Source organism: Catellatospora vulcania, from assembly GCF_009720385.1.
In the GTDB taxonomy this organism is placed as follows: domain Bacteria; phylum Actinomycetota; class Actinomycetes; order Mycobacteriales; family Micromonosporaceae; genus Catellatospora; species Catellatospora vulcania.
Map to the genome: position 1 here is coordinate 221,686 of NZ_ML769304.1, position 55,881 is coordinate 277,566.

Consider the following 55,881-nt stretch of genomic DNA (forward strand, 5'->3'; position numbering starts at 1 on the left):
GATGGCCGCCCTCCGCCGGGGTCAGCCCGTCCAGCACGGCGAGCTGCGCGGGGTCGAGTTCGACGGCGTCGGCGGCGGTGTTCTCCTCCACCCGGTCGACGCGCTTGGTGCCCGGGATGGGCACCACGTCGCCGCCCCTGGTCAGCAGCCAGGCGAGCGCGACCTGCGCCGGGGTCGCGCCGACCTGGTCCGCGACGGCCTGCACCTCGTCGGCGATGTGCAGGTTGCGGGCGAGGTTGGTGCGCACCGAAGCCGGACGCGACCCGTACGACCGGGCGCTGACCGACCTGATCGGCGAGCTGTCGACCCGCAGCGAACGGTTCCGCACCGCGTGGGCCGCGCACAACGTGCGCCAGCACCGCACCGGCGTCAAACGCCTGCACCACCCCGACGTCGGCGACCTGACCCTGGCCTACGAATCCCTCGAGGTGACCGCCGACGCGGGCCTGCGCCTCAACGCCTACACCGCCGAACCCGGCTCACGGTCCCAGGAAGCCCTGAACCTCCTCGCCAGCTGGACCGCCCCGTCGAACGCCGACCTTCACCAGGCATGAGGAGCCGATCATGGAACTGAAGCCGGTCGCGGCCACCGTCAAGACGCCAGCACAGAACTTCACCGGCGACGTCTACCTGACGCCCATCCACAGCGCCACCGCACCGTCGCACCTGACGGTCGCACTCGTCCGCTTCACTCCGGGCGCCCGCACCAACTGGCATGTCCATGCCGTGGGCCAGACGCTGCACGTCACCGAAGGCGTCGGACTCGTCGGCACTCGCGACGGCACCGTGCTGCGCATCCGCGCCGGTGACACGGTCGTCTGCCCGCCGGGCGAGGAACACTGGCACGGCGCGACCGCCGACACCTTCATGAGCCACCTCGCCATGCTGGAGACCCTGCCCGACGGCGGCGACCCCACCACCTGGCTCGAACCCGTCCCGGAGGAGCTGCACCGGAGCGCGGGTCGGCCCGGAGCCGGTGCTCCGACACCAGCCGACCGGCGCTTCAGTTGTCGGCGCGGTCTTCCGGCAGCGGCGGTGGCCGGCCGCCGACGATGATCGCCGCCGACGCCAGCGGGCCGGTGTCACGGCCGCCGACCAGCTCCCAGGAGCGGGCGATGCCGATGATCACCAAGGTCACCAGGGCGTATCCGATGAGGTCCAGCGGTGTGCCGTCGCCGGGCGCGCGCAGGACGGCGTATCCGCAGACGAGCTCGATGCCGAAGATGAGCAGCAGCAGGAGCATGAGTGCCAGCTGCCGGATGCCCTGCCACAGGTTCGGGCGGTCGGTGAGCATGGACCGGACCGCGGCGGCGACGAACAGCAGGCCCACCGCCCCCGCCACGATCGCGGGGTAGCCGATGTTCGTACCGGGAACGAGGGCGAACAGGGAGACCGCCAGGGCGTTGGTGAACGCGATGAGCGCGGCTCCGGCGCGGACCTGCCGGGTGAGCCGGTGCTTGGAGGTGTTGATCCGGGCCACCGAGATGGCGACGAACAGCAGTCCCGTCAGCGCCCCGGTGGTCCCGGCGAGCGCGGCCAGGAAGTCGCGGTACGCCCCGTCCACCATCCCGCCACTGTACTTTGGATCTTGAGCGCGCCGGGGCGAATCGACGCCTCGGCAAGCACCGATCATTTGGTCACATGCGTCCGGGCAGGGCGGCAGGTCGGGTCTCTGCCTAAGCGTCCGCGGGCAGGGTGGCCAGCCACTCCCCCGGGGTCAGCGAGGCCGGTGCGCGGCCCTCGCGGGCGAACAGGTTCGCCCAGCGTCGGGCGTTCTCGTTGTAGGGCGCGCTCAGCCCGTGCAGCCGTGCCACCAGCACGATCTCGCCGCTGAGATAGTCGGCTTCGATGTGTCCGGTGCCTCGGGCGAGGCTCTGCCAGGACGAGCCGCCGCCACGGGAGTCGGCGACGGCGGCCTTGAGGATGTCGGCACGGCGCTCGTCGTCCTCGTCCTCGGGCGTGTACGCGATCCCGGCCGCGTCGAGCACGGCCGCCGCCTCGGCCCGGATCCGGCCGACGATCTCCCGTACGCCCGCGGTCCGGCCGCACACCGCGTCGACGGCGTTGCCGACGTTGCGCAGCAGCTTGCCGTACTTCCAGCGCATGATGTCGGGGCGCGGCACGCTCTCGTACCCGGCCGCTCGGAACGCGGCCGCGATCGACTCTGCGGTCGCGTCGGTGCCGGACGGGAAGCGGCCGATGTCGAGCAGGCCGGGGACCGGGTGGCAGTCCGCGCGGACGATGCCGGGGGTCAGGTGCGTGGTGGGCGACATGACGCAGACGCCGTACACGTGCTCGAAGATCCGAAGGGCCTGCCGCTCGTTGTCGACGCCGTTCTGCAGACTGACGACCGGGGTGGCGGCCGGCGCGTACGCCGCGAGTTCGCGCAGCGCGGCCTCGGTGTCCTGGCCCTTCACGGCGAGCAGCACGACGTCGCCGTCCTGCCAGCCGATCTCGGCCGGGCCGGACACGGCCGGGATCGCCATGGTGCGCTCACCGCCGACGTCCTGCAGGGTCAACCCGTGCTCGCGCAGCGCGGCCAGATGGGCGCCGCGGGCGACGAGGACGACCTGCCGGCCGGACCGGTGGAGGCACGCGCCGAGCACGCCGCCGACCGCGCCGGCCCCGTAGACGATGAACCGCATCCGGCCAACCTACCCGGGCTGCGGCGGGGGCGGTGCTCCCGGCGGACGGTGGCCGCCGGAACGGGGCGTGCCCGGCGGCCACCGCGGCGCACACCGGCCGGGCTGGGGCCGGTGTGCGCCGTCAAGGGGGCGGGTCACTCCACCGGGTGGCCGCCGTCGCCGTCGACGATGATGTCCATCTCGCCGTTCTGGGTGAGGTCGACCATGGTCACGTCGGGCTGCCCGTCGCCGTCGGTGTCCGACTGGAACAGGTCGGCCTTGCCGTCGCCGTCGGTGTCGATGGCCCACAGGTCGGGCTGCCCGTCGCCGTTGGTGTCGAGGGCGAGGATCTCGTCGTGGCCGTCGCCGCGGGTCTGCACAGTCTCCGTCATGCCGGGCCCGATACCCGGGCGCGGCGCGGTTATGCCCGGTCACTGCCGCCAGTACGCGGTCACGCCGCCGGTGACGGGGGTGCGGTCCGCGCCGGGCGGTCCGAGCCGCACCAGCACCGGCCCGCGCGGGGCCGCGGACACACCCGATCTCATCCGGTACGCCACTTCGCGGGTGAGCAGTTCCGGCTGCCGGCGCTGTCTGGCGAGCAGTCCCAGGGTGACCCGCACCTGCAGGTCGGCGAAGGCCGCGCCCAGGCAGCGGCGCGCGCCTATGCCGTACGGGAAGAACTCGTGCGGGCGGGGGCCGGTCGCCGCGTCGAGCCAGCGCCGGGGTAGGAACACCTCGGGCTCGGGATAGGACTCCGGCCGGTGGTGCTCCACGATCGAGGCGGCCCACAGCATCGCCCCGCGCGGCACGGCGGCGGATCCGGCGATCTCCACGTCGCGCACCACCCGCCGGGGCAGCGATATCGGCACGGCGGGCAGCAGGCGCTGCGACTCCTTGACCACGGCGTCGAGCACGGTCTCGTCGGTCAGGTCCAGCCCGAGCGGTCCGGCCGTGCCGGACCCCGCGGGGCGGGCGATGATCGTGAGCAGTGCCCAGGTCAGCGTGAGCGCGGTGGTCTCGAACCCGGCCGAGAAGAAGGCGTGCAGCTCCCCTGCGATCTCCGAGGTGCTCAGGCGTTCGCCGTCCTCGCCGGTGGTGTTGCAGACGATGGACAGCGCGTCCCACCGTGGCGGTTCCTGCCGGCGCTGCTCGATCAGCTCGGCGAGCCGTTCGTAGGCGGCCGCGACCCGCCGCACCCAGCGCCCGTACGGGGTCCAGGCGGCATCGTGGCGGAACAGGATCACGGCCGGGTGGGTGATCGACGCGGTGAGGCTGAGGATCAGCGCGGCCAGTTCGCGGTTCTCGGCGCTGTCCGGCAGCCCGAGCATGCCCCGCAGCAGGTTCGTCATGGAGATCTCCAGGAACTCCGCGGCCATGTCGAACGGCTCGTCGCACGCGGCGGCGTCGGCGAACCTGCTGTGGTGGAAGGTATCGGCGAAGATCTCGCGGTAGTGGTCCATGGCGGACTTCTGGACCACGGGCATGAGCAGCCGCCGCCGGCGGCGGTGCTCGTCGCCGTTCGCGGTGATCACCGCGTCGAACATGCCGGAGAACGTTCGTCCCTTCGGCAGGTCGAACAGCTCCTCGCCGGCGCGGTGGAAGGTGTCGTTGTCGGTGAACACCTGACGCACCGCCTGCTCGCCGGTGACCAGCACGACGGAGCCGTGGCCACGGGTGACGGGGATGACAGGCTGGTCGTGGAACGGGGCCATCACCCGGGTGGCGTAGTCGGCGGAGGTCGCCATGAACTTCAGGTTGTTGACCAGCGGCACGCCCTTGGGCCCGGCGGCGTCCAGGCGCAGTGACATGTCGAACATGCGGGGTCTACGCTCCGTCATCTGCGCAGACTATGACGCCCTTCGATGACGCAGGCATCGTCGAACGGCTATATGGCGTGCGCTGATCGTCGCCTGGCGGTCGACCGCACCGGGCCGAATCGGCACGAAGTTCCTCATCCGCGCCACCACCTACCGGCGGGGGAAGGCGTCAACTGTATGGGGCGCTCGAACCGCTTCCGCGAACGTGACGACGGGGGTCGACATGATCATGAATGACAGGACCGTGCTGGTGATCGGGGCGAGCGGTCAGCAGGGCGGCGCGGCGGCCAGAGCGCTGCTGATACGCGGCTGGGACGTGCGGGCGCTGGTCCGCGATTCCGGCACGCCCACGGCGCAGCGGCTGCGGGCCACCGGAGCGCGGCTGGTGCCGGGTGACCTCGACGACCCCGGGTCGCTGACTGCCGCGATGAGCGGCGTGCACGGCGTGTTCCTCGCGCTGCCCGTGCTGAACGGGCCGCTGGTCACCGCCGAGGGCGTGGCGGCGGAGCAGCGGCGCGGGTTCTCCGTCGTCGAGCAGGCCGTCCGGACCGGGGTCGAGCACCTGGTCTACAGCTCGGTCTTCGGCGCGGACAGCGGCACCGACATCTCCTTCTACGACAGCAAGGCCGCCATCGAGAACCGCATCCGCACCCTGGGCGTGCCCGCGACGGTGCTGCGGCCGGTGACCTTCATGGAGACCTTCACCACGCTGACCCGACCCGCGATCGTGGCGCGTGAGGTGATCCTGCCGCTGGCCCTGCACCCGCAGACGCCGCTGCCGCTGATCGCGGCCCACGACATCGGCGAGTTCGCCGCCGTCGCCTTCGAACACCCGGACCGGTTGCGCGACACCGTCCTGGAGATCGCCGGCGACGTGCTCACCGGACCGGAGGCGGCCGCCGCCTTCGGTCGCGCGGCGGGCCTGCCCGGCCGGTTCGCCCGGCTGCCCGCCGAGAGCCTGCGCGCCTTCGACCCCGAGCTGGCCCGAATGTTCGCCTGGATCGACTCCCGCCCCGCGGTGCCGAAGCCTGCCGCTCTGTTCGACCTGCACCCGGACCTGATGACGCTGGAGACCTGGATCGGCACGACCACCGCCTGGCGCGGCGGCCACCTGCCCTTCGGTGGCTGGGTCGCCTGACCGGCTGCGACCGCACCGCTCCCACGCCGTATTCGCCCAGCTGATGGTGTTCCGCCTGTTTCCAGCGTTAGGTGTCAGCACCGATGTCGCCGCGACGTGGGCTTCCTAGACTTCGGCACGCCGATCAGTCACGTATGAGGGAGTGCAGATGAGACCGCGGTACGTTCGGCGGCCATGGCCGGGGCGTGAAGTCGCCGCATCCCCGCCAAGCGACCGCGGCCGCATGTCCACGCCGCGTCGGCTCGGCCCGCTGGCACTCGCTGCGGCCACCGTGCTGACGATGGCGCTCGGCGCCTGCTCCGACAATGCCCCGGCCGCGAAAAGTCCGCAGGTGCAGCTCACGCTCGGCCCTTCCGCCACACCCGGCGACGCACCGGCGTCCGCACAGGCCCAGACCGTCGCCCCGACGCAGCCGACCGTCAAGGCACCGCCCTCGACACCGACCGGGCCGACCATCACCAACCTGGCCGTGACCGGTATCCGGTGCGACGAGTTCACTGACGCCGGCGGCTGGATCGGCTACGTCGACGTCAAGTGGAGCATCGCCCGCGGTGACAACGTTCAGCTCTACGGCCCCAAGTCCACCGACTTCCTCGGCGGCTACGACGCTGGCGGCACTTCCGCCACCTTCCAGCTCGTCTGCGAGCCGAACACCTCGTTCGTGATCAGGGCCGTCCCGCAGAAGGGGTCGGCGTCAGGCACTCGCCGCGATTACCACGGCAGATGGCCCGACTCGCCGCGGACCACGGCGCTCACCGTGACCAGGGGCAGCTGTGTCGTCGGCCTCGGTGACATCACGGTGACATGGACCTCGAAGGGCGCCGGTGGCGTACGCATCCTCGTCAACGGCGCCACATTCCCCGACACCGCCAACGGCACCAGGAAACTGACGAACCAGACCTGCGGCGTGGGCAAGAGCTATCCGATTCGGGTGACCCCATACCGAGGCGAGGTCGCGGGCCGATACCTCGAAAAGCCGGTGACCTGGTAGCTGGAGCAGGCAATACGAGCCCATCCTCCGACCTCGACCACACTTGGACGCAGACCCGGGACGGAGCCGGGCTACCAGGCCGCCGCGCCGGAGAACGACGTCGGGTCAGGCCGGTAGCCGAGCGCCTGGCGGGCCGCGGTGATGTCGAGCGTCCGCTCCACGGCCAGATGGCTGATCGCATAACGGGTCAGCCGGGGCGGGCGCCGGGACCGGGCCAGCCGGTACAGCCCTTCGGCGGCTGTGGCCAGCGGCCACACCGCGGGCAGGGGCAGGTACACCGGCCGGGCGGCGACGCCGCGGGCGGCCAGGATGGCGCGCAGAGCGTCGTCGAGCACGACGGGTGCGGCGTCGGTGACGTTGAAGACGCCCCGCTCGACCGGACCGCATGCGGCGAGCGCGCAAGCCTGTGCCAGGTTGCCGACCGAGGTCAGGCTGATCGGCTGCCGCCCGTCGCCGACCGCGGGCAGCCACCGGCCGCGAACCGCGGACAGCACGCGGGGCAGCAGTGTGGTGTCGCCGGGACCGTAGATCGCGTGCGGTCGCAGCACGATCGCGGGTCGGTCCATGGCCGCGGCGAGCACGACCCGCTCGGCCGCCGCCTTGGACTCGCCGTAGGCGTTGAGGTACCGGCCCGCTGGGGCCTGCTCCTCGGTCGCCATGACCGTCGGCCGCCTCGGGTCGTACACGCTGGCGGTGCTGACGTGCACGAACCGCGCCTGCGGCCAGGTGGCCAGGGCGTGCCTCGTGCCGTCCACGTTGACGGCGAAGAACTCGCGGCGCGGTCCCCAGTCGGAGACGGTGCCCGCGCAGTGCACCACCGCGTCCACCGCGGGCGGGTCCGCCAGCGGACCCCCGGTCAGGTCCCATCGCCGGTAAGCGGCCGAGCCGAGGTGGCCGGGCGCGGGCGAAGGGCGGCGGCCGAAGCCGACGACGTCGTGGCCCGCTCCGGTCAGCGCCCGGCACACCGCGCCGCCGACGAAGCCGGACGCGCCGGTGACCGCGATCCTCACCGGCTCGCCGGGTTCACCAGGTCGCGCAGCGCCGCCCGGTCGACCTTCCGGCCGCGGCCGGAACGGGGCAGGCGCGGCAGCACGACGACGGTGTCGGGCAGCGCGTCGTGGTCGATGATCCCGGGCAGTTCACGCCGCAGCCGGGCGGGCAGCGCGGCCGACTCGGCCGGGTCCGCGGCGACGACGGCGAGCACCACCCGCTCGTCGCCGTGTTCCGGGTCGGGCACCCCGACGTACGCGGCCTCCGCGACGCCGGGCAGCGCGGTGACCGCGGGTTCGTAGAGTCCGGGATAGAGGTTGAACGAGCCCCGGATCAGCATGTCCTTCTTGCGGCCGAGCAGCACCAGGCGGCCCGACGCGTCGAGGCGGGCGAGGTCGCCGGTGGGCAGCCAGGGCGACGGCGGCTCGCCGAGGTAGCCGGGGCTGCGGTTCGGCCCGGCCAGCAGCAGCTCGCCGTCGGCGGCGACGCTGACCCGTACCCCGGGCAGCGGCTCCCCGAGCAGGTCGCCGGTTTCCCCGCCCGCCACGTGGGCGATCTTGTCGGCTGCGGTGGCCACCGCGACGGGCAGCATCTCGGTCATCGCGTACACCGACAGCACCTCGGCGTGCGGGGCGGCCGCGACGGCCCGGCGCAGCACCCCGGCGGGCGCGGGCGCGGAGCCCAGCAGGATGTGCCGCAGGCTCGGCGGCAGCGGGCCGGTGGCCGCGTCGAGGACCTCGGCCAGCCGCACCGGCACGCAGTAGGTGTGGGTGGCCTGCCGCTGCCGCAGGTGCTCGCCGAACAGGGCCGCCGAGCCGGTCAGCGGCGGCAGCGACCAGCGCGCGCCCGAGGCGAGCGTCGGCAGGCCGAGCATCAGCTGGTCGGTGTGCACGACGTCGCCGGGGCCGAGTGGCACCCGCTCGCGCAGCAGCCCGAGCGCCGCAGACAGCGACGCCCCGGTGTGCACCACGGCCCGCGGGTGGGCGGTCGTGCCGGAGGTGAAGATCACCGCGGCCGGGGCGTCCGGGTCGGTGAACGAGTCCGGCTCGGCGGGCAACGTCGTGAGCAGGCCGTTCAGTGACAGCGCGCCCGCGGGCACGCCGGGCAGCCGGCGTCCGGTATAGACGTGGCGGGCCACGTCCAGCGCGGACAGGTTCGGCAGCAGCAGACCCCGGCGGCGGGCGTACGCCCGGACCGGGGCCAGCCGGCTCGCCGCGTACAGCAGGGACTCGGCGGCCGACCAGCGCGGGCGGGCCAGCCGCATGCGGGCGGTGAACATCTCCGGCCCCGCCCCCGGGTCGGCGAAGATCACGCAGCCCCCGGCGGCGACCACGGCGATGGCCAGCACCAGCGACTCCGGCGACGGGCGCACCGAGAACAGCACCCCGTCGCCGGGGCGCAGCCCGTTCTCGCGCAGCCCGTGGCGCACCGAGAGCACCTGCCGCCGCAGCTCGCCGTAGCTCAGCTCCGCGCCGTCCCCGGCGACCAGGGCCACCGCCGACGGGGTCCGCGACGCCTGCGACAGCACCTTCTCCACCAGGCTCACCGGCCCACCACCAGCTCCCGGTAGGTCGGGATCAGCACGCCGCGTGCGGCTGACCGGCGCAGGATGCGCAGCGGCGCGGCCGCCAGCACGGTGCGGGCCACCGCCCGGATCTCGGCCATCGCGAGGGGGTAGCCGATGCAGAAGTGCGGGCCCGCGCCGAACCACAGCCGCCGCAGTTCGGGCGGGTGCGGCCGGTCCAGGTCGAACGGCCCGTACGCCTGGCAGCAGTTGTGCGTGGCGAGCAGCACCCGGTCCCCGGGCCGGACCGCCACCGCGCCGATCGCGGCCTCGGCGTGCACGCTGCGCAGCATCACCGGGGTCGGCGTGCTCACCCGCATCGCCTCGTCGACGGCGGGGTCCAGCAGCGTCGGGTCGGCGGCGACCCGGTCCAGCTCGCCGAAGTCGTGCAGCAGCGCGATCAGGCGGGGCACCAGCGTCGCCACGGTCTCGGTGCCGGTGAGGAAGAACGCGCCCGCCGCGCCGCGCGCCTCGGCCTCGGAGATGCCCAGCGCCCGCATCCGACCCATGACGGTGGCTTCGTCCCCGGCCCGGTAGGCGCGTGCCGCGACGTCGCCGACCGGTGCCAGGACCTCGCGGGCGCGGCGCGCCTGCGCCGGGGAAAGGATGCGGGTGCGCAGGGTCACCATGGACACGATCTGCTCGCCCCGGTGGAACATCTGCCGGTGGTCGTCCTCCGACCCGGACTCCAGCCCGACGACGGCGCAGATCACCGCGCCCGCCATCACCCGCATCGTGTCGACCAGGTCCACCGGCTCGCCGCGGCCGAGCCGGCCGGACAGCGCCGCCAGCGGCCCGGCCAGCACCTGCGCGCACAGCCGGTCGGCGTAGCCCGGGGTGAACAGCTCGGCGAGCCTGCCGCGCAGGGCCCGGTGCGCCGGGCCTTCCATGTTGAGCAGCACCGACGGGCCGAGGATCGGGGTCCACAGGTCGCCGGACGACCCCGGACCGTCCTTGCGAAACGTCTCGCCGTCCAGGAGCACCTGCCGGGCCAGGCCCGCGTCGTTGACCACCACGCCCAGGCCCGGCACCCGCACCACCGGCCCGCGCCGGGCCAGCAACCGCAGCAGCGGGTACGCGAACGGGTGCGCGCGCCGGTAGAGCCGGCGCTCCCAGGTGCCCGGGTTCACCGGATGTCCACCCGGTCCGGGGTGTAGCGGTGGTCGGCGTACCACGCCAGGGTGCCGATCAGGCCGTACGCGCGCAGCCGCCGGACGGAGCCGTGCACCAGCACGTCGCGGCGCAGGCCGTAGTCGCGGGTCAGCCGCCGCACCCGGTTGACCAGCGCCCGGTCCTCATGGACGTCCTCGATGCGGGTGCGTGGGAAGCCGCCCGCCGCCTCGTAGAGCTCGGCGGTGATGGCCAGATTGCAGCCGGGCATCATCACGTACGGGCCGACGTACGCCGGATCGCGGTTGCCAGGCCGGAAACGGCCGAACGCCGCCGCGGTCGACACCACCGCGGGCAGCAGACGGCGCTCCCACCAGCGCAGCCGGAACTCGTCGGCGCGGGGACGCAGCGGGCCGCTGAGCATCCGCAGCCCGGCGTCGAAGCCGCGGCGCACCGCGGCGATCCAGCCGGGCGCGGGCAGGCAGTCGGCGTCGGTCCGGGCCAGCAGCGTCGCACCGTGGGCGATGGCGTACCGCATGCCGGTGTCCGCCGCCGCCCCGGTGCCCTTCACCGGCTCGGTGATCACGTGCAGGTCGAGGCGGTCGGCGAACCCGGCGGCGATCGACGCGGTCGCGTCGGTGCTGGCGTTGTCGACCACGACCACCGTGAACGCGGTATCGGTCTGCTCGGTCAGCCGGTGCAGCGTCGCCCCGATCGAGCGCTGCTCGTCGTACGCCGGGATGACGACCCACAACCGGTGGCCCATCACAGCTCCGCGAACATCACGCCGAGGCTGACGCCGCCGGCCAGCCCGATCAGCGCGACCCGGTCGCCGGGCCCGCAGCGTCCGTCCTGGATCGCCGTGGCCAGCTGCAGCGGCAGCGTGACGCTGGCCAGGTTGCCGTGCTCGGGCAGGGTGACGACGAGCCGGTCGGCCGGGATGCCCAGCCCGGCCCGCAGCTGCTCCAGGTAGGGCAGCGCGACCTGGTGCACGCACACGACGGCGAAGTCGTCCCAGCTCAGGCCGGTGTCGCCGAGCGCCTCCAGGAACAGCCGGGCGCCGTTGCGCACGAACACGTCCCGCAGCCGCCGCCCGTCGCCGCTGAAGAACGTCGCGTCGGGATCACGCGGGTGCATGGTGCCGCCGGCGGGCAGGGTGCCGACGTCCCAGGCGGTGGAGTCGGCGGCGAAGCGCCGGTGGAACACCCCGGCCGAGGTGGCCGGTTCCAGCAGCATCGCCGCCCCGCCGTCGGACAGCGTGTACCCGGCGAACGCGTCGATGAACTGGGCGCGGTCGCGCACCTGCCAGCGGATCGCCCGGGACGGCACCTCGCCGGAGCAGACCAGCACCCGGCGGTGCTGCCCGGTGACGATCAGCGCCTCGGCGAGCTGCACCGCGTTGAGGAAGCTGTTGCAGGCGTTCTTCACGTCGAACACCGGGCAGCTCGCGCCGAGCTTGGCGGCCACGATGTGCGCGGTGGCGGGCTCGATCAGGTCCTGCGAGGCCGACCCGAAGATGATCAGGTCCACGTCGGACGCGGCCAGGCCGTGCCCGGCCAGCAGCTTCTCCGCGGCCGCCACGGCCAGGTCGGAAGCCTGCACGTCGTCGGCGGCGTAGTGCCGGTGCCGGATGCCGGTCAGCCGCTCCACGATCGTGGGATGCGGGACGAACCCCTGGCTGTGCTCGGCGATCCGGCGCTCCACCTGTGCGCTGCTGACGCGCACCGGCGGCAGGTGCGCCTCCACCCCGACGATCCTGGCTCTCATCCCACCTCCAACACGGCCGGAGCGCCCGAGGGCGTCCCGGCATGGCCTACCATCTGAGCACGGTAGTCGGAGGGTGAAAATGCTTCAGGGTCTGGTGACCGATCACGCACAGGCCCGCAGGCACGAGGCCCGGCTGCTGCGGGCGGGCAACCCGGCGCTGTGGACCCTGCTCACCGTGGGCCGCGTGCTCGGCCCGATGGTGCGGCTGCCCCGGCTCGGCTGGGTGGTGACCGATCCCGTGCTGTCCCGGCGCATCCTCAACGACCCCGCGTTCAGCATGGTCGGCGAGGGCGGCGTCGGCGACCTGTGGGGCCAGCTGTTCGGGGCCGAGTTCGCGTCGTTCTTCGCCGGGGCGCGCCACGCCGAGCTGCGCTCGCTGGCCCGGGACATGTTCACCGAGGACAGCGCCCGGCTTCTGGTCGACCGGGTGCAGGGCCCGCATCACGCGCGGCTGCGCGCCCGGCTGGCGGCCGGCGAGGAGGTGGACCTCGCCGCGGTGGTCCGCACGACGTCGGCGTACACCGTCGCCGACCTGCTCGGGGTGGCCGTGTCCGATGACGACGCGGCGCTGGCGCTGTTCGCGTCCGCGGAGCGGCTGGCCGCGCTGGCGCTGGGCACGCAGGCGTCCACGGCGCTCGCGCCGGAGGTGCTCGCGAAGGCGGGCGGGCTGGTCGAGGCGATCACCGGCGGCGTCGAGCAGGCGTACCGCACCGGCGGGCCGGACACCATCCTGGGCCGCTGCCGCGACCTCGATCTCGGGCTTGACCTGGCGAAGGGGCTGACCACGCTGCTGGTGATCGCGGGCACCGAGACCGGCGCGTCGTCGCTGACCCGCACCGTGGCGCTGCTGCACGACACCGGCCAGCAGCACCGGCTGCTGGCCGATCCGGAGCTGACGGCCAACGCGGTGCGGGAGGGGCTGCGGGTCACCACGCCCGCGCCGGTGATCGGGCGGCACATCGCCCGCGACACCGAGATCGACGGGCGCAGGCTGCGCCGGGACGGCCGGGTGATGATGCTGACCTACGTGGCCGACAACAAGGCGGGTCCGTTCGACATCACCCGCGCGTACGTGCCGGAGACCCGGCAGCTGTGGTTCGGCGCGGGCCGGCACCTGTGCCTCGGCGCGGCGGTGGCCCGGGTGCAGCTGACCCGGCTGCTGGAGACGCTCACCGCCGACGGGCGGCCGTGGCAGGTGGTGTCCCGGGCCCCGGCCCGGCGGGTGCTGGTGCCGACATACGAGTCGCTGCGCATCCGGACCGCGGCGGCCTGAACCGGCGAAACCTTTTCGTATCCTGCGCCGTCGGCAGTGGACTTTTCACTGCCGACGGCGCTGTCGTTGCGGCGCTGCCGGGGAGCAGGGCGTGCGTGCCGTTGCCGAAAAGGTTTTCGTCCGTCATCGTGGCAGCTGTCGATGCACCGGTACCCCGGCGAGAGGAGCACGGACCCGACCTCAGCGAACAGCGGTGGCGGGCACCCGCCACCACCGAACAGCCCTGAACAGGTGAGGCACCGACCAGCCCCGCGGTGACCGGGTAGGCACGGCTCCCCCAACGGCGCGTCCCGCCGGCCGGGGAGACGGCGTGCGCCGCGGCGGCCCATGGCGGCGCCTCGCCGAGCCGCCCCTACCCGGAGGACGCGAACATGACCCGCTCCCGACTACTGTCCCTGCTCATCGTGCCCGCTGTCGTGGCCGCGACGCTGCTGGTCCCGCAGCCCGCCGCCGCGATCGTCACCTTCAGCTCGACCGCCGTCAATCAGAACGGCGGCAACTGCGCAGCCCTGCCGGGCGGCGACACCGCCAACCTGGTGCAGCTCACCCAGCAGGTCTGCAACTCCGCCACGTACCAGCGGTTCACCTTCACGCCGGTGTCGGGCACCACGGACACCTACACCGTCGCGACGTCGACCTCGGGCAAGTGCGTCGACGTCAACGGCGCGTCCACGGCGGACAACGCCACGATCATCCAGTGGCCCTGCCACAGCAACGCCAACCAGCGCTGGCGGCTGGCCCCGGTGACGGTCAGCGGCACCGACAAGACCTTCAACGTGGTCTCGGTCGGCTCCGGCAAGTGCATCGTGCCCAGCGGCGGCTCGTCGGCGGCGAACACCGGCCTCGTCCAACTGCCGTGCAGCACCGCGACGAGCCGGGTGTGGCGCCTGCCGTCGTACGTCACCGACAGCACCGGCGTCACGGTCACCAACCCCGGCAGCCGCTCCACCGCCGTGAACACCGCCACCTCGCTCGCCCTGCAGGCCTCAGGCGGCTCCGGCGGCTACACCTGGACGGCGACCGGCCTGCCGGCCGGGTTGAGCATCAACGGCTCGACCGGCGTGATCAGCGGCACCCCGACCACCGTCGCGTCGTACTCCGTCACCGCCACCGCGACCAGCGGCGGCGTCAGCGGCAGCGCGACCTTCAGCTGGACGGTCACGTCGGGCGGCAGCACGAACACGTTCACCAACCCGATCAAGGCGCAGGGTCCGGACCCGTGGCTGCAGTACTACAACGGCTACTACTACCTGGCCACCACCACCTGGAACCGCACCATCACCATGCGCCGGGCCACCACCATGCGCGGCCTGGCCACCGCCACCGACCAGGTGCTGTTCAACCTGACCAACCCCAACGGCGCGGGCACCATGTGGGCGCCCGAGTTCCACCTGCTCAACGGCCCGAACGGGCTGCGCTGGTACTTCTACTACACCGCCGGTCAGGAGCCCTACAACCTGGGCACCCAGCGCATCCACGTGCTGGAGAGCGCGGGGACCGACCCGATGGGCCCGTACAGCTTCAAGGCCGACCTGCTCGACCCGACGGCCAACAACACCTGGGAGCTGGACCCGGGCATCCTGCAGCTCAACGGCCAGCTGTACCTGCTCGGCACGTTCTACAACGGCTCCCAGCCGCTGTTCATCCGGCCGCTGAGCAACCCGTGGACCGCCAGCGGCACCCGCCGCATCCTGACCACCCCGACGCTGAGCTGGGAGACGGTCGGCGGGGCGGTCGCCGAGGGCGGTGAAGTCCTGCAGCGCAACGGCAGGACGTTCATCATCTACTCGGCCAGCCACTGCTCGACCCCGGACTACAAGCTGGGCATGCTCACCTACAACGGCACCGGCGACCCGCTGCTGTCGTCGTCGTGGACGAAGTCGCCCAACCCGGTGTTCCAGCGCTCCAACGCCAACAGCGTGTACGGGCCGGGCCACAACGGCTTCTTCAAGTCGCCCGACGGCACCGAGGACTGGATCGTGTACCACGCGAACAGCTCGACCAGCGGCGGCTGCGACATGAACCGCTCCACCCGCGTCCAGAAGATCACCTGGAACGCCGACGGCACCCCCAACCTCGGCGTGCCGGTCGCGACCGGCGTCACCCTGACGGCGCCCTCGGGAGAGCCGGCCTCGTGACCGACGCCGCCCGCCGCCACCGCGCAACGGTGGCGGCGGGCGGCCGTGCCCACCCACAAGAACCGTCCGGTACTGGAATGAATGAGCGGTTCACCGTGTGATGTCCGCTTGCAGCGGCTAACCTCGCCGCATGCCTCCCGCCAAGGTCACCGTGGCCGAGATCACCGGCCCCCGCACGGACCGGTGTCCCGTGCGCCCTGAGCGGCCGCGGGCGAGCCGCGCCAGTGGCCCGGACCTCCTGGTCGGCAACGCATCCGCACCCAGCTCCGGTGTACCGTGAGGCCCTCGTGCGGCCGCCGCCCCGCCCGGACGGCGTCGAGCCGCCAACGGGCGGCGCGCCGATCTTCAAGAGGTTCACGATTCAGTACGGCGCGGAGGGCTACACTCTCGCCCGCACGTGGTGGTGGGCCGCGTGCGTCGGCGGGAGTGGGATCCAGCTCGTCCCCGCTTCCTGCCGCACCGCCGCGACGGGGCGCGGCGGGTGCTCGCGCACCTCCCCCACCAGGGAATCTCCGAGCCGTAAATAGGTCCGGTGAGGGACGGAAAATGACCCTCGCAGCCGCGAACCGAAACGACGGCCCCGGCGTTGAACCTGCAACACCCCGCCGCTGCCGAGATGTGATGCGGAACAACATCGGCGGGACTGGAATAGGCACCACAGTGACGGTGTTCCAACGGTGCGTCACGAGGGGGGAGAAGACCATGGCAATCACCGACTACGACACGCCCCGTACGCCCGCCGTCGAGGAAGACAGCCTCGAGGAACTGCGGGCCCGGCGGGATGCGCCCAACGCTTCGGCGGTGGACGTCGAGGAGAGCGAGTCCTACGACCTGCCCGGCGGCGAACAGCTCGACGAGGAGCTGACGGTGCCGGTCGTGGCACAGCAGGCGGACGAGTTCCGCTGCACGAAGTGCTTCCTGGTCCGCCACCGCAACCAGCGGGCGGCGGCAGGCAAGGACGTGTGCGTCGAATGTGCCTGACGTAGCACGGGCGGCGGTCGCGGCCCGGGAGCGCGAGCGTTCAGCTCTGCGCGGCCCGGGCGGCCCCCGCCGCCGTCGTGTGCCCTAGGCGGGCAGTTCGGGGCCCGAGATCTTGTCCAGCACCCAGCCGACGACGACCCCGAACATGATCGCCAAGCCGGCGGGCAGGGTGAAGGCCAGCCAGCTGGGCACGTCGGCCAGGCGCAGCGCGAAGTCGACCAGCACCAGCAGCACGACGGCCAGCAGCGTGCCGGCCACCCCGCCTCGGTACGTGAACGCGCTGACGCCGCCGAGCAGCACCGCGGCCACCGCGACCAGCATGCGGTCACCGGAGACGACGAAGGCCCCGCCGAGCTGACCGGCCAGGGCGATGCCGCTGAGCGCGGCCAGCAGGCCGGACCCGGCGAACCCGAGCACCGCGCCGAGCAGCCGCTTGCCCTGGAAGCGCGGGACAGCGCCGTCGGATCGGGCCGCGGTGAGCGCGCGGCGCACCCCCGGGCTGAGGAAGACGGCTCCGCCGGCCAGTGTCCCGAGCACGAACACCGCCGCCCAGACCCATACCGCCCAGTCGGCGGCCGGGCCGTCGGGCAGCGGAAGACCACGCGAGTCGGCCAGCCCCAGCGCGACGGCCTGGGCGACGCTGAGCCCGCCCAGCGACACCGCCCAGGCGGGAGCCGAGGTGAGACCGGTGAGCACCCCGAGGATGAGGCAGAACAGCACGACGATCACGACCGCGGTGGCCCCGGCGAGCAGGCCCGGCCAGTTCTCCTGGGCGAGCTTGGCGTAGACGACCCCGGCCAGCATCCCCAGTGCCCCGACCGCGAGGTTCGGGTTGCCGGTACGCAGAGACAGGGCGAAGCCGCTGGCGAGCAGGCCCGTCGTGGCGACCGCCATCCACAGGCCGCGGCCGAAGGCGTCGCCGTCGCTCTGCGCGCCGACGATGACGGCTGCCACGGCGACCAGCACGAACAGGATCGCTTCCCAGCCGAGGTGCGCGAACAGGGCCGCGGCGCGGCGGGGCTGTCGTGGGGGCAGATCGGGGCCCGTCACGGGCGGAGCCATGGTCACCATGTCCGGACCTCCAATGATCGTCGCGAATGGACAGCAGTCCACTATAGATCCGGTCGGTCGGCGTGTCATCGTTCCGACGGCCGCCGTCCGCCGCCACCCGATCGATCCCCCGTCAGGCCGCACGGCGCGGCGTCGTCACGTGGACCGCCGCATGATGATCGGCTAGGCTGGGCCGCGGAGCGCCGGGAAGTCTGGTCGGCACGGTATTCGTCGACGGCCAGAACAGGAGTCCCGCCCATGCGCGCGTCCGATCTGGTGGTGCCCTGGCCCACCGTCAAACTGTCCACACCCGCGATGGACACCATCCACATCCTGGCCGAGGCCGACCTGCCGGGCCTGATCGTGGTCGACGAGGCCGGTGCGCCGTTCGCGGTGCTGCCCGCCACGCAGGTGCTGCGCCTGGCGGTGCCGTCGTACTTCCAGGACGATCCGAACCTGACCCACCTGGTCGACGAGGCCGCCGCCGATGTGTTCGTCCGCGAGCTGGGCGGCCGTACGGTGCGCGAGCTGCTTCCGCCGCAGCCGCACGAGCTGCCCGTGGTGGAGCCGGACGCGACCGCCTTGGAGCTCGCCTCGTTGATGGCGCGCACCCGCAGCCCGCTGGTCGCCGTGGTCGACGGCGGCCGGCTGCTCGGCGCGGTGACGCTGCACGGCCTGCTCGACCGGGTCGTGCCGCAATGAGCGTCCAGGCGTGGCTCGCGGTGGCGGTGTTCGTGACCGCCTACGTGTTCATCGCGACCGAGTGGGTGCACCGGGTCGCGGCCGCGCTCGGCGGGGCGGTGGTGATGCTGCTGATCGGCGCGACGGATGCCGAGCATGCCTTCTTCTCCGAGGAGGCGGGCATCGACTGGAACGTCATCATGCTGCTCATCGGCATGATGCTGATCGTGGCGGTGCTGCGGCGCACAGGGCTGTTCGAGTATCTGGCGATCTGGGCGGTCAAACGCGCCCGCGGGCGGCCGTACCCGGTGATGGTCCTGCTCGTGGTCCTGACCGCGGTCGCGTCCGCGGGGCTGGACAACGTCACGACCGTGCTGCTGGTGGCGCCGGTGACGCTGTTCATCTGCGACCGGCTCGGCCTGCCCGCCGCGCCGTTCCTGATCGCGGAGGTGATGGCGTCCAACATCGGCGGCACCGCCACGCTGATCGGCGACCCGCCCAACATCATCATCGCGAGCCGGTCCGGTCTGACCTTCAACGACTTCCTGAACGTGCTCGCTCCGATCGTCGTGGTGCTGCTGATCGTGTTCCTGGGGCTGTGCCGGTGGCTGTTCCGGGACGCGTTCCGCTCCGACAGCGCCAAGGTCGCCGCGGTGATGGCGATGCGGGAGCGCGACGCGATCCGCAACCCGCGCCTGCTGGCGGTCAGCCTGGTCTTCCTCACCGCGGTGCTGGCCGCGTTCGTGCTGCACTCGGTGCTGCACCTGGAGCCGGCAGTGGTCGCGATCGTCGGCGGGCTGCTGCTGCTGGCCGCGTCCCGGCTCGACCCGGACGAGATCGCCAGGGACGTCGAGTGGCACACACTGATCTTCTTCGCGGGGCTGTTCATCATGGTCGGCGCGCTGGTCAACACTGGGGTCATCGCGAGCATCTCGGCGGCTGCCGTCGACGCCGTCGAGGGCCGGCTGTGGGGTGCGACGATGCTGCTGCTGTGGGCGTCTGCGGCGCTGTCGGCGATCGTGGACAACATCCCGTACGTCGCCACGATGAGCCCGATCGTGGCCGACCTGGTGAAGGCCGACGGGACGCCGCAGGGCAACGTGCTGTGGTGGGCCCTGGCCCTGGGCGCGGACCTGGGCGGCAACGCCACCGCGATCGGCGCGTCGGCCAACGTCGTCGTGCTCGGCATCGCCGAACGCGCGGGCAAGCCCATCTCGTTCTGGCAGTTCACCAAGTACGGCCTGATCGTCACCGTGATCACCGTGGCGATCTGCGTACCGTACCTGTACCTGCGCTTCTTCTGACCATGCACCGGTGGAGCGCCCGCGAGCGGCCGCTCCACCGGTCGGGCGGGTCAGCCGAGCGGCTGGACCGTGGCCGAGGTCAGGCTGGTGTAGAAGCAGCCGGTGGTCGGCAGGCTGGTCGCGGCGGGTGGCGTCACACCGTCGTACAGCGCCAGCAGGAAGTTCTGCGGGCACCGGCGGGTGGTGCCGGTACGGATGCCGAAGTGCAGGTGCGGGCCGGTCGAGTTGCCGGTGTTGCCGGTGAGCCCGAGCTGCTGTCCGGTGGTGACGGTGGCCCCGTTGGCCACCGACCAGGCGGAGAAGTGGCAGTACGTGTAGACGTTGCCGTCGGCTCCGGTCAGGTTGATGCCGCGGCCGCACGAGCTGTCGTCGATGACCACCACCGTGCCGCTGCGCACGGCGTACGCCGGCGTGCCCGTGCCGACCGGCAGGTCGATCGCCGGGTAGTCGTGGTGCGGGTCGTCGTACTCGCTGCGCGGCAGGGCGCTCTTGGCCAGCGGCAGGGAGAACGCCGGTGCGCCGGTGGTGGACGTGAGGCGGACGGCGTCGGCGACGACGTAGCCGGCGCCGTTGGTCCACCGGCTCACCCCGACCACGCTGCGCGTGCCCGCGGCCAGGTTGAAGGTGCCGAGGCTGACCCAGCGGCCGCCGTTGGCGCGCTGGTTCACCACGATCGTCTGGTTGCCGCCGCTGGCCGCCACGACGAACGGGGTGGCGTTGTTGTAGCCGGCGTCGGCCGGATACCAGACCTCGACCGTGTGCGGGCCGGCGGCCGCGATCGTGGCGGTGAACCAGGCCGCGTCGCTGGCCGTGGTGTCCGGGCTGGCGAAGCGGTAGTCGGCGCCGTAGCGCTGCGCGGACCAGGCCGAGGTGCCCCAGTTGGCGCTGGCGGTGAAACCGCCGGCGGTGGCGTTGTCCACGATGGTCGTCGCCGCCGAGGCCGGCGCGGCGGGGCCGAGCACGACGAGGGTGGCGGTGGCGAGCCCGGCGACGGCAGCGCGCAGGGCGAGGGGAAGTCTCACTATCTCTCCGTCAGGGGTGTTGAGGAATGAGAGTGAAACTATTCAACCAATATCAATGAACCAGCGAAAGACTTCTACATAGATCGTCTTGAAAGCATGAGCGCCCTGTCCCCGCGCCTCCCGGATGGTGGCGGCGCAGGGACAGGGCGCGGCCTCTCACAGCGCCGGATACAGTGGGTGCGCAGCCGTCAGCGCGGCGACCCTGGCCCGCAGGGCGGCGGCAGCGTCGTCGTCGAAGGACGGCAGCAGCGCCTGCGCGACGATGTCGGCGACCTCCGTGAAGTCCGCCTCGGCGAACCCGCGCGCGGCCAGCGCGGCCGTGCCGACCCGCAGCCCCGAGGTGACCATCGGCGGGCGAGGGTCGCCCGGCACGGCGTTGCGGTTGACGGTGATGCCGATGCCGTGCAGCCGGTCCTCGGCCTGTCGCCCGTCCAGCTCGGACGCCCGCAGGTCCACCAGGACCAGGTGCACGTCCGTGCCGCCGGTCAGCACGGACACCCCGGCCGCGGCGACGTCGGGCGCGGACAGCCGCTCGGCGAGCAGGCGCGCGCCGTCGAGGGTCCGCCGCTGCCGCTGCGCGAACTCCGGCGTCGCGGCCATCTTGAAGCCGACCGCCTTCGCGGCGATGACGTGCTCCAGCGGGCCGCCCTGCTGACCCGGGAACACCGCGCTGTTCACCTTCTTGGCGACGTCCTCGTGGTCGGTGAGGATCACTCCCCCGCGCGGCCCGCCCAGGGTCTTGTGCGTCGTGGTGGTGACCACGTCGGCGTGCGGCACCGGGTTCGGGTGCAGGCCCGCGGCGACCAGCCCCGCGAAGTGCGCCATGTCCACCATCAGCCGCGCGCCGACCAGATCGGCGATCTTGCGGAAGGCGGCGAAGTCCAGCTGCCGGGGGTACGCCGACCAGCCCGCGATGATCAGCGCGGGCCGGTGTGCCAGGGCCAGCCGCTCCACCTCGGCGAGGTCGACCCGGCCGTCGTCGGCGGACACGTGGTAGGCCACCGCCTGGTACAGCCGCCCGGAGAAGTTGATCCGCATGCCGTGGGTGAGGTGGCCGCCGTGCGCCAGGTCCAGGCCGAGGATCGTGTCGCCGGGCTCGATCAGCGCCATCATCGCCGCCGCGTTGGCCTGCGCGCCCGAGTGCGGCTGCACGTTGGCGTACCCCGCGCCGAACAGCGCCTTCACCCGGTCGATCGCGAGCTGCTCCACCACGTCGACGTGCTGGCACCCGCCGTAGTAGCGCCGCCCCGGGTAACCCTCGGCGTACTTGTTGGTCAGCACCGAGCCCTGCGCCTGCAGCACGGCCAGCGGCGCGAAGTTCTCGCTCGCGATCATCTCCAGGGTGTCGCGCTGGCGGCCCAGCTCGGCGCGCAGCGCCGCATGCACCTCGGGGTCGAACTCGGCCAGCGGTGTGTCCAGCGTGGTCACCGGCTCGCCTCCGCCCCGATGAGCGCGGCGTACTCCGCCGCGTCGAGCAGCTCCGGGGTACTGGTCAGGCGCAGCCGGAACAGCCAGCCCTGCCCGTACGGGTCGGAGTTGACCAGCGACGGGTCGTCGGTGACGGCCGGGTTGACCTCGACGATCTCGCCGTCGGCGGGGGCGTAGAGCTCGCTGACCGACTTCGTGGACTCGACCTCCCCGCACGCCTCCCCTGCCGTGAGGGTCGTGCCGACTCCAGGCAGCTCCAGGTACACGATGTCGCCCAGCGCCTCGCCCGCGAACGCGGTGATGCCGACGGCGGGCACATCCTCGTCGGACAGCCACTCGTGGTCGCGGGTGTAGCGCAGGTTCTCGGGAACGGTGCTCATGCGTGGCCTCCGGCCTGGCGGCGGTAGAAGGGCAGCTCGACGACGGTGACCGTGTCGCGGCTGCCGCGGATGTCGACGGCGAGCACCGTGCCGGCCGCGGCGCGGTCGGCGGGCACGTACGCCATCGCGATCGGGCGGCCCAGGGTGGGCGAGGGCGCACCGCTGGTCACCGTGCCGAGCCGGACGCCGCTGTCCGGGTCGAGCACGTCGTATCCGTGCCGCGGCGCGCGCCGCCCGGCGGGCAGCAGGCCCACCAGCAGCTCGGCCGGGCCGGACTCGCGGCGGCCGAGCAGCGCGTCGCGGCCGACGAAGGCGGGCTTGTCGAGCACGGCGACGCGGCCCAGCCCGGCCTCGAACGGGGTGCGCCCGGCGGTCAGCTCCTGGCCGTACAGCGGCATGCCCGCCTCCAGCCGCAGCGTGTCCCGGCAGGCCAGCCCCGCCGGGACGAGGCCGTGCCCGGCGCCTGCCGCACTCACCGCGGCCCAGACCGCAGGGGCGTCGGCGGGTGCGCAGTAGATCTCGAAGCCGTCCTCGCCGGTGTAGCCGGTCCGGGCCAGCAGCACCGGCAGCCCGGCCAGCACTGCCGGGTCGATCGCGTAGTAGCGCAGCGCGTCCACGTCGGACGCGGTGACCTCGCGCAGGATGTCGGCCGAGCGCGGCCCCTGCACGGCGATCAGCGCCCAGTCCTGCGACACGTCCCGGACCAGCGCGTCGAACCCGGCGGCGCGCTCGGTCAGCGCGGCGAACACCACCGCGACGTTGGCGGCGTTGGCGACGACCAGGTAGCGCTCCGCCTCCAGGCGGTAGACGACCAGGTCGTCGAGCACCCCGCCGTCCGGGGCGCAGAGCATCGTGTAGCGGGCCCGCCCGACGGCGACCGCGGACAGCCGGCCGGTCAGCGCGTGGTCGAGCGCGGCCGCGGCGTCGGGGCCGGTCACCTCGATCTCGCCCATGTGGGTCAGGTCGAACAGCCCGGCGCTGCGGCGTACGGCATGGTGCTCGGCGGTCTCGCTGCCGTAGCGCAGCGGCATCGTCCAACCGGCGAACTCGGTGAGCACGGCTCCGAGCCCGCGGTGCACGTCGTGCAGCGGGGTGCGTCTGGGGGAAGGTTGGTCGTGCCCGGCCGTGTCCCGTTCGGGACAGGGGTGGGCAGCGGTCGGTGGCGCGACGGCGCTCACGGGAGGCTCCCTCGTCCGGGTGCCGCAAGGCGGCACCGGTGGCGGATGGCCTCCCCCTCTGTCATCGCTGCCTGAGAGCTTCACCGCGGATCGCGGCTTGCACCGTGGGCGCAGGACTGTTGCATCCTGACTTTCCAGAGTTCGCCTCGCCACGGCGGTACGTGGGCCTGAGAGATTCCGGGGAGAAGTTGCTCCTTCGGCGGCCCGGTCGCACCGGGCCTCTCCCGCCGTGGTTCTGTCGGCGAGGTATTAAGTTGTCCGCCGTACCGTAAGCGCCGCCCCGGACGCCGTCAACACCGCCCCCGCGGGTCAGCGGCGTTTGGCCACGTACACGGTGTTGGTGGACTCGCGGTCCTGCAGCGGGTTGGGAAAGCTGACGACCTCGGCCCGCACGTCGCGGAAGACCCCGGACAGGCGTTCGGTGAAATCCGCCTCGGGCGGGTCGTTGGACCACAGCGTGAACACGCCGCCGGGGTGCAGGTGCTCGGCCAGCCGGCGCAGGCCCGCGGGCTCGTAGAAGCCGGCGTGGCTCGGGTGCAGCAGGTGGCTCGGCGAGTGGTCGATGTCGACGACGATCGCGTGGAAGCGCCGGCCGGGACGGTGCGGGTCGAGGCCGCCGGGCGAGGCGCAGCGGGCGAAGAAGTCCCCCTCGGCCAGGCGGCAGCGCGGGTCGGCGGACAGGGTCGTGCCCGCGGGGATCAGGCCCTGCTCGTGCCAGGCGATGACGTCGGACAGCGCGTCGATGACCAGCAGTGAGGCGACCCGCTCGTCCTTCAGCACCGTCAGCGCGGTGTAGCCGAGGCCGAGCCCGCCGACCACCACGTCGAATCCGGTGCCGTCGAGTTCGGCGAGCGCCAGGTCGGCGACGGCCTCCTCGGCGACGGTGAACAGGCTCGACATGAGGAAGTCGTCGTCGAGTTTCACCTCGTACACGTCGGTCCGGAACATCGGGTCCCAGCGGCGGCGCAGGCTGATGACGCCCATCGGCGTCTGCCGCCAGCCGAGTTCCTGCAGCCGTGCACCCATGCCGTCTCCGCCTCCGTCGGCCGCTGCCGTCCTGCTCGGGCGCGGCTCGTCGGCGATCAGCCCAGGCTAGTCGACGGCCGGGGCGCACCCGTGCGGGCGCGCCCCGGGCTCGGTCACGCCGCGCGGCGGGCGGTGTAGAGCAGGTACTCCCAGTCCATCGCGCCCCAGCCGAGGTCGTTGCGGCGGCCGAGTTCGGCCAGCTCCTCGTCGAGGGCGGCGACCTTGTCGGGCTGGTCGGCGATGTTGCGGTAGACCGCGATGGTGGGGCCGTAGGCGGCCTTGAAGAAGTCGCGGAACTCCTCGGCGCTGCCGAACCGGTCCACCCGGACCGTGCGGCGCTGCGCGGAGACGTCGGTGACCCGGTCGCCGAACAGCGCTGCCACGTGCTCCTCGCTGCCCCACAGCGGGGCGGGCTGCGCCCCGGGCGGCGGCGGCGCGGCGTACGGCTTCAGGACCGCGAACATCTGGCCGATGAAGCCCTGCGGGGTCCAGTTGGCCAGCGCGATGGTCCCGCCGGGGCGGCATACCCGGACCAGCTCGTCGGCGGCGGGCTGGTGGTGCGGGGCGAACATGACGCCGACGCAGGACATGACGACGTCGAACTCGCCGTCCGCGTACGGCAGCGCCTCCGCGTCGGCCTGCTCCCAGCTCAGCTTCGCGCCGCGCTGCTCGGCGACCTTGCGTCCGGCGTCGAACAGCTCCGGCGTCAGGTCGCTGGCGACGACGTCGGCCCCCGCCAGCGCCGCGGGGATGGCCGCGTTGCCGGACCCGGCCCCGACGTCAAGCACGCGTTGGCCGGGTCCGGCCCCGCTCGCCTGCGCCAGGACGGCGCCCAGCTCGGGGATGACCTCGGCGGCGACCGCCGGGTAGTCGCCCAGCGCCCACATCGCGCGGTGCTTGGTCTTGAGCGCGCGATCGGCATCGGTCGGTGCGGTCATTTGTGGAACTCCTGTTCATCAGTGGTGACTTCACGCTAGGTAAGGTGACCGATGTCCGACCAGTACAGGATCTGTACCGGACCGGTGTCCAAGCCCTACGGTCGCCGGTATGGGAGCCTCTTACCGTCAGTTCTGTCCGGTGGCCAAGGCCATGGAGCTGCTCGACGAGCGCTGGACGATGCTGCTCGTCCGGGAGCTCGTGGCGGGTAGCCGACACTTCAACGAGCTGCGCCGGGGCCTGCCCCGGATGTCGCCGACCCTGCTGTCCAAGCGGCTGCAGCAGCTGGTGGCGGCGGGCGTGGTCGAGCGGCGGCCGTCCGACACCGAGGTGCAGTACCTGTTGACCCCGGCCGGGCGGGAGCTGGAGCCGATCGTGGTGGCACTGGGTGCGTGGGGCGTGCGCTGGATCGGCGAACTCGGTGAGCAGGACCTCGACCCGAAGCTGCTGCTGTGGGACATGCACCGCCACGTCGACCACGCGGCCGTGCCGGACGGGCGGACGGTCCTGCAGTTCGCGTTCCACGACGTCGCGCGGCCCCTGCGCGACTGGTGGCTGGTGATCACGCCCGGCGAGGCCGACGTCTGCGACTTCGACCCGGGACACGAGGTGGCGGTGACGGTGACCGCGAGCCTGCGCGGGCTGACCCGGGTCTGGCTCGGCGAGCTGTCCTGGGCCGACGGGCTGCGCCGCGGGGACGTGGACATCCAGGGCCCGCAGGATCTGCGTCGCGCGGTCCCGTCGTGGTTCCGGGCGAACTTCTTCGCGACCGTGCCGCGCCCGGAACCGGTTCCGGTCTCCGCGGGCGGACGAGCCTGACCCCGCTGGCGCGATGACCTGACATATGCACTGGTCAGAGCTGCTCCGGGCGCGCTGTGAGGGCGGCGCGGCACACGCCGGTCGCCGGTGAACACGGCCAACCATGATCACACACTAACCTTAAGTCCGGCACATCGGGCAAAAGGGTGGTTCGGTCATGGGACGAGCGGGGCTGCGCGCCTTCGCCGCAGCGTGCCTGCTCGCGCTGGCCGCGTGCGGTGACACGCCCGGCCCGGTCCCCCAGCGCACCGGCCCGGCCGCGCTTCAGGTGCTCATCGGCTCCTCCGGCGCGGCGGAGACCAAGGCCGTCACCGACGCCGCAGCGGCGTGGGCGAAGGCCAGCGGCAACTCGGTGACCGTCATCCCCGCCCAGGACCTGGACCAGCAGCTCGGGCAGGCCTTCGCGGGCTCGTCGCCGCCCGACGTGTTCTACGTCGACGCGGCCCGCTTCGCCGACTTCGCCAGCGTCGGCGCGCTCGAACCATACGCCGACCGGCTCCCGGCAGCGGACACGTTCTACGGCACGCTCCGGCAGGCGTTCACCTATCAGGGCCGGTTCTACTGCGCACCCAAGGACTTCGCCACCCTGGCCCTGCAGATCAACGAGGATCTGTGGGCACAGGCCGGGCTCACCGCCGCCGACGTGCCCCGCGACTGGGCGCAGCTGACCGCCGTCGCCGGGCGGATCGCCGCCCGCGGCATCACACCGCTGGTGCTCGGGGACACCGTCGAGCGGATCGGCGCACTGCTGGTGCAGGCCGGCGGCTGGCTGATCAGCCCGAACGGGCGGCAGGCCACGGCCGACAGCCCGCAGAACGCCGCCGCGCTGCGTTACCTGCAGGAACTGTTGCGCGCCGGGCTGGCCCGCTACCCCGGCGACGTCGACACGGGCTGGGCCGGGGAGGCGTTCGGCCGGGGTCTGGCCGCGATGACGATCGAGGGCAACTGGATCCGGGGCGCGCTGGCCGGGGACTACCCGGACGTCCGGTACACCGTGCACGAGCTGCCCGCCGGGCCTGCCGGCAAGGGCACGCTGTCGTTCACGACGTGCTGGGGCATCTCCGCCCGGAGCCCGTACCAGCAGCAGGCGATCGACTTCGTCACTGCGATGACGGCCGTGGACCAGCAGCTCGCCTTCGCCTCCGCGTACGGCGTGATGCCGTCGGTCACCACCGCCCGGGACCGCTACCTGCAGGCCTATCCGGCCGACCGGGCCTTCCTCGACGGGGCGGCATACGCCCAGGGTCCGGTCAACGCGCCGGGGATGGAGACCGTCATGTCCGACTTCGACACCCAGCTGTCCGGGCTGGCCGTGCGCGACCCGCAGGCGATCCTGCGGCGGCTGCAGAAGAACATGACGGCGGCTCTGCGTGACTGACCGGACGAGACGGGGCCGCAGCGGCATCCGGGGCAACGAGGCCGTCGCCGGCTGGCTGTTCGTCGCACCGGCGGTGCTGATCCTGGGCCTGTTCCTGGTGCTGCCGATCGGCATGGCGCTGTGGGTCAGCGTGAGCGGCTGGAACGGCCAGGGCAGCCCGTTCGCCCCCGGGGTGCCGTTCGTCGGCGCGCAGAACTACACCAGCCTGTTCCTCGACGAGGGTCTCACCCGCGAGAACTTCATGATCAGTATCCGGAACAACCTGTACTACGTGGCCGTCGCGGTGCCCGCGCAGACCGTGCTGGCCCTGGCCCTGGCCCTGGTCGTCAACCAGCGTTTCCTGAAGGGCACGTCGTTCTTCCGCACCGCGTTCTACTTCCCGTCGGTCACCAGCTCGGTGGCGATCAGCGTGGTGTTCCTGTTCCTGTTCGCCAACTCCGGGGCGGTCAACGCGCTGCTGGCCATGGTCGGCATCAGCGGCCCGGCCTGGTTCGCCGACCCGCGCGGGCTGCTGCACCTCGTGCTCGACGGGCTCGGGCTGGTCGACCTCGCGAACCCGCCGGCCGCGCTCACCGGCGGCGGGCCGTTCGGGCTGTCCTGGTGGGAGTGGCTGGCCGGGCCCAGCGTCGCCATGTCCACCATCATCATGCTGGTCGTCTGGACCACCAGCGGCACCTTCATGCTGATCTTCCTGGCCGCGCTGCAGGACGTACCCGTGCAGGTCGAGGAGGCGAGCCTGATCGACGGCGCCAACGCCTGGCAGCGGCTGCGCCACGTCACCCTGCCGATGCTCAAACCCGCCCTGTTCCTGGTTATCACCCTCGGCTTGATCGGCACCTGGCAGGTCTTCGACCAGATCTACGTGATGAGCCAGGGCAAGCCCGCCAACACCACCCTCACCCCCGCCTACCTGTCCTACCGCACCGCGTTCCGCGACTTCGAGTACGGCACCGGCGCGGCGATCTCGTTCGTCCTGTTCCTGATCATCGTAACGATGACGCTGCTCCAGCGCTGGATCATGCGCGACCGCGACGAGGTCAGGCCACGCCGCCGTTGGTGGCCGCCACGCCGGAGGGCGTCATGACCCGCGACGCTGCCGGGCGGCCCGCGCGCCGGGGCGGGTTCCGCACGGTCGTGGGCGTCTTCCTCGGGTACGCGGTGCTGGTCTTCTTCGCGCTGATGTTCCTGTATCCGTTCGTCATCCAGACCGCGAACGCGTTCAAGACCGAGGCCGACGCCGCAGCCCACCCGTTGTCGCCCGTGCCCGACCCGTTCACCACCGCGGCGTTCGCCAAGATCTTCGACAGCACCGCGTTCCCCCTGTGGATCGGCAACTCGATACTGGTCACCGTACTCATCACGGTCGGCCGTGTATTCCTTGACTCGCTGGCCGGATACGCCCTGGCCCGGTTGAGCTTCCGGGGCCGCGGCGCGGTCACCGCGATGATCGTGGCGGTGATGGCGGTGCCGGGCGTGGTGCTGCTGATCCCGAAGTTCCTGGTGCTCAACCAGCTCGGCATCTACAACACCTACTCCGCGCTCGTGCTGCCGCTGCTGGTCGACGCCGCCGGGGTGTTCATCATGCGGCAGTTCTTCCTGTCGGTGCCGCCGAGCCTGGAAGAGGCCGCCCGCATGGACGGGGCGGGCGTGTTCCGGACCTACTGGTCGATCATCCTGCCGATGGCCCGGCCCGCCCTGATCACGCTGACCATCCTGTCGTTCCAGGCGTCCTGGAACGAGTTCCCGCACACCGTGGTCGCGGTCCAGAGCCCGCAGCTGTTCACCCTGCCCCGCGGCATCGCGAACCTGGTCAGCGGCTCGCTCGGCGCGGGCACCCAGTACCCGCTGAAGCTCGGCGCGGCGCTGCTGGCCACCATCCCGGTCGCGATCATCTTCGTGATCTTCCAGCGCTACTTCGTCCGCGGTGCCGCCGAGGGCGCCAGCAAGGAGTGACCGGCGACCGCGAACCCGGCGCTAGAGTCCTCGCCATGGTCACCTTCCCCGTCGACGACGTCACTCCCGCAGCCGGGCCGCTGCCCACCCGTCCGCTCGGTGAGCTGTATCCCGACGCGCTGGCAGTCGGCGGCGACCCGGAGCTGCACGTCCTGGGCAGCAGCGACGAGGGCGTGCAATTGTTGCTGCCCAACGGCGTGCATCCGCTGCTCGGCGCGATCGGCCGGGCGTTCGCGGACCACCGGCCGCTCGTGCTGTCCCCCGACACGGTATGGATCACCATCGCTCAGGGCTTGGCCCAGCACATCCGCCTGCACGCCGAGGAGCTGCGGCCACTGCTGGTCGGTCACACCGGCAAGAAGACCCTGTCGGTGTTCACCGGCGGCGCGATGCCGACCGACGCGCAGTCCTGGCGCGGCATCGTGGACCAGCTCGCCAAGCAGCTCGACGCCGAGATCACCGGCGCGGACCTGTTCGAGTGCGACTTCTCCACCAGCACCGATGTGGAACGAATGGTGGGCCGGGTCATCATGCTCGACGCCTACTCGCCGTACTTCGCGTACTGGATGATCTGCGTCTGCGGCATCCCGTCGATCCCGCTGACCGGCACCGTCGACGACTGGCGGCGGATCCGGGCTCGGGTCGACACGATCGCCGAGTTCGGGCTGGAGAGCTGGTGCCGCTCGCTGCGGCCGATACTCGACCAGTTCGTACGAGCCGCGTCGGGCGACGTCGACACGGAGTTCTGGCAGCGCATTTACAACCCTGTCGACACCTACGGCCAGGAGGTCGTCACCGGCTGGGCGACACGGTTCTACCCGTACCTGGAGATCGCCGGGCAGGTCGACGTGCCGAACCGGATGCTGGAGCTGCCGATCGACGAGCCGCGTGGGCGAGCCGTGAAGGACCCCGACGCCTGGTCCTACGACGGGCCCGGCATTGGCACCAACACGGTGCCCGCCACGCTCAGCAAGTCGATCGTCAACGTCAACGACCAGGTCACCGGGGAGAACCGGGCGGTTGCCCTGCACGCCGGGCTCGTCGGCATCGCCCAGGACGACGACGGCGCGCTGCGACCGGTCGCGGGCTGGCACCTGATGACCGCGACGATCCAGATCGACGACGTGATCGACCGTATCGTCCGCGACCACGACACAAGCCCTCCCGTTCAGGTCAGGTTCGACGATGCCAGCGAGGAGCTGGTCGCGCTATACAGCCGGGTGGGTTCGGCCTCGCTGTGCGGCGGCGCACTGCGTCTGCTCCCGCCGACCGAACACATCGAGGTGTGGGGCGCGCCCGCCGGCCAACTTGTCAAGATCGGTGAACTGGCCGACGGGCGTGGCCTCGCCGCGGTCATCCGCGACTTCACCATGCACTGGGTGGCCTGCCACGTGGAGAAGCGCGCCGGGCAGGGGGACAACGGCCACATGAAGCAGGGAGACCTGCTCGACGCACCTGCCGACGTCCCGCTCTACGGGACCTCGCTGGCGATGCTGCTGGAGGCCGCGATGGACTCCGGCGGCGACATCGCCCATCTGGAAGTCGGCCGGCTCAGCGGATTGATCAGCGCGGACGGTTAGCGTGTGAGCATGGGCTCGGGACACGGCCACGGGCACAGCCACGCGGTCACGGCGACCGGGCGGCATCGGCGGGCGCTCGCCGCGGTGCTGGCCATCTCGCTGGTCATCTTCGTGATCGAGGTCGTCGGCGCGGTGGTCACCGGCAGCCTCGCGCTGCTCGCCGACGCGGGGCACGTGCTGGCCGACGCGGGCGGGGTCGCGCTGGCGCTGGGCGCGGCGGTGCTGGCGGCCCGGCCGCCGACCGAGCGGCGCACGTGGGGCTGGGCCCGTGCGGAGGTGCTCGCCGCGGCGATCAACGGCCTGGTCCTGGCGGGCATGGGCGTGTACGTGCTCATCGAGGGCGTACGCCGGCTGTTCGTGCCCGCCGACGTGCACCCCGGCGGGATGGCCCTGTTCGCCGCGATCGGCCTGGTCGGCAACGCGATCGGGATCGCGATCCTCTACCGGGTCCGGGACGCGAGCCTGAACATGCGCGGCGCGTTCCTGGAGGTCGCCACGGACACCGCGACCTCCGTCGGGGTGATCGTCGCCGCCGCGGTCATCGCCTGGACCGGGTACACCCAGGCCGACGCCATCGTGTCCATCCTGATCGGGCTGGTCATCGTGCCGCGGGCGCTGAAGTTGCTGCGCGCCGCCGCCGACGTGCTGCTGCAGGCCGTCCCGGCGGGCATCGACGTGAACGAGATCCGCGCCCACATCACCGGCCTGGACCACGTGCTCGGCGTACACGACCTGCACGTCTACACGGTCACCTCGGGCCTGCCGGTGCTGACCGCGCACGTCGTGGTCGAGGACGGCTGCTTCCAGGACGGCCACGCGCCGCAGCTGCTCGACGCGCTCCAGCTGTGCATCAGCGGGCACTTCGACGTCGAGCACTCCACGTTCCAGCTCGAACCGCCCGGCCACCTCGGCCACGAGCACGAGACCCACGCCTGAGCCGCGTCCTCGCCGTCAGGACACGCGGACCAGCATCTGGTCGACGGGCGCGAAGTCGTCGGTGAGCACGGCCGCGTCGCCGGCGAACGCGGCCAGCTCCGTGCCGGTGATCACCGCGACCGGTTCCTGCAGCATCAGCAGCCGGGCCGCGATCGCCTGCACCGGCAGTGTCCGGGCCGACGCGACGATGACGAAGTTCGCGCCCTCGCGGCCGTCGAGCGCGCCGCGCGGTGCGATCAGGGCAACGTGCGGGAAGACCGCCGCGACGGTGGCGACCTCGGCGCGGATGAAACGGGTCGGCGGGCCGTCGATGACGTTCTGCGCGTACACACCGTCCGCGCCGGCCACCCGGCGGACCTGGGCCATCATCTCGCGGGTGGTGAGGTGCCAGGGCACCGCCAGGTCGCCGAAGGCGTCGCCGACGATCAGATCCGCCGAAGCGTCGGGCAGCTCGGCGAGCAGCATCCGGGCGTCGCCGACCACGGCCCGCAGGTCGGGGCCGGGGCGCAGGTCCAGGGTGCGCTCGGCCAGGTCGACCAGACCGCCGTCGATCTCGAACACGGTGCTGCGGCTGCCGGGCCGGGTCGCGGCGAGGTAGCGGGGCACGGTGAACCCGCCCCCGCCGAGGTGCACCGCGTCGACCGCGGCCCCGCGCGGCGCGGCCAGGTCGGCGACCACGCCGATCCACTGGGTGTAGGCATACTCCAGGCGGGTCGGGTCGTCGAGGTCCACGTAGGAGTGCTCCGCGGCGTTGAGGTGCAGCACACGCCCGCTCGGCCGCAGCGGGTCGGCGGTGACCTGGGCGCAGTGGTACGCGGTCTCGACGTCGCACGGGTCGGGCGCGAGCACCGACAACCCGGTGCCGGCCGCCAGCAGCGCCGCCGCGGCCACCCGGCCGTGCGTCGTGGACGCCTTCGCCGACCGCTCGCCGGTGCGGTGCAGGTATGCCCCGAGCGCGAGCCCGGCCAGCGCGAGCAGCACCGCCGCCGCGATCATGATGACGCTGGTGGGCAGCGCCGCCACCAGGACGAACCCGGTGACCAGGGTTGCCGTCACCGCGCCCAGGGTGCCCATGCCGGACAGGCGGCCGACCACGCGCCCGGTCTGCTCCAGGTCGCCGAGCTGGAGCTTGACCACCATCGGCGGCACCGCGGACAGCAGCATGATCGGCACGAAGACGGTCACCGCGGTGAGCGCGAGGACCACGGACACCGAGGTGCCGCGCAGCGCCTCGCCCAGCCAGCGGACCAGCGGCAGGGTGCCCGCCACGGCCAGCGCCGACAGCCCCAGCAGCGGGGCCAGCACGCGGCGCGGGTCGCGGCGGTCGGCGTGCCAGCCGCCGAGCCAGGCGCCGTAGGCGATCGCGCCCAGCGACATGCCGATGACCGCGCTGGTGACCTGCAGGCTGAGGCCGAGGTAGGGCGCGACCAGGCGCATCGACACCGTCTCCAGCACCAGCACGACCCCACTGGCGAAGAAGACCAGGACCATGGCGAGCCGGTCGGGCAGCCTTGCCGATGTTGCGGAATCCGTCACCGTGGCGATGATACGGGCTGCTCGCGGGCATCCCGGTGCGTCCAGCGCCCCGCGTCGCCTATGGAGCACACGGCTCGGAGTCGCGGGCGTTCGCCGTCCACATCGGCGGCGGGGACGCGGGCGGTATCCTGCCCGGATGCCGGACGCCCTGACATACAAAATCGCCGATTCGCCGGCGGAGGAGCGGGGCATCCACGCGCTCAACCACCGCACCTTCGCCGGAGAGATCCCCCAGCACGCGGCCAACCCGCAGGGTCTGCTGGTCGACCGCTTCCACGCGGAGAACACCTACGCCGTCTGCCTCGACGGCGACGAGGTCGTCGGCATGGTCTGCGGGCGCACCGCGCGGCCGTTCTCCCTCGACGGCAAGCTCACCGGCCTGGACGAGCACCTGCCCGCCGGACGCAGGCCGGTAGAGGTGCGGCTGCTCGCCGTCGATCCGCGCTACCGCCGCGGCACGATCCTGCCCCGGCTGCTCGCGATGATCGGCGAACACTTCGCGGCGCGCGGCTGCGACCTGGCGGTGCTGTCGGGCACCACCCGCGCGCTGGAGATGTACCGGCGCATGGGCTGCGTGCCGTTCGGCCCGCTCACCGGCGAGCCCGGCGCGCAGTTCCAGCCGATGTACCTGACCCTCGAGGACGGCCGCCGCCAGACCTGGGCCGGGCTGTCCGGGACCGGTCCCGTGGGGCAGCCGGAGAATCTGCTGCCGGGACCGGTCTCGGTCGCGCCCGAGGTCGCCGCCGCGTTCGGCCGCCCGCCCGCCTACCACCGCTCGCCCGAGCAGCAGGCGGTCGTGGACGCGCTGCACCGCCGCCTGGCCGCGTTCGTGCAGGTGCGCCACGCGCAGTTGCTGCTCGGCTCGGGCACCGTCGCCAACGACGCCGTCGCCGCCCAGCTGCGGCTGCTGGACCGGCCCGGGGTCGTGCTGGCCTACGGCGAGTTCGGCGAGCGCCTCGCCGACCACGCCGCCCGGTCGGGCCTCGACCATCGGGTGCTCGCCGGGCCGTGGGGCGCGCCGCTGCCGTGGCCCGCGATCGAGCACGCCGTGGCCGCCCTGCCCACAGGCGGCTGGCTGTGGACCGTGCACTGCGAGACCTCGACCGGGCAGCTGATCGACCTGCCCCGGCTGACGTCGCTGTGCGCGGCCGCCGGGGTGCGGCTGTGCGTGGACGCGATCAGCTCGGTGGGCACGCTGCCGGTGGATCTGTCGGGGGCCTACCTGTCCACGGGCACCAGTGGCAAGGCGCTCGGCGGGTACCCCGGGCTGTCGATGGTGTTCCTGCGGGAGCTGCCCCGGCCGTCCGGCCGGATCCCCCGCTACCTCGACCTGGGTTGCTACGCCGAGGCGGGTGGAATCGCGTACACCCAGTCCTCGAACCTGGTCGCGGCGCTGGACACGGCGCTGGCCGTCACCGACTGGCCGGACCGGTACGCGCGCCTGGCGCGGGCCGCGACGTGGCTGGACGCCCGGCTGCGCCGCCTCGGGCTGGCCGTGGTCGCCTCGCGGGAGGAGTCAGCGCCGGGCATCGTGACGATCGCGCTGCCCGCCGCGCTCCCGGCCGCCGAGGTCGGGGCGCGGCTGGAACAGGCGGGATATCTGCTCGCGTACCAGAGCGGCTATCTGCGCGACCGTAACTGGCTGCAGATCAGCCTCATGGGCCGCTGGACCTGGCCCGCCCTGCGCGGCCTGGTGGCGGCACTGAGCGCCACGACCGGCCTGGTCGCCTGAAATTCAGGTTCCTCAGCCTGACCTGGTTCTCAGCTCTCGACGCCGTCGACTCCGGCTATCGCGGCCAGGTCCTCCGCAGGCAGGTCCAGCGCATCGGCCACTTCCCGGACGATGACCGGGTGCGGGCTGTGCCCTCCGCCTCGGAGCGCGGCGATGGTGGACATGGCGCGTCCGGTCGCGCGAGCCAGGTCCTTGATGGACAGGCCCCGGTTGTCCATCAAGCTGCGGAGCAGGGGTCCGAAGGGGTGCGGCTCCGTTCTGCCCGCTTCGGCGAGCGCCGGTCCGAGTACGACGTCGCCGATCTTGGCTTGGAAGCGCAGCAGGCGGTCACCTTCGAAGCGCACCCGGCCGACGAACGCCGTCGCCGTGCCGTCGCCGGGGCTGACCGTGCCAGGTACCGAGACCTCGGTGAACCTGTTGCGCTGCCGGTCGTGCTCACTGGGAAACTCGTGCGGATCGGCAGGTTCGACGTGGGTGACCCGCCAAACCGGGTTCCACCAGGGCAGTTCGAGCAGCAGACCGTCGAAGAAGGGCAGCAGGACCGTCAGATCGACCTGTTGCCGACGCTCGATGTCCCGGTACCGCGGCCAGTAGTTCAAGGCCTGCAAGACCGCGGGCTCCAGCGTACGGCCGACGACGTCCACGGTCGGATGCTACGTCGGACCCGCTCTGTCGGCGCCAGCCGAGTCAGCGACCACACCCCGACCCCGTCATGCCTCCGGCCCGGAAGCCACTCCTTCGAAGGTCAGGCGAAGCCAGCCGGTCAAGGACAGCACCTGCCACACCATCAACGCGTTACCGGCCGGCTCGACCCGGAACCTCGCCTCACTGCCGGCAGGCACGTCAACCGTGACCTGCGGGCTGCCCGTCCAGTCGATGGTGGCCCGCACCTGGTGTCGCCCGGGGTGCACCGGCACGCGAACCACCTGGCCCCGGCGAATCTCGCCGATCACGGAGCCGTCCACGACGAGGCAGTACGCCCGCATACGGTCCCGCCAGCCGCCCCGCGGACGGTAGAAGGCAACGGTCGAAACTTCGGTCACAAAGATCATCATGCAGGATCGCCGCACGTCAAGCTCCCCTGACCCGGGTGTACACGCACACCTCGGCCGCGGCTGTGAAGATCACCGTCGGCTGGCCGCCCGGCACAGTGCCTGGCAGACTGCGCCCGTGTACAGGATCTCGAGGTTGACTCTTGTGCCGCGGACTCACCAGCTGCTGAGTGAACGCGGCGCTGCTCGCTCTCAGGCATCGGGCTGCACCAGCTGCCGCCGGTGATCGAATACAGGTTTGCGTGCACCCGCTGACCTGGGATGCTGTCCCGGTGACCGCCATCCGCTCCGTGATCCTGGTGGGGCTGTTCTCCGCGAAGGAGCGCGATCACCAAAGCCGCCTCGACGCGCTGCAGGCACGGGTGATCGCGCTGGGCGGACAGGTGCTGGACCGGTTCGTCCAGCGCAGAAGCGTCTCCGACGGCGGGGTGCGGCTGATGTCCGCGCCGCTGTCGCGCCGTTTCCTCATCCGCCCTGGAAAACTGGCCGAGATCGCCGCGACCTGTGCGAGCAAGAACATCGACGCTGTCGTCTTCATCAACGACCTGAGCGATTACCAGCGCCGATGGCTGGCGGATCGCCTGGAACGCCCGGTGCTCACCCAGGCCGACCTCGACCGGTCAGCGCGAGGCCTCCCCACTCCGAGCCGGTCTCCGCACGGTGCCGGCCGCGGTCGCGAGCCCCGTCGCCGCCACCGGTAGCAACGCACATCGTCCGTGGCCGATGCCGAGAGGTCGGGCACATCCGGGAACCGGACGCGGCCGACCGCCGACCAACGCTGACCGAGCCGCCAGGGCCGACGGCGTCCAGCGCGCCACCGGCCCGGTTCGGCGACGGTGTCGGGTTGGGGAGGATCGTGGACATCTCGGTCAGGGCGCGTCGTGCGCCGCACTGGCTGCTCGCGGTGGTCGCGGGGCTGGCGGCGGCGCTGCTGCCGTCCGGCACGGCCTGGGCGCACGAGGTCGGCGGGGTCGGCGCGACGAACTTCGCCACCACGCTGTCCGCGCTGTCGCCCGCCGTGCCCGGGGTCAGCCTGGCCGTGGTCGAGAACGGCTCCCGGCTGGAGCTGCGCAACACCACCGGCCGCGAGGTCGTGGTACGCGGCTACAGCGACGAGCCGTACGCCCGGATCGGCCCTGACGGCGTCTGGCTCAACGACAGCTCGCCGGCCACGTATCTCAACACCGACCGGTTCGCGAGCACGACAGTGCCCGCCGACGCCGACCCGGCCGCCCCGCCGCGCTGGCGCAAGATCTCCGACGAGACCGTGCACCGCTGGCATGACCACCGCATCCACTGGATGCTCAGCACCCTGCCCACCGCGGTGGCCGCAGCCCCGACCGCCGCGCACCGGGTGTCGGACTGGCACGTCGACCTCGACCACGACGGCGCTGTCCTGTCCGCCACCGGGTCCCTGGACTGGGTCCCCGGTCCCTCCCCCACCCCGTGGTACCTGCTCGCCGCCGTGTCCGCGCTGCTCGTCGTCGGGGCGGTGTTCACCCGCCGGGCGCATGCGCTGATCGCCGCCGCGCTGGGCGCGCTGGTCGCCGCGGACGTGCTGCACGCGGCGGGGATCGCGCTGGTCACCACCGGCAACGTGCCCGAACGGATCAGCGCGTTCTTCGGCGACGGCATGACCGGCCTGCTCATCTGGCCGTTCGGCCTCGCGGCGGCGGTGCTGATCGCCAGGCGGGCGACCTTCCTCGGGTTCGTGGCGATGGGCGTCGGCGGGCTGCTGTCGTCGATGATGGCGCTGGACGACGCGCCGGTGTGGTGGCGCTCGTCGGCCCCGTCGGCGCTGCCCGCCGACCTGAACCGCGCGGGCGTGGCCCTGGTCGTCGGCCTGGGTGCGGGCCTGCTGCTGGCGGGACCGCTGCTGTGGCGGCGGTTCAAGCCCGCGTCCCACCGGGCGGTGTCTACCGACAGCCCGGAAACTGCCGCGCCCGCCGTACGGGATGATGCTCCGCCGGTGGTGCTGGGTGCCCGCGCCGCTCGCGCAGCGGCGGCCCCGCCGACCGACGAGGCAGCCCCTGAGCAGGCCGGGGCCGCCACCGTGGGCCGTCGAGGCTTCGCGGGCACGCTGGCTGCCGGCGGGGTCGGGGCGATCCTCGGCGGGGCGGCCGGCATCGCCGCAGGGACCCCCGGCGAGCCGGCGGCACCGTCCGGCGGTACTCCGGCCGAGCCGCTGACGGGCGTCGGCGCGACCCGGATCGCGTTCCACGGCGAGCGCCAGGCGGGCATCAGCACCCCGGCCCGCCCGCAGGCCCAGCTGCGGATCGTCGCGTTCGACCTCGCCGACGGCGTCGACCGGGCGGGGCTGCAGGGCCTGCTGCGCCGCTGGACCCAGGCCGCCGCGCAGCTCAGCCAGGGCCTGCCGCTCGGCGACACCGGCGACGACGTGGTGAGCGGTTCGGGGCCGTCGTCGCTGACGGTCACGGTCGGGTTCGGGCCGAGCCTGTTCGGCAAGGCGGGCCTGCCGACGTCCGCCCGGCCCGCCGAGCTGACGCCGCTGCCTGCGTTCCCCGGCGAGCAGCTGGACGCCGCGCGCAGCGACGGCGATCTCTGCCTGCTGGTGCACGCCGACGACGCGCTCGTCGCGTTCCGCGCCGCGCGGGCGCTGACCCGGCTGGCCGCCCCGCAGGCCCGGGTGCGCTGGCAGCTGGACGGGTTCAACACCAGCCCCGGTGTCACGCCCAAGGCCGCGACCGGCCGCAACCTGATGGGCCAGCTCGACGGCACCAACAACCCGCAGCCCGCCGACGAGGACTTCACCTCGAAGGTGTACGTCACCGACCCGGCCGCCCCGGCCTGGCTGCGTGGCGGGTCGGTGCTGGTGGTGCGCCGGATCCGGATGCTGCTCGACGACTGGGACGCCCAGCCCCGGCAGGCGCAGGAGCGGGTCATCGGCCGGCACAAGGACACCGGTGCGCCGCTCAGCGGCGGGCAGGAGCGCACCCCGGCGAACTTCGGCACCACCACCGGCGACGGGGCGCCGGCCATCCCTGCCGACGCGCACATCCGGCTGGCCACGCCCGCGTTCAACAACGGCGCGGCGATGCTGCGGCGCGGGTACTCGTACACCGACGGGGACGCGGCCGGGCTGATCTTCCTGGCCTGGCAGGCCGACCCGCGGCGCGGCTTCGTCCCCGTCCAGCAGCGCCTGGCCGCCGCGGACGCCCTCAACCGGTTCATCAGGCACGAGACCAGCGCCCTGTTCGCGATGCCGCACGGCGTCACGCCCGGTGGACACCTCGGTCAGGACCTTTTCGGAGACGACCCCGCATGACATCCACGCCCCGTGAGACAAGCCCGCGCCTGACCGCCTCGTCGCGGCTGCGGGCGATTCCCCGCCTGCTGACGGCGTCCGGTGCGCTGGCGGTGACGTTCGCGCTGTCCGGGTGCGCACTGTGGGGGCTGGAGGGCGGCCCTGACGCGCAGGGGGCCGCCACGCCCCCTGCGGCCGTCACCGCCCCGCCCGCCGTCGCGGCGGTCCTGGGTGCGGACGGCGTACAGCGCATCGAGATCACCGTGGACGACGAGCTGCGGTTGACGCCGCAGGTGGTGACGGCTCGGCCGGGCCGGATCGAGCTGACGTTCCGCAACGTCGGGCTGACCCCGCACGACATCGCGCTGCGCATCCCGGCCGGGGCGGGCACCGGCAACATCAACGGCTCGGCGAGCGACACGGTGACCGTCGAGATCAGCGAGCCGGGCGCCTACCCGATGCCCTGCCTGTATCACGGCACGTCCGGCATGCGAGGCACCCTCCAGATCCGGTGACCGGAGGCGGCCGGCCGGGCCGACGGCGTCGGACCCGGTCCCTATCGTCGGGGACATGACGATCAAACGTATGGACAACGTCGGCATCGTCGTCGACGACCTCGACGCCGCCGTCGCCTTCTTCACCGAACTCGGCATGGAGCCGGAAGGCAGGATGCCGATCGAAGGAAGCTGGGCGGGAGACGTCGTCGGGCTCGCCGGAACACGGAGCGAGGTCGCGATGATGCGGATCCCGAACGCCCCGGGGCGGCTCGAACTCGTGACGTACCACCACCCGAAGGCGATCACCCCCGAGCCCGCGATCACCCCGGCGAACACGCTGGGCCTGCACCGCGTCATGTTCGCCGTCGACGACCTCGAGGGCACCCTGGCCCGCCTCCGCCCGCACGGCGCCGAACTCGTCGGCGAGGTGACCCGCTACGAGGACAGCTACCTGCTCTGCTATCTGCGCGGGCCGAGCGGGATCATCCTCGCGCTGGCCGAGCAGCTGAGCTGAGCGGCCTGGACGTCTCCGGGGGCAACGGCGGGACGGTCCCACCCGATCGCGCCATGTCACGCAGCCCGGCCTTCAGTCCCGTGGTCGCGCCGAGGACCAGGCCGCCGGCCACGACGAGTACGCCCAGCACCTGGCTGAGGTCCGGCATCGCCCGGTCCTGCAGCGCGGTGGCGACGAGCGTGGCGGCGGGCACCACGCCGGTGAACATGCCCGCTCGTTCGACGCCGAGTCTGCCCAGCCCGGTGAACCAGGCCAGGAACGCGACGACGGTCATCAGCACGGCCAGGTAGAGCAGGGTCAGCGTCTCGGTCGCGGTGGGCGGCCGCAGCCGGCCCGCCTCCCCGGCGACCAGCGCCGCGACGGCCAGCATCGGCACCGCGAGCCCGCAGCTCCACGCCGACACCCGCACCGCGCCGAGCCGCGGCAGCACGATCGCGGCCAGCAGCGAGAACATCACCTCGCAGACGAGGGTGCCCAGGGCGGCGAGGGTGCCGACGGTGTCTGTCGCGCCGGTGCCGTGCACCAGCGCCGTGCCGCCGACGACGATCAGCGCGGCCACCACGAGGCGGGCGGCGGGGCGCTCGCGGCGCAGCAGCGGGCCGGTGAGGGCGAGCCCGAGCGGCGCGGCCCCGACGACGGTGCCGACGACGGCCGGGTCGGCGTGCTCCAGCGCGGTCAGCAGCAGCACGTTGAACAGCACCAGGCCGAACAGGGCGACCCCGGCCAGCACCAGCAGCTCGCGGCGGTCGGGGCGCACGGCGACGCCGCGTAGCCGCGGGAACAGCCGCAGCAGCGCGGCCAGCAGGGCGGCGGCGAGCGTGTACCGCACGGTCTGGCCGGTGAGCACCGGGTAGTCGAGCAGCAGGCGGCTCAGGCTGAACGAGCCGCCGAGGATGATCATGCCGAAGGTGCACAGGGCCGCTCCGGCGTAGCTGTCACGGTTCACGTCCCTGACGCTATGGTGGCTTTGGTACACCCGACAGAGCCACTTGCCGCACCGAATCGAGGACCACTTGGCGGTACGCGAAGCGCTGGTCGACCTGGACCGCTCCCGCCCCGGTGTCGGCGAGCGGCTGACCGGGGCACTGCGTGACGCCATCGCCCAGCAGCGCATCGCGCCGGGCACCCGGCTGCCGTCCAGCCGGGACCTCGCCGCCGACCTCGGCGTGTCCCGCGGGCTCGTGGTGAGCGCCTACGAGCAGCTCAGCGCCGAAGGCAGGCTGGTGAGCAGGCGCGGCTCGGGCACCGTCGTCGCGCCGGCCGCGGCCGAGGCCGCCGTGCCCGGTCCGCTGTCGTCCCCACCCGCGCCGACCGGCGTCGCGCCGCTGCGTCCCGGCGTGCCGGACCTGGGCATGTTCCCGCGGGCGGCGTGGCGGCGGGCGTACGAGCGGGCGCTGGCCACGGCCCTGGACACCGACCTGGACTACACCGATCCGGCCGGCGTGCCGCGGCTGCGCGCGGAGCTGGCGAGCTACCTCGGCCGGGTACGCGCGGCGCGGGTGAGCCCGGACGCGGTCGTGGTCACCACCGGCGCGGCCCAGGCGCTGAGCCTGCTCGGCCGGGTCCTGGCGGCACGAGGCATGCACGAGGTGGGCGTGGAGGATCCGGGCAGCGCGGGCATCCGCGACCACCTGCTGGCGCACGGGCTGCGCCTGCGGCCGGTGCCCGTCGACGACCGCGGGCTGGTGGTCTCCGCGCTGGGCGAGGTGCACGCGGTGTTCGTGACGCCCGCACACCAGTTCCCGGTCGGCGCGGTGCTGGCCCCGGACCGCCGCGCCGAGTTGATCGCCTGGGCGCGGCGCACCGGCGGCCTGGTCATCGAGGACGACTACGACGCCGAGTTCCGCTACGACCGCGAGCCGGTCGGCTGCCTGCAGGGGCTAGCCCCGGACGTGGTGGCGCTGGTCGGCTCGGCCAGCAAGGCGCTCGCGCCGGGTCTGCGGCGGGGCTGGCTCGCGCCGCCGCCGGGCTGGCTGGCCGCGGTGCGCCAGGCCAAGTGCGACGCCGACATGGGCGGCTCGGCCCTGGAGCAGCTGGCCTTCGCCGAACTGCTCGCGAGCGGCGGCTACGACCGGCACCTGCGGCGGGCCCGCCGCGCCCAGCGCACCCGCCGCGACGCCCTGGTCGGCGCGCTGCGACGGCACCTGCCGCAGGCCCGGGTCTCCGGCATCGCCGCGGGACTGCACCTGGTCGCCGAGCTGCCGGCGGCGATCGACGACCACGCCCTGGCCGCCCGTGCCCGCGCCGCCGGGCTCGGCCCGCTGGCCCTGTCCGACCTGCGCCTGGGCACGACCGGCCCGCCGGGGCTGGTGCTCGGCTACGCCGCGCAGTCCCCCGACGAGCTGGCGGCCGCCGTGGCGGCACTGGCCGACCTTCTGTAACGACCCTTTACGTAGCCGCACATAACACATCGGCGCGCATGATCAGCTGGTGGTCGGTGATCGTCTCAACCCGCGGCGGTGGCAATCTGATCGTGTGTCACGCCCCTCCGGAACTGCCGAGCACTGGCAGTCCGTCTACCACCGCACCGCTGCGCACCAGGTCAGCTGGTACCAGGCCGAGCCCGCCGTGTCCGTGCGGCTGGTCGAGTCAGCCGGCCCCGGCCGCTCCGTCATCGACGTCGGAGCCGGCGCCTCCACCCTCGTCGACGTGCTGCTCGAACGCGGCTACACCGACGTCACCGTGCTGGACATCGCCGCGTCCGCGCTCGAGGCCGCCCGACAGCGGGTCGGCGCGCGCGCCGGCGCCGCGCACTGGATGAACCGCGACCTGCTCACGTGGGCCCCGCTGCGGCACTACGACGTGTGGCACGACCGGGCCGTGTTCCACTTCCTCACCGACCCGGCGGACCGCGACCGCTACCGCCGCGTGCTCGACGCCGCCGTCGCGCCCGGCGGCCAGATCGTCATCGGCGCGTTCTCCGAGGCCGGTCCGGAGACCTGCTCGGGCCTGCCGGTGGCGCGTTTCCACCAGGAGAGCCTGGCCGTGCAGTTCCCCGGCTTCCAGGTCGTGCAGGTCGAACGCGAGCACCACTTCACGCCGTCGGGCGAGCTGCAGCCGTTCCTGTGGCTGCGTATGGCGCGTACCCCCGGCACCGGCCCGTCGGAATGGCGGCCCGAGCCCGCGCCACGGCCCGGACGCCTGTACTGAGCTCGCTGAGCCGCGGGGCGACCACCCCGCGGATCAGCGACGATCGACGCGGGCAGGCGCATCGGCGGGCCGCGCCTGTCGCGGTCTCGCGGGCGAGGGACCGTCGTGCTTGGACCGTGCGCGTTAGGCTCCGGCCATGCCTGAGTTGCGCCACGCCATCGCCGTCGTCGCCCTGCTCGCCGCCACCGTGGCCGGCTGCGACGCGGACCCCGCAGGTCCGCCCGCGCCCACGGGTTCGGCCACCCCGTCCCCCGAACCCGTGGAGACCCCCGCGCCCGGCGACCATCGCCTGACCACCTCCTGGAACGGCACCAACCGCTCGTTCGTCGTCCACGCGCCGCCGTCGTACGACGCGGCCTCCCCGCTGCCGCTGGTCGTCGTCATGCACTACTTCCCGGGCGACGCCGCCGGGATCGCCGCCACCAGCGGGATGAGTGCCAAGGCCGACCGCGAGAACTTCCTGGTGCTCTATCCGGAGGGCTTCGCCGGCGGGATGAACGCGCTGTCGTGCTGCGGCTCGGAGGACGACGTCGGCCTGATCAAGAGCCTGGTCGCCCGGATGGTGGAGCGCTGGCACGCCGACCCGAAGGCGGTCTTCGCCACCGGCATCTCCAACGGCGGCGACATGGCCTACCGGCTCGCCGTCGAGTTGCCGGGCACGTTCGCCGCGATCGCCCCGGTCAGCGGCGGATTCAGCGGCGGCAAGGCCACCCAGGCCGACTTCCGCCCCAGCCGGCCGGTATCGGTGATCACCTTCGTCGGCGGCAAGGACCGCTTCGCCACGGCGTTCGAGTCGGGGCTGACGGCCTGGCAGGAGCGCCTGTCGTGCAAGCCCGCCGCGGCGGCGGGCCCGAAGCTGCCCAACGGCGGCAGCCGTCGCCTGGCGACCTGCGCCGACGGCAGTGAGCAGGTCGTCTACCGGCTGCCGCAGATGGGCCACAGCTGGCCCGGCGCGCAGCAGGGCACCCTCGCCGACCCCGACGCCGGGGTGAACGCCACCGACCTCATCTGGGAGTTCTTCCGCACGCACCGGCACTGACCGCGGGCCCGGTCGCGCACCGGGCCGGATCACTCCGTGCACAGTGGCACCAGCGGTATCAGCAGCCCCGACGCGCAGGCCAGCGTAGTAGCGTAATTCAGGAGAAATCGAACGTGTCCGTGGTCGGCTGGCGACGGGAGTTGCGGTGGACGTCTCCGGTGATCAAGGGCCGGGCAGGCGCTGGATGGGTGTCGGACGCAGTCAGGCGGCCGAATCCCGGCCCGCGGCGGTCGAGGCCGCGCGCGGCGCGCTGACCGGGCCCGACCCCAAACTGCTGATCGCCTTCGCGGCGATCACCCACGACCCGCGGGCCGTGCTGGCGGGCCTGGCCGAGGCCGTGCCCGGCGTGCCCGTGGTCGGCTGCACCACACACGGCGAGATCGGCCCGGGCGGCCCGGCCGACGGCACCATCACGGTGGCCGCCATCGGCGGCGCCGGCTTCCAGGTGCAGACGACCGTGGCCACCGGCGTGACCGGCCGGCAGGGCGACGCCGGCTTCGAGGTGGCCGGCTGCGTCGGCGAGGTGGACCTGCCCCACAAGGTGCTGATGCTGCTCACCGACGGCCTGGTCCGCGATCAGGAGAGCATCGTGCGCGGCTGCTACCGGGCGCTGGGCGCGGGTGTGCCGCTGTTCGGCGGCGCGGCAGCCGACGGCTGGCGGATGAGCGGCGCCTACCTGTTCAAGGACGGCGAGGTGCTGACCGACGCGGTGATCGGTGTCGCCATCGCCTCCGAGGCCCCGTTGGCGGTGGCGGTCAAGCACGGCTGGCACACGGTCGGCCAGCCGATGATCGTCACCCGCAGCGTGGACGGCCGGGTGTACACCCTCGACGACCGGCCCGCGCTCGACGTCTACCTGGAGCGGCTCGACGCGCCGCCGGAGGCGTACACCGATCCGGCCGCGTTCACCGAGTTCGCGCTGCCGCGCCCGCTGGGTGTCCAGCGGCGCAGCGGCGTCGAGGCGCGCAACCTGTCCACCGAGGTGGACCTCGTCGGCAGGTCGATCGGGGGCGGCGGCGCGATCGACCCGGGCGGGCTGACCTGGGTGATGACCGGCGACGAGGAGTCCATCCTGGAGGCCACCGACGACGCGTGCCGCGACGCGCTGTCACGCCTGGACGGACACGCGCCGCTGGGCATGCTCACGTTCAGCTGCGCCGCGATCCGGGCTGTGCTCGGCGACGACGGCATCCAGCGGGAGGGCGCGCGGCTGGACCGCTGGGCCGGCGACCTGCCGTACGCCGGCTTCTACACCTACGGGGAGATCGCCCGAAACCACGGCATCGACGGGTTCCACAACCAGACCCTCGCCGTGCTGGCGTTGAGCTGAGATGCCGGGTTCGGCCGAGTCGCTGTACATCCAGCAGCTCGTCGAGCTGATGGCTGTGGTGTCGTCGTCGACCGACGAGGCCTCGGCCGTGCAGCACGCGGTCGAACGCTCCGCGCAGGCGCTGGAGGCCGAGGTCGCGGCGGTGGTCTTCGACGGCAAGGTGGCCGCGTCGATCGGCTTCCCGCTCGACGCGGTGCCCAACGAGGACATCGTGGCGGTGAGCCTGCACGAGCGCGACATGCTGGAGGTGCCCGGGATCGGGCGGTGCCCGGTGGCGACCGCCGCGTGGGAGGGCAGCAAACCGGGCCATCTGGTGCTGGCCCGGTGGGGCGAGCCGTTCGCGATCGAGGAGCAGAACCTGATCCGGGGCATGGCCCGGCTACTGGAGCTGACCCTGACCATGCTGCGGACCCTGGCCGCCGAGCAGTCGATCCGCGAGTCCCTGCAGGAGCGCCAGCGGCTGCTGGAACAACTGTTCACCATCCAGCGGGCCATCTCCCGCCGTGAGGACCTGCAGCAGATCCTCGACACCATCACCCTGGCCGCCCGGGACCTGCTCGGCGACGAGATCAGCCTGCTGTGGCTGCGGGACGAGGACGACACCGGACGGGCCCGGCTGGCCGCTGCCGCCGACGCGACCGGCATCCTGCCCGGCAGCGCGCTCACCGCGGATCTGGCCGACGCCGCGACCGCGAGCCAGGCCATGACCGTCGGCGACGTGGTGGTACGCCAGGGCGGCATCTCCTCGACCGAGGTGGTCAGCCGGTTCGGCCGCGACCCGGTGTGCGCGTCGATGGGCGCGCCGGTGCACGACAGCGGCGTGGTGACCGGCGCGCTCGTCGTCGCGTCCTGCGACCCGGGGCGGGTGTACGGGCCCTCCGACGTGCAGACGCTGCGGGCGTTCGCGCAGAATGTCAGCCTGGCGCTCACCGACGCCAACACCGTGGTGCGGATGCAGCAGGCCCACCACGACGCCCTGACCGGGCTGGCCAGCCGGCGCCTGTTCATGGAGCAGCTGACCCAGCGGCTGGCGGTGGCCGACGCCGAAGGAACCACGATCGCCGTGCTGTTCCTGGACCTGGACCGGTTCAAGGACATCAACGACACGCTCGGCCACGCCGCGGGCGACCAGCTGCTGACGGTGACCGCCGACCGGATCGCCGCCCAGCTGCGCGGCGGCGACCTGGCCTCGCGCTTCGGCGGTGACGAGTTCGCGGTGATGCTGCACCGGGTCGGCGGCCCGCGCGACGCCGCCGCCGTGGCGGCCAGGATCGCCACCGCGCTGGGCAAACCGATGCATGTGGCGCACGAGCAGCTGCGGGTCGGGGCGAGCATCGGGGTGGCGCTGAACATCCCCGGCCGCACCGACCCGGTGGAGCTGGTCACCCACGCGGACCTCGCGATGTACCAGGCCAAACGCACCGACCCGGGCGGTTACACGATCTACGACGGCACCGTGCCGGAGCGGGACGCGCGTCCGGGAGCCGTCCGGGCCTGAACCGTCCGATGGGTCAGGAACCCGACGGTCACCACGATGACCATGCTCTGGATGGTGGGCGTCGGCCGCACCCCGATGCTGACCCGCCCGGACGCGGCGCTCACCTGAACCGCGGTCCGGCCCGGCGGCTGTCGGGCTTCCGGCGACCATGACGCCACCGTGATACCCGTCCCGATGATGGGAGACGGCCGTCCACAGCGGACCGCCACGAGAGGAGCAAGCGGTGAAGGCAGCACCCACCACGCGTGCGATCGTCGCGGCCGCCGTTCTCGGCGCCGTGCTCGCCCCGGCGGCGCCCGCAGCGGCCGCCGCCGACCCGCTGGTCACGCTGGAGCAGCAGACCAGCACCACCGACACCGTCGCCAAGACCGTCGTCGTGTCCTGCCCGGACGAGAGCTGGGTGTTCGCCGTCGGCGGCTGGGTCAACGGCAGCACCGGCCGGGTGCTGCTGACCCGGCTGGAGCCCGCCGCCGACCTGCGCTCCGCCACGGTGTCGGCCCGGCCGCGCACCGACAGCGCGGTGGCGTTCTCCGTCACCGCCCAGGTCATCTGCGCCCGGACGGTGGTGCCCCCGACCCGCGTGGACAACACCACGATGCAGGGCAGTTCCATCGAGGTCGTATGCCCGAAGCCGACCGTCATGCTGGGCTTCGGGTTCAGGATGGACCGCAGGGTCGACAGCTGGCGGATCGACGAGCTGCTGCCGGACGGCTACCTGTCGCAGGTCAGCCTGCACGCCTCGGGCAGCGGCACGGGCGGCGCGCTGACCGCGTACGGCATCTGCCACACGGCGGTGGACCTCCCGGGGGCGTTCGCGGGCGTCTACCGGGCGAGCAGCTTCCCCGTCACGGGCTCGACCTGGCCGAAACTCGCCCCTCTGATGCCGAACCTCCTCGGCTGGACGTTCGGCATCGGCGCGACCGTCAGCGGCTCTGACAGCCACCTGGACGGGTTCCAGCTGCGGCCGTTCGGGGACGGCCTGGCGCGGGCCGACCGCATCAACGCAACGTCGGGCTTGGCGGCGCCGCGCACGCCGGCCCGGACCGCGAGCCTGCTGGGTCCCGCCGAGGACCCGACTCTGACGACCTACGGCGCGCGCATCGGCACGTTCCACTGACGGAGGCTCACCGGGGGGCCGGCGCCCGCCGCACCGGGACCAGCAGGTCCGGGTCCGGCGGGCGTACGCCGATCGACCGCATCGCCTCGGCGTAGCGGTCGAACGCGCGCCGGGCCTCGCCGTGCTGCCCGCCCGCGACGAGCGTGCGCACCAGCGACCGGTACGCCCGCTCGTCGTAGGGGTCGCGTTCCAGCAGCCGCAGCAGGTAGCCGACGGCCGCACCCGGCTGGCCCGCCGACCGGCAGGTGTGCGCCAGCATCCGCAGCATCGCCAGGTACGCCGCCCGCGCCTCCTCGCGCAGCGGACCCGCCCACTCGGCGTACGGCTCGTCCTCGAACGCGTCGGCCCGGTACAGCTGGTCCGCGGCCAGCAGGACCAGCCGCGCCTGCGGCAGCGCCTCCTGCTCGACCAGACGGCGGCCGCGCGCCACCTGCTCCAGGAAGTCCTCCACGTCGACGCCGGTGGTGGCCGTGTTCAGCGTGATGCTGCCCTGGTCGGCGACCAGGTGATGGTCGGCCGGATACGCCCGGGACGGGTCGAGCACCCCGCGCACGATGTTGAGCAGCACCGACAGCCGGTGCCCGGTGCGCTGCCCGTCGCCGTCGGGCCACAGCAGCTCGCTCAGCTCGCTGCGCGGCACCGGCCGCCCACGCCGCCCGACCAGGATGCGCAGCAGGTCGCGGGCCTTGCGCGACTGCCACGACGACGCCGGGACCACCTGCCCGGCCAGCTCCACCTCGAACCGGCCCAGCGCCCGCACCACCACCGGGGAACGGTCCACGGCCGCGCCCGTGAAGCCGCCGATCCGGTCGGCCAGCGCGTCGGCGGCCGCCAGCCGCTGCTCGCCGAGCACGCCACCGGCCCGCTCGTCCGGGCCCGCCCAGGGCACCCGGCTCATCAGCACCGCGATCCGGGCGGCCTCGACCTCGGCCCCCGCCTCGGTCCAGATCGCACGGGCCTCCCGCAGCGCCGCACCGGCCCGCACCGGATCGTCCTCGGCGGCCGCCCGCAGCTCCAGCGCGTCGGCCAGCCCGGCCCGGTCGCCCTGCGCGCGGGCCACCCGGGCGCCCTCGGTGGACAGGTCACCGGCCCGGCCCGCCGCGCCCTGGCTCAGCGCGATCCAGCCCTGGGCCAGCAGCGCCGGACCGGAGATCTCCGGCCCGGCCTGGTCGGCGGCGGCGTCGGCGTGCCCGGCGGCCGTCTTCACGTCGTCGCCGAGCAGCACCAGGGCCAGCCCCGCCAGCGCCGGCACCAGCACGTGCGCGTTGCCGGTGCCCGAGGCGACCTGCACCACCTGCTCGTACGCGGCACGCGCCTGCTCGCGCCACCCGCGCCGCCGATACAACTCGGCCAGCCCCAGCACCGCCCCGGCGAAGCGGCGCGACCCGAAGCGCTGGTAATGGCCGATCGCCGCCCGGTACCGGCGTACCGCCTCCTCGTAGCGGCCGAGCATGGCCAGCGCGTCGGCCTCGTTGCAGGTGGCGATCGCCTGCAGGCTCGGCGATCCGGCCGCCTGCGCGTACGCCGCGCACAGCTGCGCCGACTCCAGCGCCGCCGGGTAGCGTGCCGCCTGCAGGTGCTGGAAGGTGCGATTGGTGTGGATGCGCGTCAGCAGCATCACGTCCCCGGTGCGGTGGGCTATCGGCAGCGCGAGCGCGAAATGCTCCTCGCTGCCCGCGGTGTCCCCGGCGACGCCCAGCGACAGCGCCACGCTCAGGTACGCCGTGGCCAGCGCACCGTCGTCACCGGACCGCACGGCCCGGTGCACCGCCGCACGTGCGGTCGCGACCGCGCTGTCGGTGTCCCCGGCCAGCAGGAACGCGTGCGCACGCCAGGCGGCCAGCAGGGCGGTGTCGGCTGTGTCGCCGCGCTCGCCCCCGCGGGCGAACACGTCCAGCGCGCCGTGGGCGTCGCCACGCTGGTAGGCGACCCGGCCCGCGCGCCAGGCCAGCCCCGCGTCCAGGTCCGGCCGACCCGCGCCGAGGTCTTCGTAGACCCGCGTTGCCGCCTCCAGGTCCCCGGCCGTACGCAGCGCATCGGCTCGCAGCAGCGTCAGCCGCCTGTCGCGCTCCGGCTCCGGCAGCCGGTCGAACACGTCGGTGACCAGTGCCGCCTGCCCGGCCGCGATGACGCGATCGCCGTGTTCGCGTAGCACCCTGGCGGCCCCGGCGTGGTCACCGGCGCGAAGATGCTCCCGCGCCGCCGCGCCCGGCGGACCATGCCTGCCGTACCAGGCGGCCGCGACGCCGGACCGGCCGGGAGCGGTGTCGCCTCGGTCCGGCTGCGCGACGTGCGGCCCGGCCGTACGGTCGTGGTCCGCGTCGCCGCCCGGCACGCCGCCTGCCACGGCCGCCACCTGTGCGATCACCGGCACGACGTGGTCGTCGTCGGGCAGACCGGGCACCATCGGCCCGCGGACCAGCAGCCCGGTCCGTCGCAGTAGGGTCAGCAGCGCCTCAGCATCAGCATGACCGAAGGCCTCGCACAGGCCCACCGTCACCGGCCTACGGTCGCCCAGGTCGGCGAGCAGCCGGCGTGCCGCGTCGGGCAGCCCGCTCAGCACCTCCGTGCGCACGTACTCGGCCAGCCCGCCCGCGGCCGGGGCGGACGCAGCCGGGCCGCCCAGCCGCACCGACTCCACCGCGAAGTGGACCAGCGCGGGCCAGCCGCGGGTGGACGCGTGCAGCGCGTCGGCGAGGTCGGGGTCGGCCGGCCCGCCCTCCTCCGCCAGCAGCGCAGCGATCTCGTCAACGGCGAGGGCGAGTTCGGCCGGGCCGAGTTCGCTCCAGCGGCCGGGCCGGCCCGCGTGCCGCCACGGCAGCGGCCAGCGCGAGGCCAGCGACACCTCGGCGTCCTCCGGCAGGTCCTCGATCGCGATCAGCAGGTCGCGCAGGTCCGGCACGGACAGCTGGGGCAGGTCGTCCAGCACGAGGCAGCGGACCCCGTCCGACTCCGCCTGGCGGACGAACCCGCACGGGTCGCCGCCACCCCGCCACCAGCGGGCCCGAGCGGGCGGACACAGGCCACGCAGCAGGGTCGTCTTGCCGTAGCCCGCCGCGCCGACCACGATCCGGCGGCTCGGCCCGCTGACCATCGTCGTCCGCCCTCCGGTCTGCTCGACACGCGGCCTGCCCGTTGCGAAGGCTCCGCCCCACCGGCCCGACGATCAACCCTTCTGTCGGATAGCCGGGACAGAACACAGCGTCCGACCAGTATGGTCCGCATCTCACACATCGCGCGACATATATGTCCAGTGTGGACCGTCAGTTGGCATCACCTCGCCAGAACCGACTCCACTTCGGCGCTTACCTGCGAGGATGCGATCCGGGACCAGGAGGTGAACAGCGAACGGAAGTAGACTCCGTGCTTCTCTGCGACCGCCGGGTCCTGCTCCACGACATCCAGTTCATTGACGATGCTCAAGTCGACGAACGGCCGCAACTGCGAGGCGTCAAGGGACTCGGCCTGGCCGGTGAAGCGATCCCAGACCGTGCCGGTGTCCGCAAGCTGCGCCCAGGAGCGGCGGCGATCGCACGCTCCATAAAGGTAGACCAGGTTTTCCGAGGCCCCGCCGATCACTTGCCGCAGCGTCGCCCGCTCGGCTCGGTCGAGCAGCGCGACGTCGAAGCCGTCAGTGCCGTACACCGCGTGCGCGAGACCGGCCAGCTGGACGTCAGCGCTCAGACCGAGCCGGACCAGCCGATCGTGGACACGCGACAGGTGGGCGTAGAGCGAACCACCCGCATGATCGATGGTTTCGGCTCCGCGACCGCGGAGCCATTCCCGCAGATCCTGTTCGGCACTCATGCGACGACCCTAGCTACGGCGCGTCCAGGTCAACCGGCCGCCACCGTGCCCAGTTCGTCACAACGGCCGGCCGCACACAGCTCCGCGCCGCTGTCTCGCGCGCCGCGGCATGATGGTCGGCATGACCGACACCGCGACGGACACCACCGCCTCCGACGACCAGGGCCGCTACGTCAACCCCGGCGGGGAGTTCACCCGCGACCAGCGTTACATCGCCACCCGGATCACCGCCGACGGCCGCGACGGCTACCCCGTCGAGCCCGGCCGCTACCGGCTGGTCGTCAGCCGGGCCTGCCCGTGGGCGAGCCGGGCGGTGATCGTACGCCGGCTGCTCGGGCTGGAGCAGGCCCTGCCGATGGCGGTTGCCGGGCCGACGCACGACGCGCGCAGCTGGACCTTCGACCTGGACCCGGGCGGCCGGGACCCGGTGCTGGGCATCGAGCGGCTGCAGGAGGCGTTCTTCGCACGGTTCCCCGGTTACGAGCGCGGCATCACCGTGCCCGCGATCGTGGACGTCACCACCGGCGCAGTGGTCACCAACGACTATGCGCCGATGACCATCGACCTGTCGCTGGAGTGGACCGCCCATCACCGGCCGGGCGCGCCCGAGCTGTACCCGGCCGCGCTGCGCGCCGAGATCGACGAGGTGAACGCGCTGGTGTTCCGGGACGTGAACAACGGTGTCTACCAGTGTGGCTTCGCCGGGTCGCAGCGGGCGTACGAGGCCGCGTACCGGCGGCTGTTCGCGCGGCTGGACGCGCTGTCGGAGCGGCTGGCCGGGCAGCGCTACCTGGTCGGCGACACGATCACCGAGGCCGACGTGCGGCTGTTCACGACGCTGGTGCGCTTCGACGCCGTGTACCACGGGCATTTCAAGTGCAACCGGCAGAAGCTGACCGAGATGCCGGTGCTGTGGGCGTACGCCCGCGATCTTTTCGCCACCCCGGGGTTCGGCGACACCGTCGACTTCGGGCACATCAAGTCCCACTACTACGAGGTGCACCGCGACATCAACCCGACCGGGGTGGTGCCCGCCGGGCCGGACCTGTCCGGCTGGCTCACCCCGCACGGGCGCGACGAGCTGGGCGGCCGACCGTTCGGCGACGGCACCCCGCCCGGCCCGGTGCCCGCCGGCGAGACCGTGCCCGGCCTGCACGGGGCGTAGCTCGGCCGAGACTGCTCCGGCCTGCGGCGGTCCCGGCGCCCGGAAGGGTCCGGCGACCGCCCGGGCCGCTCATCTGAGGCGCTTGGAACACTCCTCGGCGATGAACGCCTGCAGAGCCGGGCCCATGGACGCGGTGGTCGTCTGGTCGTTTTCCAGCCAGGCCCGTTGCGCATCGGTAAGCGTGATCAACAAGTCCTCGCCGATGGCGCCCGTGTCCAGCGCCGCGCACCACTCGTCGCGGTCCTCGCCCGACAACCCGTCGTTCCACCAGGAAGACATGCTCTGCTCATCCATGGTGTCGACGTTACGACCTGACCCGCGGCATGCGGCCGCAAATGCGTGAGCCCTGGGGCGTCGAATCGGCGTGTCCCGCCGGGCGTCCTGCGTCGTGGCGCGCGGCCACGGCCGGTCACCCGCCCCGGCCCACCGGCAGGCAGGCTATTGGGCGTTCAGCCGGAACGGCGTGCCGGGGCAGCTCAGACACGCGAAGATCCGTAGCGCGTCGTCCCAGCCGACGCTCACGCCGGTCGGCCGGTCGGCGTCGCGCCACCGCGGGTCTGTCCACGACGGCTCCAGATCGGCCTCCTGCTCGGTCCGCCAGGTGCCGCCGAAGGACTCGGACGAGGTCATGGACAGCACCAGCGTCATCTCCCGCGAACACCCCTCGCAGGTCATCGGCTGCCGATCGGTGCTGCCCCAGTTGGCATGTCCGCCGACCTTCCAGCCCCGCGCCTGCGACACCGCGTAGTACGACGGCTGCCCGAACTCGCGGCTGTCGTCGAAGGCGCGCACCTGTCGGCCCAGCTGCTCGGGGAGCTCCTGCCACCACGGATACTCCACGACCTGTTCCGGATACAGCACGCAGGCACGGGGGCGGAACATCTCGTCCGGTTCGCGGACGGGCGCGGGCGCGGCCGCCGACGGGCCGCAGATGTCGGCCTGAGCCCGCCATCGCAGTCGCACGGCCGGTCCGGACTGATCGCGGACCTCGGGGTGCACGTGCGGGCACCACAGCACCTGCAGCAGGTCCTTCCCGGCAGGCAGCGGCAGGTCGGGCACGTCCTGGGCGCGCAGCTGCGCCACCGGCAGCAGCGGGCCGGACACCGGCTCCGGCCGGGTCACGTGGGTGATCAGGTGGGTGCCGGCGGCATGGTGCTCGACGCCGAAGTAACCGGGATAACGCCGGGCCGTGCTGATCGGGTCAGGCCGGGAGCCGAGCCGGGCCGCCTCCTCCGGCGGGACCGGATGCCGCACCTCCACACGGTGTGGCTGAGCGCACCGTGGCCAGGCCTCGTCGGCAGGCCACAGCAGCGGCCCACCGACGTGGCTCCCGCTGATCGACGGCACGCCGGGCCGGGGATGCAGGCGCGTGGCGGTGCGCGCATGCGCTGCCAGCCCGGGGAACAGCTGCGCGAGGTCGAGGGGCCGGGGCACCGTGGTGAGCTTCACGGCCGGATGGTAATGGCAGCGCCCGACAGGTGTCGTGGACGGCGACCCCGGCTGCGGGCAATCACACCGAGGCCAGCACCGCGGGGATCTCGTCGGCGATCTCCCGGGCCAGGAACCCGATCTTCCCGAACCGGGGTGCCAGCCGCTGGGCGCTGCCGGCGTGGGCGTACGCCGCCCAGCACGCCGCCTGGGCGGGCTCCGCGCCGCGGCAGAGCAGGCCGGTGACGACGCCCGCGCGCACGTCGCCGCTGCCGGAGGTGCCCAGGCCGCTGCCGCCGGTCTGCTCCCACCAGGTCCGGCCGTCCGGGTCCGCGACGCGCCCGAACAGCGACACCACGGCCCGGTAGCGCTGCGCGATGCGAATCGCGACGTCCAACAGGTCATCGTCGAGGTCGCCGCCGAGCAGGTACCTCGCCTCGTCGATGTTGGGGGTGAGCACGTACGAGCCGGGCCGGTCCGCGGTCAGCGACGGGTCCTTGCTGAGCGCACCCAGGGCGTAGGCGTCCAGCACGACGGTGGTGTCGGGCCGGGTCGCCGCCAGCACGTGCCGCAGCACGGCGTCGGCGTGGTCGATGTCGCCCAGCCCCGGCCCGACGGCGACGGCCGACGCCTGCCCCGCCAGCTCGGCCAGCCGGTCGGGAAGGGCCCGGCCGGAGTCGGGTTCGG

Annotated in this window: 53 protein-coding genes and 2 riboswitches (2 of these 55 cut by a window edge); of the genes, 27 read left to right on the forward strand and 26 right to left on the reverse strand. The window is 73.0% G+C overall.

The window, feature by feature from the left end:
- Positions 1–247 carry the 5' portion of an aldo/keto reductase gene (locus tag F6W97_RS40060; RefSeq protein ID WP_230686584.1) on the reverse strand. 35 nt of this gene lie to the left of the window's left edge, so the window shows 247 of its 282 coding nt (coding positions 1–247); its start codon is at positions 245–247; its stop codon lies off the left edge, out of view.
- Here F6W97_RS40060 and F6W97_RS40065 point away from each other — a divergent pair.
- Together F6W97_RS40065 and F6W97_RS11260 are read left to right on the forward strand one after the other, a co-directional pair.
- Positions 240–554: an MmyB family transcriptional regulator gene (locus F6W97_RS40065; RefSeq protein ID WP_230686585.1), complete on the forward strand. Its 315-nt coding sequence runs from the start codon at positions 240–242 to the stop codon at positions 552–554. The two genes, F6W97_RS40060 and F6W97_RS40065, sit on opposite strands and share 8 nt — an antisense overlap.
- Before the next feature lie 10 nt (positions 555–564).
- Complete coding sequence (locus F6W97_RS11260; RefSeq protein WP_155370193.1) at positions 565–1,056, forward strand: (R)-mandelonitrile lyase; 492 nt, start codon at positions 565–567, stop codon at positions 1,054–1,056.
- Here the strand turns inward: F6W97_RS11260 and F6W97_RS11265 are convergent.
- The 4 genes from F6W97_RS11265 to F6W97_RS11280 all read right to left on the reverse strand — a co-directional run bounded on the left by F6W97_RS11265 (position 1,004) and on the right by F6W97_RS11280 (position 4,462).
- On the reverse strand, positions 1,004–1,567 hold the full coding sequence (locus tag F6W97_RS11265) for a hypothetical protein (protein WP_155370194.1): 564 nt from the start codon (positions 1,565–1,567) through the stop codon (positions 1,004–1,006). The genes F6W97_RS11260 and F6W97_RS11265 overlap by 53 nt on opposite strands.
- A gap of 109 nt (positions 1,568–1,676) precedes the next feature.
- The gene (locus tag F6W97_RS11270) at positions 1,677–2,645 is read right to left on the reverse strand and encodes a ketopantoate reductase family protein (RefSeq protein WP_155370195.1); all 969 of its coding nucleotides are present in this window, start codon (positions 2,643–2,645) and stop codon (positions 1,677–1,679) included.
- Between the two features lie 134 nt (positions 2,646–2,779).
- A complete protein-coding gene (locus tag F6W97_RS11275; RefSeq protein WP_155370196.1) occupies positions 2,780–3,016 on the reverse strand; it encodes a hypothetical protein in 237 nt (78 codons plus the stop codon).
- Positions 3,017–3,055: 39 nt separating this feature from the next.
- Positions 3,056–4,462 carry a cytochrome P450 gene (locus F6W97_RS11280; RefSeq protein ID WP_155370197.1) on the reverse strand — a complete coding sequence of 469 codons (1,407 nt, stop codon included), beginning with the start codon at positions 4,460–4,462 and terminating at the stop codon, positions 3,056–3,058.
- 208 nt (positions 4,463–4,670) lie between these two features.
- Between F6W97_RS11280 and F6W97_RS11285 the strand changes: the two genes are divergently transcribed.
- Positions 4,671–5,579, forward strand: coding sequence for an NmrA/HSCARG family protein (locus F6W97_RS11285; protein ID WP_155370198.1), 909 nt, complete (start codon positions 4,671–4,673; stop codon positions 5,577–5,579).
- 223 nt (positions 5,580–5,802) lie between these two features.
- Positions 5,803–6,570, forward strand: coding sequence for a hypothetical protein (locus F6W97_RS11290; RefSeq protein WP_155370199.1), 768 nt, complete (start codon positions 5,803–5,805; stop codon positions 6,568–6,570).
- 71 nt (positions 6,571–6,641) lie between these two features.
- On the opposite strand, the gene F6W97_RS11295 is transcribed toward F6W97_RS11290, so the two are convergent.
- The 5 genes from F6W97_RS11295 to F6W97_RS11315 are packed head-to-tail and all read right to left on the reverse strand — an operon-like array spanning position 6,642 to position 12,001.
- On the reverse strand, positions 6,642–7,580 hold the full coding sequence (locus F6W97_RS11295; RefSeq protein ID WP_155370200.1) for an NAD-dependent epimerase/dehydratase family protein: 939 nt from the start codon (positions 7,578–7,580) through the stop codon (positions 6,642–6,644).
- A complete protein-coding gene (locus F6W97_RS11300; RefSeq protein WP_155370201.1) occupies positions 7,577–9,106 on the reverse strand; it encodes a class I adenylate-forming enzyme family protein in 1,530 nt (509 codons plus the stop codon). Before F6W97_RS11300 ends, F6W97_RS11295 begins: the two co-directional genes overlap by 4 nt.
- On the reverse strand, positions 9,103–10,254 hold the full coding sequence (locus F6W97_RS11305; RefSeq protein WP_155370202.1) for a cytochrome P450: 1,152 nt from the start codon (positions 10,252–10,254) through the stop codon (positions 9,103–9,105). The genes F6W97_RS11300 and F6W97_RS11305 overlap by 4 nt, the downstream gene beginning before the upstream one ends.
- Positions 10,251–11,000, reverse strand: coding sequence for a glycosyltransferase (locus tag F6W97_RS11310; protein ID WP_155370203.1), 750 nt, complete (start codon positions 10,998–11,000; stop codon positions 10,251–10,253). Before F6W97_RS11310 ends, F6W97_RS11305 begins: the two co-directional genes overlap by 4 nt.
- Positions 11,000–12,001, reverse strand: coding sequence for a 3-oxoacyl-ACP synthase III family protein (locus F6W97_RS11315; protein ID WP_155370204.1), 1,002 nt, complete (start codon positions 11,999–12,001; stop codon positions 11,000–11,002). The genes F6W97_RS11310 and F6W97_RS11315 overlap by 1 nt, the downstream gene beginning before the upstream one ends.
- Positions 12,002–12,095: 94 nt before the next feature.
- On the opposite strand from F6W97_RS11315, the gene F6W97_RS11320 reads away from it, so the two are divergent.
- The 3 genes from F6W97_RS11320 (at position 12,096) to F6W97_RS11330 (ending at position 16,393) form a co-directional block, all read left to right on the forward strand.
- Positions 12,096–13,274 (forward strand): cytochrome P450, encoded by a 1,179-nt coding sequence (locus tag F6W97_RS11320; RefSeq protein ID WP_230686586.1) that lies wholly within the window; start codon positions 12,096–12,098, stop codon positions 13,272–13,274.
- Positions 13,275–13,645: 371 nt separating this feature from the next.
- Positions 13,646–15,412, forward strand: a complete 1,767-nt coding sequence (locus F6W97_RS11325) for a family 43 glycosylhydrolase (RefSeq protein ID WP_155370206.1) — start codon at positions 13,646–13,648, stop codon at positions 15,410–15,412.
- A gap of 702 nt (positions 15,413–16,114) precedes the next feature.
- The gene (locus F6W97_RS11330; RefSeq protein ID WP_144127275.1) at positions 16,115–16,393 is read left to right on the forward strand and encodes a DUF4193 family protein; all 279 of its coding nucleotides are present in this window, start codon (positions 16,115–16,117) and stop codon (positions 16,391–16,393) included.
- 84 nt (positions 16,394–16,477) lie between these two features.
- Here the strand turns inward: F6W97_RS11330 and F6W97_RS11335 are convergent, their stop codons facing one another.
- On the reverse strand, positions 16,478–17,443 hold the full coding sequence (locus F6W97_RS11335; protein ID WP_155370207.1) for an ABC transporter permease: 966 nt from the start codon (positions 17,441–17,443) through the stop codon (positions 16,478–16,480).
- 258 nt (positions 17,444–17,701) lie between these two features.
- Between F6W97_RS11335 and F6W97_RS11340 the strand changes: the two genes are divergently transcribed.
- Both F6W97_RS11340 and F6W97_RS11345 read left to right on the forward strand, forming a co-directional pair.
- Positions 17,702–18,145, forward strand: a complete 444-nt coding sequence (locus F6W97_RS11340) for a CBS domain-containing protein (RefSeq protein WP_155370208.1) — start codon at positions 17,702–17,704, stop codon at positions 18,143–18,145.
- The gene (locus F6W97_RS11345; RefSeq protein WP_155370209.1) at positions 18,142–19,428 is read left to right on the forward strand and encodes an ArsB/NhaD family transporter; all 1,287 of its coding nucleotides are present in this window, start codon (positions 18,142–18,144) and stop codon (positions 19,426–19,428) included. Before F6W97_RS11340 ends, F6W97_RS11345 begins: the two co-directional genes overlap by 4 nt.
- A 50-nt stretch (positions 19,429–19,478) precedes the next feature.
- Here F6W97_RS11345 and F6W97_RS41380 read toward each other — a convergent pair whose 3' ends face one another.
- From F6W97_RS41380 to F6W97_RS11375, 6 genes are all read right to left on the reverse strand, one after another.
- Positions 19,479–20,450, reverse strand: a complete 972-nt coding sequence (locus F6W97_RS41380; protein ID WP_155370210.1) for a golvesin C-terminal-like domain-containing protein — start codon at positions 20,448–20,450, stop codon at positions 19,479–19,481.
- Between the two features lie 156 nt (positions 20,451–20,606).
- On the reverse strand, positions 20,607–21,878 hold the full coding sequence (gene glyA, locus F6W97_RS11355; protein ID WP_155370211.1) for a serine hydroxymethyltransferase: 1,272 nt from the start codon (positions 21,876–21,878) through the stop codon (positions 20,607–20,609).
- The gene (gene gcvH / locus F6W97_RS11360) at positions 21,875–22,258 is read right to left on the reverse strand and encodes a glycine cleavage system protein GcvH (RefSeq protein WP_155370212.1); all 384 of its coding nucleotides are present in this window, start codon (positions 22,256–22,258) and stop codon (positions 21,875–21,877) included. Before gcvH ends, glyA begins: the two co-directional genes overlap by 4 nt.
- A complete protein-coding gene (gcvT, locus tag F6W97_RS11365) occupies positions 22,255–23,436 on the reverse strand; it encodes a glycine cleavage system aminomethyltransferase GcvT (protein ID WP_155370213.1) in 1,182 nt (393 codons plus the stop codon). Before gcvT ends, gcvH begins: the two co-directional genes overlap by 4 nt.
- Before the next feature lie 56 nt (positions 23,437–23,492).
- Positions 23,493–23,576: riboswitch (glycine riboswitch) on the reverse strand.
- A gap of 5 nt (positions 23,577–23,581) precedes the next feature.
- Positions 23,582–23,673, reverse strand: a riboswitch (glycine riboswitch).
- Positions 23,674–23,745: 72 nt separating this feature from the next.
- On the reverse strand, positions 23,746–24,462 hold the full coding sequence (locus F6W97_RS11370; RefSeq protein ID WP_155370214.1) for a spermidine synthase: 717 nt from the start codon (positions 24,460–24,462) through the stop codon (positions 23,746–23,748).
- Between the two features lie 113 nt (positions 24,463–24,575).
- Complete coding sequence (locus F6W97_RS11375) at positions 24,576–25,400, reverse strand: class I SAM-dependent methyltransferase (RefSeq protein WP_155370215.1); 825 nt, start codon at positions 25,398–25,400, stop codon at positions 24,576–24,578.
- Positions 25,401–25,509: 109 nt separating this feature from the next.
- On the opposite strand from F6W97_RS11375, the gene F6W97_RS11380 reads away from it, so the two are divergent.
- From F6W97_RS11380 to F6W97_RS11405, 6 genes are all read left to right on the forward strand, one after another.
- On the forward strand, positions 25,510–26,217 hold the full coding sequence (locus F6W97_RS11380; protein ID WP_155370216.1) for a winged helix-turn-helix transcriptional regulator: 708 nt from the start codon (positions 25,510–25,512) through the stop codon (positions 26,215–26,217).
- Between the two features lie 157 nt (positions 26,218–26,374).
- Entirely contained in the window at positions 26,375–27,595 is a 1,221-nt protein-coding gene (locus F6W97_RS11385) for a sugar ABC transporter substrate-binding protein (protein WP_155370217.1), read from the forward strand.
- Positions 27,588–28,679, forward strand: coding sequence for a carbohydrate ABC transporter permease (locus F6W97_RS11390; protein ID WP_155370218.1), 1,092 nt, complete (start codon positions 27,588–27,590; stop codon positions 28,677–28,679). The genes F6W97_RS11385 and F6W97_RS11390 overlap by 8 nt, the downstream gene beginning before the upstream one ends.
- Positions 28,676–29,548, forward strand: coding sequence for a carbohydrate ABC transporter permease (locus tag F6W97_RS11395; protein ID WP_155370219.1), 873 nt, complete (start codon positions 28,676–28,678; stop codon positions 29,546–29,548). The genes F6W97_RS11390 and F6W97_RS11395 overlap by 4 nt, the downstream gene beginning before the upstream one ends.
- Positions 29,549–29,583: 35 nt before the next feature.
- Entirely contained in the window at positions 29,584–31,128 is a 1,545-nt protein-coding gene (locus tag F6W97_RS11400; RefSeq protein WP_155370220.1) for a DUF4419 domain-containing protein, read from the forward strand.
- 9 nt (positions 31,129–31,137) lie between these two features.
- A complete protein-coding gene (locus tag F6W97_RS11405) occupies positions 31,138–32,064 on the forward strand; it encodes a cation diffusion facilitator family transporter (protein ID WP_155370221.1) in 927 nt (308 codons plus the stop codon).
- A 15-nt stretch (positions 32,065–32,079) separates the two neighbouring features.
- Here the strand turns inward: F6W97_RS11405 and F6W97_RS11410 are convergent, their stop codons facing one another.
- Positions 32,080–33,555: a fused MFS/spermidine synthase gene (locus tag F6W97_RS11410; RefSeq protein WP_196279099.1), complete on the reverse strand. Its 1,476-nt coding sequence runs from the start codon at positions 33,553–33,555 to the stop codon at positions 32,080–32,082.
- Positions 33,556–33,736: 181 nt separating this feature from the next.
- Here F6W97_RS11410 and F6W97_RS11415 point away from each other — a divergent pair, with 181 nt between their 5' ends.
- Positions 33,737–35,332, forward strand: a complete 1,596-nt coding sequence (locus F6W97_RS11415; protein ID WP_196279087.1) for a GNAT family N-acetyltransferase — start codon at positions 33,737–33,739, stop codon at positions 35,330–35,332.
- Positions 35,333–35,361: 29 nt separating this feature from the next.
- On the opposite strand, the gene F6W97_RS11420 is transcribed toward F6W97_RS11415, so the two are convergent.
- Entirely contained in the window at positions 35,362–35,976 is a 615-nt protein-coding gene (locus F6W97_RS11420) for a helix-turn-helix domain-containing protein (protein ID WP_155370223.1), read from the reverse strand.
- 66 nt (positions 35,977–36,042) lie between these two features.
- Complete coding sequence (locus F6W97_RS11425) at positions 36,043–36,387, reverse strand: hypothetical protein (RefSeq protein WP_155370224.1); 345 nt, start codon at positions 36,385–36,387, stop codon at positions 36,043–36,045.
- A 269-nt stretch (positions 36,388–36,656) separates the two neighbouring features.
- Between F6W97_RS11425 and F6W97_RS11430 the strand changes: the two genes are divergently transcribed.
- From F6W97_RS11430 to F6W97_RS11445, 4 genes are all read left to right on the forward strand, one after another.
- Entirely contained in the window at positions 36,657–37,085 is a 429-nt protein-coding gene (locus F6W97_RS11430) for an HflX-like GTP-binding protein (RefSeq protein ID WP_155370225.1), read from the forward strand.
- A gap of 155 nt (positions 37,086–37,240) precedes the next feature.
- Entirely contained in the window at positions 37,241–39,670 is a 2,430-nt protein-coding gene (locus F6W97_RS40580) for a Dyp-type peroxidase (protein WP_230686587.1), read from the forward strand.
- Entirely contained in the window at positions 39,667–40,164 is a 498-nt protein-coding gene (locus tag F6W97_RS11440; RefSeq protein ID WP_155370226.1) for a cupredoxin domain-containing protein, read from the forward strand. Before F6W97_RS40580 ends, F6W97_RS11440 begins: the two co-directional genes overlap by 4 nt.
- Positions 40,165–40,219: 55 nt before the next feature.
- The gene (locus tag F6W97_RS11445) at positions 40,220–40,660 is read left to right on the forward strand and encodes a VOC family protein (protein ID WP_155370227.1); all 441 of its coding nucleotides are present in this window, start codon (positions 40,220–40,222) and stop codon (positions 40,658–40,660) included.
- On the opposite strand, the gene F6W97_RS11450 is transcribed toward F6W97_RS11445, so the two are convergent.
- A complete protein-coding gene (locus tag F6W97_RS11450; protein ID WP_196279088.1) occupies positions 40,629–41,606 on the reverse strand; it encodes a DMT family transporter in 978 nt (325 codons plus the stop codon). The two genes, F6W97_RS11445 and F6W97_RS11450, sit on opposite strands and share 32 nt — an antisense overlap.
- A 67-nt stretch (positions 41,607–41,673) precedes the next feature.
- Between F6W97_RS11450 and pdxR the strand changes: the two genes are divergently transcribed.
- The 6 genes from pdxR (at position 41,674) to F6W97_RS11480 (ending at position 48,794) form a co-directional block, all read left to right on the forward strand.
- Positions 41,674–43,041: a MocR-like pyridoxine biosynthesis transcription factor PdxR gene (pdxR, locus tag F6W97_RS11455; RefSeq protein WP_230686588.1), complete on the forward strand. Its 1,368-nt coding sequence runs from the start codon at positions 41,674–41,676 to the stop codon at positions 43,039–43,041.
- Between the two features lie 94 nt (positions 43,042–43,135).
- Positions 43,136–43,810, forward strand: coding sequence for a class I SAM-dependent methyltransferase (locus F6W97_RS11460; RefSeq protein ID WP_155370229.1), 675 nt, complete (start codon positions 43,136–43,138; stop codon positions 43,808–43,810).
- A gap of 136 nt (positions 43,811–43,946) precedes the next feature.
- Complete coding sequence (locus F6W97_RS11465) at positions 43,947–44,849, forward strand: CE1 family esterase (protein ID WP_155370230.1); 903 nt, start codon at positions 43,947–43,949, stop codon at positions 44,847–44,849.
- Between the two features lie 184 nt (positions 44,850–45,033).
- Entirely contained in the window at positions 45,034–46,179 is a 1,146-nt protein-coding gene (locus F6W97_RS11470) for an FIST signal transduction protein (RefSeq protein ID WP_155370231.1), read from the forward strand.
- A 1-nt stretch (position 46,180) separates the two neighbouring features.
- Entirely contained in the window at positions 46,181–47,677 is a 1,497-nt protein-coding gene (locus tag F6W97_RS11475; protein ID WP_155370232.1) for a sensor domain-containing diguanylate cyclase, read from the forward strand.
- A gap of 223 nt (positions 47,678–47,900) precedes the next feature.
- Positions 47,901–48,794 carry a hypothetical protein gene (locus F6W97_RS11480; RefSeq protein ID WP_155370233.1) on the forward strand — a complete coding sequence of 298 codons (894 nt, stop codon included), beginning with the start codon at positions 47,901–47,903 and terminating at the stop codon, positions 48,792–48,794.
- Positions 48,795–48,801: 7 nt separating this feature from the next.
- On the opposite strand, the gene F6W97_RS41215 is transcribed toward F6W97_RS11480, so the two are convergent.
- Complete coding sequence (locus F6W97_RS41215; protein ID WP_155370234.1) at positions 48,802–51,888, reverse strand: BTAD domain-containing putative transcriptional regulator; 3,087 nt, start codon at positions 51,886–51,888, stop codon at positions 48,802–48,804.
- 179 nt (positions 51,889–52,067) lie between these two features.
- Positions 52,068–52,601, reverse strand: coding sequence for a DUF6817 domain-containing protein (locus F6W97_RS11490; RefSeq protein ID WP_155370235.1), 534 nt, complete (start codon positions 52,599–52,601; stop codon positions 52,068–52,070).
- Positions 52,602–52,722: 121 nt separating this feature from the next.
- On the opposite strand from F6W97_RS11490, the gene F6W97_RS11495 reads away from it, so the two are divergent.
- A complete protein-coding gene (locus F6W97_RS11495) occupies positions 52,723–53,766 on the forward strand; it encodes a glutathione S-transferase family protein (RefSeq protein WP_230686589.1) in 1,044 nt (347 codons plus the stop codon).
- A gap of 69 nt (positions 53,767–53,835) precedes the next feature.
- On the opposite strand, the gene F6W97_RS11500 is transcribed toward F6W97_RS11495, so the two are convergent.
- The 3 genes from F6W97_RS11500 to F6W97_RS11510 all read right to left on the reverse strand — a co-directional run.
- Positions 53,836–54,060, reverse strand: coding sequence for a hypothetical protein (locus F6W97_RS11500; RefSeq protein WP_155370237.1), 225 nt, complete (start codon positions 54,058–54,060; stop codon positions 53,836–53,838).
- Between the two features lie 144 nt (positions 54,061–54,204).
- Positions 54,205–55,215 (reverse strand): hypothetical protein, encoded by a 1,011-nt coding sequence (locus F6W97_RS11505; RefSeq protein ID WP_155370238.1) that lies wholly within the window; start codon positions 55,213–55,215, stop codon positions 54,205–54,207.
- 61 nt (positions 55,216–55,276) lie between these two features.
- Positions 55,277–55,881 carry the 3' portion of an NAD(P)H-hydrate dehydratase gene (locus tag F6W97_RS11510; protein WP_155370239.1) on the reverse strand. It continues 256 nt past the right edge of the window, so the window shows 605 of its 861 coding nt (coding positions 257–861); its start codon lies beyond the right edge, outside the window; its stop codon occupies positions 55,277–55,279.

Excerpts from the sequence above, each read along its gene's own strand:
- F6W97_RS11325 (WP_155370206.1), top strand. The coding sequence starts at position 13,646 with ATGACCCGCTCCCGACTACTGTCCCTGCTCATCGTGCCCGCTGTCGTG.
- F6W97_RS11290 (WP_155370199.1), top strand. The coding sequence starts at position 5,803 with ATGTCCACGCCGCGTCGGCTCGGCCCGCTGGCACTCGCTGCGGCCACC.
- F6W97_RS11265 (WP_155370194.1), bottom strand. The coding sequence starts at position 1,567 with ATGGTGGACGGGGCGTACCGCGACTTCCTGGCCGCGCTCGCCGGGACC.
- F6W97_RS11330 (WP_144127275.1), top strand. The coding sequence starts at position 16,115 with ATGGCAATCACCGACTACGACACGCCCCGTACGCCCGCCGTCGAGGAA.
- F6W97_RS11495 (WP_230686589.1), top strand. The coding sequence starts at position 52,723 with ATGACCGACACCGCGACGGACACCACCGCCTCCGACGACCAGGGCCGC.
- F6W97_RS41215 (WP_155370234.1), bottom strand. The coding sequence starts at position 51,888 with ATGGTCAGCGGGCCGAGCCGCCGGATCGTGGTCGGCGCGGCGGGCTAC.
- F6W97_RS11280 (WP_155370197.1), bottom strand. The coding sequence starts at position 4,462 with ATGACGGAGCGTAGACCCCGCATGTTCGACATGTCACTGCGCCTGGAC.
- F6W97_RS11395 (WP_155370219.1), top strand. The coding sequence starts at position 28,676 with ATGACCCGCGACGCTGCCGGGCGGCCCGCGCGCCGGGGCGGGTTCCGC.
- F6W97_RS11405 (WP_155370221.1), top strand. The coding sequence starts at position 31,138 with ATGGGCTCGGGACACGGCCACGGGCACAGCCACGCGGTCACGGCGACC.
- F6W97_RS11410 (WP_196279099.1), bottom strand. The coding sequence starts at position 33,555 with ATGGTCCTGGTCTTCTTCGCCAGTGGGGTCGTGCTGGTGCTGGAGACG.
- F6W97_RS11340 (WP_155370208.1), top strand. The coding sequence starts at position 17,702 with ATGCGCGCGTCCGATCTGGTGGTGCCCTGGCCCACCGTCAAACTGTCC.
- F6W97_RS11275 (WP_155370196.1), bottom strand. The coding sequence starts at position 3,016 with ATGACGGAGACTGTGCAGACCCGCGGCGACGGCCACGACGAGATCCTC.
- F6W97_RS11310 (WP_155370203.1), bottom strand. The coding sequence starts at position 11,000 with ATGGGCCACCGGTTGTGGGTCGTCATCCCGGCGTACGACGAGCAGCGC.
- F6W97_RS11470 (WP_155370231.1), top strand. The coding sequence starts at position 45,034 with ATGGGTGTCGGACGCAGTCAGGCGGCCGAATCCCGGCCCGCGGCGGTC.
- F6W97_RS11315 (WP_155370204.1), bottom strand. The coding sequence starts at position 12,001 with ATGAGAGCCAGGATCGTCGGGGTGGAGGCGCACCTGCCGCCGGTGCGC.
- F6W97_RS11370 (WP_155370214.1), bottom strand. The coding sequence starts at position 24,462 with ATGGGTGCACGGCTGCAGGAACTCGGCTGGCGGCAGACGCCGATGGGC.
- F6W97_RS11385 (WP_155370217.1), top strand. The coding sequence starts at position 26,375 with ATGGGACGAGCGGGGCTGCGCGCCTTCGCCGCAGCGTGCCTGCTCGCG.
- F6W97_RS11375 (WP_155370215.1), bottom strand. The coding sequence starts at position 25,400 with ATGACCGCACCGACCGATGCCGATCGCGCGCTCAAGACCAAGCACCGC.
- F6W97_RS11285 (WP_155370198.1), top strand. The coding sequence starts at position 4,671 with ATGAATGACAGGACCGTGCTGGTGATCGGGGCGAGCGGTCAGCAGGGC.
- F6W97_RS11500 (WP_155370237.1), bottom strand. The coding sequence starts at position 54,060 with ATGGATGAGCAGAGCATGTCTTCCTGGTGGAACGACGGGTTGTCGGGC.
- F6W97_RS11415 (WP_196279087.1), top strand. The coding sequence starts at position 33,737 with ATGCCGGACGCCCTGACATACAAAATCGCCGATTCGCCGGCGGAGGAG.
- F6W97_RS11465 (WP_155370230.1), top strand. The coding sequence starts at position 43,947 with ATGCCTGAGTTGCGCCACGCCATCGCCGTCGTCGCCCTGCTCGCCGCC.
- F6W97_RS11400 (WP_155370220.1), top strand. The coding sequence starts at position 29,584 with ATGGTCACCTTCCCCGTCGACGACGTCACTCCCGCAGCCGGGCCGCTG.
- F6W97_RS11270 (WP_155370195.1), bottom strand. The coding sequence starts at position 2,645 with ATGCGGTTCATCGTCTACGGGGCCGGCGCGGTCGGCGGCGTGCTCGGC.
- gcvH (WP_155370212.1), bottom strand. The coding sequence starts at position 22,258 with ATGAGCACCGTTCCCGAGAACCTGCGCTACACCCGCGACCACGAGTGG.
- F6W97_RS11490 (WP_155370235.1), bottom strand. The coding sequence starts at position 52,601 with ATGAGTGCCGAACAGGATCTGCGGGAATGGCTCCGCGGTCGCGGAGCC.
- F6W97_RS11445 (WP_155370227.1), top strand. The coding sequence starts at position 40,220 with ATGACGATCAAACGTATGGACAACGTCGGCATCGTCGTCGACGACCTC.
- F6W97_RS11475 (WP_155370232.1), top strand. The coding sequence starts at position 46,181 with ATGCCGGGTTCGGCCGAGTCGCTGTACATCCAGCAGCTCGTCGAGCTG.
- F6W97_RS11345 (WP_155370209.1), top strand. The coding sequence starts at position 18,142 with ATGAGCGTCCAGGCGTGGCTCGCGGTGGCGGTGTTCGTGACCGCCTAC.
- F6W97_RS11260 (WP_155370193.1), top strand. The coding sequence starts at position 565 with ATGGAACTGAAGCCGGTCGCGGCCACCGTCAAGACGCCAGCACAGAAC.
- F6W97_RS11425 (WP_155370224.1), bottom strand. The coding sequence starts at position 36,387 with ATGATGATCTTTGTGACCGAAGTTTCGACCGTTGCCTTCTACCGTCCG.
- F6W97_RS11380 (WP_155370216.1), top strand. The coding sequence starts at position 25,510 with ATGGGAGCCTCTTACCGTCAGTTCTGTCCGGTGGCCAAGGCCATGGAG.
- F6W97_RS11440 (WP_155370226.1), top strand. The coding sequence starts at position 39,667 with ATGACATCCACGCCCCGTGAGACAAGCCCGCGCCTGACCGCCTCGTCG.